Genomic DNA, 55,604 nt, shown 5'->3' with positions numbered 1-55,604 from the left:
GGCGAGACCCCGGAGTCGCTGGCCACGGCGGTGGACGCGGCGCGTGAACTGGTGGCGGAGACGCGGGACGCGCTCCACCGGTGAGTCGATAGCGGAACCCAGGACGCGCTCCGCCCATGAGCCGGCGGCGGAAACCCCCAGACGCGCTCCGCCGGTGAGCTGATGGCGGAGACCTTGGGCACGTTCGGCTGTTGAGCTGGCAGGGAAACCCGGGACGCGCCCGCCGGTGAGCTGATGACGGAACCCGGGACGCGCTCCGCCGGTGAGCCGGCGGTGGAGGCCCGGGGCGCGCTCGATCTGTAAGCCAGTCAGGACGAGCGGTTCCGCGGGCGGGTGGCGTCCGCCGTCTCGTCGCTGATCGCCCACGGCCGTCGAGCCGCGAGGGCTCGCCCGTCCTACCCGGCCGGGTGGCGTCCGCTGTCCCGTCGCATCGCCCGCGGCCGTCGAGCCGCGGGGGCTCGACGGTGCTAGCTGTCCTCCAGGCGGAAGCCGACCTTCATGCCGACCTGGAAGTGGGCCACCTCGCCCGCGTCGATGTGGCCGCGCACCTCGGTCACCTCGAACCAGTCGAGGTGGCGCAGGGTCTGCGAGGCCCGCCTGATGCCGTTGCGGATGGCCTGGTCGACGCTCTCATGCGAGGTGCCGACGATCTCGGTCACGCGGTACGTACGATCCGTCATCTCCGAATCCTCCTTACTCCAAGGCCATGATCGCATGACCCATAGTGCCGTCCAGGGGCGCTGTCGCCGCCGGCCCGTCCGAGGTCTAACGTGGGGGGTATGAGGAGTTGGCGCAGGAAGCAGGCGGTCCACACGGTCACGGACGCCAGGCCTTCGCTGAGCACCGACATCCGGCGCCGGGAGCGGAGCTACCTCATCAAGATGGGCATCCGCACGATCTGCCTGATCCTGGCGGTGGTGGTGCCGCTGCCGTGGCCGTACAAGCTGCTGTTCATCGCCGGTGCGGTCTTTTTGCCGTACATAGCGGTTATCGGGGCCAATGAGCGTGGCAAGGACGCCCCACCTCCCACCTTTCAGACCCCGGAAGCTAACCAAAGCGAGATACCGATGCACCGACGCGAGATCGGGTCGTGACTAAGTCTTGACGCATCCCACGGGTTGTAGGTGTACGCTTTAGCCAAGCGCTCCGGTCCCCCGTCGGAGTGCTGGTGCCGGCGTTCCGGGCCCCCGTCGGAACGCCGATGAAGCGACGCCGGGTGGTTTGCCCCCGTAACCACCCGGCGTCGCCCTTTTCCCGGCAAAACTTTCGAAGCCGATGATCTGTTCACGAGCCGGCTTCGCAGTCGGATAGGGCCGCTTTCCCGAAATCGTTTACACCCCGCCAGCCCCACAATTCACAGGGAATCTTCAGGGTCGGGCGGGGCTTGACTGCACGAGTTCGTTCCAGTGTCAGCGGTCGGTCAGCGTCTCGGTTGTGGTCTGGCCCCAATTCCTGGCGAGCGCGGTCAGCCGCTCCACCGCCTCCTCCGGCGCGGTCCCGGCGCCCTGGGCCAGCCCCAGCAGGTAGGCGGTCAGCGGCGCGGCCGGCCTGGCCACCCCGTGCGCGACCTCCTTCGTCAGCTCCAGGATCTGGTCGCGGTCCACCCTGGCCGGGTCGATGCCCAACTCCTCGCAGGCCAGCGCGGTCCACTCAGCCAGCACGTTCATTCCGAGCCTCCTCCAGGTCGTCCCTGGTGTCGCAGTCGAACCAGGCTTGCCGGGGCAGCGGCACCCGCCGCCCCACGAGCGGCGCCAGCAGCCCGCGCAGCGACCGCCCCTCGTAGGCCGCCAGCGCCTCCCGCAGCCCGGCGGCTTCCCAGACGCCGAGCAGCCACTGTTCGCGTCCTTCCCCGTCCACGGCGACCGCCCCACGCCCTGCGCCGGTATGCGCCAGGAGGGTGGAGAGGTGGGAGGGGGCCAGGAACGGGAGGTCGCCGGCGAGGAGGACCACCCAGGGGGCGGTGACCTCGGCGAGCCCCGCCCGGAGCGCGGGCACCGGCCCGGCGCCCGGCGGGTCCTCGCGGACGAAGACGGCGCCCGGGATGGCCCTGGCAGGTCCCACGATGACGACGCGCCCGGCCTCACGGGCGGCGGCGGCGACGTTGCCGACCATCGGCGTGCCGCCCACCTCCAGGCCGGGTTTGTCCACCCCGCCCAGCCGTTCAGCCCTGCCGCCCGCCAGGATCACCGCGTCGAACACGTCTCCACCGTACGCGGTCATGTCCTCAGGAGCTCCAGAAGACGCGGCGCGGGGAGCGCGTGGGCGGTGCGGCCCTCGGCGCCCGTGGTCGTCTCGGCCGCGAGCAGGGAGTTCAGCACGGACTCCTCGACGGCGTCCATGGCCGCGCCGAACAGCGGGTTCAGCTCGTGGTCGGGCATCGGGGCGTGCCCGGTGCGGGTGGTGAAGGCGATGGCGTAGTCGCCGCTCCCGTGGCTGTAGTCGGCGCCCACCCGGCCGAGCGCGAAGACGGCCCGCCTGGCCAGCCGGGTGAGCTGCCGGGCGTCCACGGGCGCGTCGGTGGCGATGACGATCATGCAGGAGCCCGCCTCCTCCGGCCCGGCTGGAGGGAGGCGCTCGCCGGGGAGCCCCAGGGAGGAGGGGGTGATCGGGCGGCCGTGGAGGCGGAGGGTGCCGCCGAAGTTGGCCTGGACGAGGGCGCCCAGCGTGACCTGCTCGCCCGCGGCATGCAGCAGGCGGGAGGCGGTGCCGATGCCGGCCTTGAAGCCGAGGGCCGTGGTGCCCGTGCCGGCGCCGGCGCAGCCCTCGGCGACGGGGCCGCCGGTGGCCGTGGCGACGGCCCGCAGGACGTGGGCCTCGGTGACGGGGCGGGCGCGGATGTCGGACAGGTGGCCGTCGTTGCACTCGCCGACCACCGGGTTGAAGGTCCGTACGCCGGCGCAGCCCGGCTGCGCGAGCATCCAGGTCACCAGCGCGTCGGCGGCGCGGAACGCCGACAGGGTCGCCGTGAGCACGATCGGCGACTCCAGCAGGCCGAGCTCGGACAGCTGGGTGGCGCCGACGAGCTTGCCGTGGCCGTTACCGGTGAACAGCCCGGCGGGGAGCGGCGCGTGCGGGCCGATCCCGCCGGGCACGACGGCGGTGACGCCGGTGCGGACGGCGGGGTCGCGGACGAGGGTGACGTGCCCTACGCCCACGCCGGGCACGTCGGTGATCGCGTTGTGCCGGCCGCTGTCACCGGTGGCGAGGCCCAGGTCGCGGGCCCGCACTAGCCGCCGATCGCCGACATGGGGCGGGCCGGCTGGAGGAAGGAGGGGTCGTCGATGCCGTGGCCGGGACGCTTGCCCGCGACGGCGGCGATCCACCGCTCGGCCAGCTCGTCGTCGGTGGCCCCCGCCCGCATGGCGGACTTCAGGTCGGACTCCTCGCGGGCGAACAGGCAGTTGCGGATCTGACCGTCGGCGGTGAGCCGCACGCGGTCGCAGGCGCCGCAGAACGGCCTGGTGACGGACCCGATCACGCCGACCCGCGCGGGCCCGCCGCCGATCAGGAACCGCTCTGCGGGCGCGCTGCCGCGCTCCTCCACGTCGTCGGGGGTGAGCTCGAAGGAGCCGGACAGCAGGGCGAGGATCTCGTCGGCGGTGACCATGTTCGCGCGGCTCCAGCCGTGCTGCGCGTCGAGCGGCATCTGCTCGATGAAGCGCAGTTCGTAGCCCTGCTCCAGGCACCAGCGCAGCAGCGGCACCGCCTCGTGCTGGTTGACGTCGCGCATGAGCACGGCGTTGACCTTGACCGGGCGCAGCCCGGCGCGGTGCGCGGCGGCCAGGCCGTCGAGCACGTCGGGCAGCCGGTCGCGGTGGGCGAGCCGCTTGAACGTGTCACGGTCGAGCGTGTCGAGGGAGACGTTGACCCGGTCCAGCCCGGCGCCGGCGAGCGCGTCCGCCATGCGGGCCAGGCCGATACCGTTGGTGGTGAGCGACACCTGCGGCCGGGGCCGCAGCGCGGTGGTGCGGGCCACGATGTCGGCGAGCTCCCGGCGCAGCAGGGGCTCGCCTCCGGTGTAGCGGACCTCGGTGACGCCGAGGCGCTCGACGCCGATGGTGACGAGCCTGACCACCTCGTCGGCGGTCAGGAGCTGGGCGTTGGGCAGCCAGTCGAGCCCTTCCGGCGGCATGCAGTAGGTGCAGCGCAGGTTGCATTTGTCCGTGAGGGACACCCGAAGATCGGTAGCCACCCGCCCGAACGAGTCACGCAGCATGGGCGTCACCTCCCGTGGTCGCCAAAAGGACAGCCTACGTCCGCCTTGTGTCCGGTCTCAAAACGGCGCATCACCGTACGGCCTCCTGGAGGACGAGCGCGTGGCGTGCCACGTGGGCCGCGTCGGCGAGATACAGCGCGTCGTGGCCGCCGGCCAGGTGGGCGGCGAAGGCGGCATCGCCCGCCGCCGCCTTCTCGCGGATCAGCCGCGCCATGCCGTGCAGGCGCTCCCCCACCACGTCCGTCAGGGCCGCGCGGTCGGCGGCGGCGAGCCCGTACGCGTCGCAGAACAGCCCCAGCCGCCGCGCCTGCTCGGGCACGGGCGTGGGCGCCTCCCCGTGGCCCTGGGCGGTCAGGGGGACGAACCGGTAGGCCGCGTACGCGACGTCCCAGAGCCTCGGCCCGGGGTGCGCGGTGTCGAAGTCGATGAACGCGACGGGCGCGCCGTCGCGGAAGACGCAGTTGTAAGGGGCGATGTCGGCGTGGCAGACGACCTCGGCGGGCTGGCGCGGCGGGAAGTACCACGCGGCGTCGCCGGGCGGCGTGAAGCCGGTGGTCGCGTCGTGGTAGGCGCGCAGCAGGCCGGCCACGGCCCGCAGGGTGGCGTCGTCGCGCACGTACGGGGGCACCGGGTCGCAGGCGGCCGTGCCGGGGACGAAGTCGAGGATCTCGCGGCCCTGCCCGTCGAGGCCGTGGGCGCGGGGCGCGCCCGTGAAGCCGCGCGCGGTGAGGTGGCCGAGCAGCGCGTGCACGGCGGGCGTCCACGGACCGGCCGGCCTGCGCACGGTGTCGCCGACGCGGACGACCACGTTGACGCCACCGCCCGCGAGGATCTCCTCGGTCGTGGATCCGGTCGGGTCAGGCAGCACAGCTCACGCTCCACCCACGCTCCACCCGCAAAGTGCCGTAACAGGATGATCGTAACAAGCTCAATTAACCGTCCCATATTCCGTGCCAGCGTAAATGAGTGGGCTGGAGCGGCGGTTCCAGGGCAGACTGGATCAAGGACGATCAAGGAGTTTCCCGTCATGCCGAACCAGCCCGCCCCGAACCTGCTGTCCTGGGCCAGCGAGATCGACGACCGCACGATCGAGCAGGCGGCCCGCGCCGCCCGGATGCCGATCGTGTCCGGTCACGTCGCGCTCATGCCCGACGCGCACGTCGGCATCGGCGCGACGGTCGGCTCGGTCATCCCCACCGAGGGCGCGATCATCCCGGCCGCCGTCGGCGTCGACATCGGCTGCGGGATGGTCGCCACGGAGACCACGCTGACCGCCGCCGACCTGCCCGACACGCTCGCCGCCCTGATGTCGCTGGTCGAGCGCCGCATCCCGGCCGGCGTCGGCCAGGGACACCAGGACCCGTCGGTCGACCGGGCGCTCAGCGAGCTCGGCCACCCGCACACGAGCCTGACGCGGGAGCAGGAGACCAAGGTCGCCCGCCAGTTCGGCACCCTCGGCTCGGGCAACCACTTCGTCGAGGTCTGCCTGGACGAGCGCGACCGCGTGTGGACCGTGCTCCACTCGGGTTCGCGCGGCATCGGCAACCAGCTCGCCACCATGCACATCACCGGTGCGAAGAACCTGATGAAGCGCCAGGCGATCGGCCTGGAGGACCCGGCGCTGGCCTACCTGGTGCAGAACACGCCGGAGTTCGACGCCTACATCGAGGACATGCTCTGGTCGCAGCACTACGCCATGGCCTCGCGGGCCCGCATGGACAAGGTGCTGGTCAACGCCCTGTTCCAGGTCGTCGGCACGGGCCGGAGGGTGCGGACCATCAACTGCCACCACAACTTCACCCAGCTGGAGACGCACCACGGCAAGCGGCTGTGGATCACCAGGAAGGGCGCGATCAAGGCGGACACCGGCGACGAGGGCGTCATCCCGGGCTCGATGGGCGCGCAGTCGTACATCGTGCGCGGGCGGGGGAACGCCGACTCCTACCACTCGTGCGCGCACGGGGCGGGGCGGCGGATGTCGCGCACCCAGGCCAAGCGCGAGCTGTCGGCGAGGTCGCTCAAGGCGGCGATGGGCGGCCGCACCTGGAACGCCGACCGGGCCGCCGCGCTGGTCGACGAGCACCCGGAGGCCTACAAGCCGATCGACCGGGTGATGGACGACCAGAAGGACCTGGTCACCGTGCAGCACACGCTGCGGCAGGTCTTCAACTACAAGGGCTGAGTACGATCAGTCGGATGACATCCGTCTACGTGTTCAACGGCCCGAACCTCAACCTGCTCGGCACCCGCAAGCCGGAGGTGTACGGGACCACGACCCTGTCCGACGTCGAGACGATGTGCCGGGAGGAGGCCGAGGCGCTCGGCCTGGAGCTGGTCTTCGGGCAGTCCAACCACGAGGGCCAGCTCATCGACTGGATCCAGGAGGCGGGCGCCGCGGTCAAGGCCGGCCAGGCCGTCGGCGCGGTGCTGAACCCCGGCGCCTACACCCACACCTCGGTCGCGCTGCACGACGCGATCGAGGGCGTGGAGCTGCCGGTGATCGAGCTGCACATCTCCAACGTGCACCACCGCGAGCCGTTCCGGCACCACTCCTACATCTCGCCGGTTGCCAGAGGGATCGTGGTCGGTTTCGGGGTGTACGGGTACGTGCTGGCGATCAGAGGGCTGCACAACGCCGCGCGACCGGCCTAGAATCCTGTTCTAGATTTGTTCCGGGCTCCGGAGGAGGCGCGGTGGGCGAGCTGAAGGTGACCTGCGACCCGGAGGACGTCGGCCTCGACTCCGCCCGCCTCCGGCGGATCGACGCCCATTTCGCCCCGTACGTGGACGACGGGCGGCTGCCCGGCTGGCTGGCGCTGGTGAGCCGGCGCGGCGAGATCGCCCACCTGTCCGCGTACGGGTCGCGCGACGTCGCGTCGGGCGCCCCGGTGGAGCCGGACACGCTGTTCCGGATCTACTCCATGTCCAAGCCGATCACCTCGGTCGCGGTGATGATGCTGTACGAGGAGGGGCTGCTGGAGCTGACCGACCCGGTCAGCCGTCACCTTCCGGCGTTCGCGGACGTGCGCGTGTACGAGAAGGGGCCGACCTTCTCCCCCGTCACCCGGCCGGCGGCGGAGCCGGTGCGGGTGTGGCACCTGCTCACCCACACCTCGGGCCTGGTGTACGGGTTCCAGCACGTGAGCGTCGTGGACGAGCTCTACCGGCGGGCCGGGTTCGACCGGGGAGCGCCGCGCGGGATGAGCCTGGCCGAGGCGGTCGACCGGTGGGCGGAGCTGCCGCTGCTGTTCGAGCCGGGCACGCAGTGGAACTACTCGGTGGCCACCGACGTGCTGGGCCGGCTGGTCGAGGTGGTGTCGGGCCGGCCGCTCGACGAGTTCCTGAGCGAGCGGATCTTCCGGCCGCTGGGCATGGACGACACCGGGTTCTGGATCGACGGGGAGCGGGCGGGGCGGATGGCCACGCTCTACTCGGCGGACCGCCACCGCAGGGCCGTGCCCATGGACACGCGGGGCGCGGAGCTGCGGCGGCCGTCGTTCCTGTCGGGCGGCGGCGGGCTGATCTCGACGGCGGGCGACTACCACCGGTTCACCCAGATGCTGCTGCGCGGCGGCGAGCTGGACGGGGTGCGGCTGCTCGGCCCGCGCACCGTCGCCTACATGACGCGCAACCACCTGCCGGGCGGAGCCGACCTGGAGGAGTTCGGGCGGCCGGTGTTCGCCGAGGTGCCGTACGCGGGAGTCGGGTTCGGGCTCGGGTTCGCGGTGGTGCGGGACGCCGCCCGGCACCGGACGCTGAGCTCGGCGGGCGAGTTCAGCTGGGGCGGGGCGGCGAGCACCGCGTTCTGGGTGGACCCGGCGGAGGAGCTGACGGTCGTCTTCATGACCCAGCTCCTCCCCTCGGACACCCATCCGATCAGGAGCAGGCTGCGGCAGCTCGTCTACCAGGCGCTGCTGTAGCTAGCGCCAGGCGGGGGGCTCGCCGGTGTCGACGAGGTTCCACCGGCCGTTGGCATGCAGGCGGTCCTCGTAGTAGTGGACGGTGGGCGGCAGGCCGACGCGCGGCCCGGCGGCGAACTCCTCCCGTGCGGCGCGCCGCAGGTGCTCCGGGTCCACGCCGAGGGTGTCCGCGGCGACCCTGGCGAGGCGTTCGAGCGCGTGGTGGCCCATGAAGCTGTCGTAGGTGAGGCTGAAGACGCGCTCGCGCGGCTGCTCGACGTCGCGGGAGATGACGTTCACGGGCGGCAGGTCGCGGGTCAGGCCGCGCTCGGCGCGGGTGGCGGGGTCGATGTAGACGCCGCAGTCGCGGTACAGGATCGCGGTGCGGCGGCCGTCCGGGTCGAACGCGAACAGCGTGTTCTGGCCGTGCGGCTCCGGTACGCAGCCCGTGGCGGAGACGGCGCGCAGCCAGAGGCGCACCATGGGGGCGACGACCCGGCTCGCCAGCCAGCCGGTGGGGTCCTCACCGCTGCGGGCGGCGAGCTGCGCCATGAGCGGCGGGTCGTCCGGGCCGCGCACGTCCTGCCCGTACAGCGCGAACAGCGGCACCGTGAACCGCGGGGTCCCCCGGGCCGGGCCGGGGAGCAGGTGGGGGCGGATCTCGCGGATGAGGAAGCCCCAGGCCTCGGCCGGGTCGGCGCCCAGGACTCCGGCGGCGACCTCGGGGAGGACCGGCAGCCCGGCCGCCGACAGCTCCTCGGCCGCCCAGAGCTGCACCGAGATGATCGGCCGCCGCAGCCGCCGGGTGAAGCGCGACAGCCGCCGGGGGTAGTGGAGCTTGACGAAGTGCGGCTCCACCGGCTCGTCGCCGATGCGCTCGACGAACACGGTGCGGGCGTTGGCCAACGGCACCACGGTCAGGTCGGGCCCGCGTTCGGTGAGCGCGTCCCGGTCGGGCAGGCCGGGGAAGGCGAGCGTCTCGGGGTGCACGGGCAGCAGGAACCCGTCGCCGCCCCGGTAGAGCTTGACCGTGGTGGACTCCAGCGCGTTGCGCAGGAAGGTCCCCCGCTCGGGCGGCACGCGGAAGGTCGGCACCGCGAACCGGTCGAGGCCGAGCTGCGGATGGTACGGCTCGGAGATCTCCAGGTCCGCGGAGAAACGACTGTAGGCGCGGGTGCCCGCGCCCAGATACCGTTCGGCGTACTGCCACACCCGCAACGGTTCCCGCTGGTCGTCAAAGATCATTCGCACCCGTTCCTTGGTAGGAGAGCCGGTAGATACCCGACCCGGCACGGTCTCAGTCGAGGTAGCGGAAGCGCGGCGGCGGGTGCATGAGGAACTCGTGGTGGGACAGGTTCCAGGCGTACGCGCCGGCCAGCTCGAACACCACGAGGTCGCCAGGCCGCAGCCCGGTCACCGGGACGTCGCGGGCGAGCACGTCCCTGGGCGTGCAGAGCTGGCCGACCAGGGTGGCCGGGCCGGTGAGCGCGGGGCCGGCGATCGCCCGGTGCAGGACGGTGAACGGCTGGTCGTGGCCGCGGGCGACGGGGGTGCGCAGGTGGTGGGTGCCGCCGCGCAGGACGGCGTAGTCGCGGCCGTGGTTGCGCTTGACGTCGAGCACGTCGGTGACGTACCAGCCGTGGTACGCGGTGAGCGACCGGCCGGGCTCGACCCGGAGCCGCGCCCCTGTGGCGGGCAGGGCGGCGGGCAGGGCGGCGGCGTACGCCTTCCAGTCGAACACCTGGTCCGGCGCCCGGTAGTCGACGCCCATGCCGCCGCCGAGGTCCAGCTCCGGCTCGGTGAGGCCGGGCAGGTGTGCGCGGAGCCAGGGCAGCGCCCAGGACGTCACCCGGCGGGCCAGAGCGGCCATGGCGGGGGCGTCGTGCTGGGCCCAGGTCAGGTGGGTGTGCAGACCGCGCACCCGGATGTGCGGGGCGGCGGCCAGCAGCGGCAGGCAGGCGGCCAGGCCGTCCTGGTCCATGCCGAACGGGCTGGCGGCGGCCTGCCGGGTGTCCTCGCCGGGCAGGTCCGGGTTGGCGCGCAGCAGCACGTCCGCCGGGGCGCCGAGGGCGATCAGGCGGGCCAGCTCGCGGGGGCTCTCCACGTGCAGCCGGTGCACGCCGGGCGTCAGGGCGAGGGCCAGCTCGGCGTCGGTCTTGCCGGGTCCGCTGAAGGCGATCGGCAGGTCAGGGGCGACCTCGCGCACGTGCGCCAGCTCGCCGCCGGAGGCCACCTCGAAGCCGTCCACGTACGGGACGAGCGCGCGCAGGATCTCGGCGGCCGGGTTGGCCTTGACGGCGTAGTAGAGCTCGGCGGTCCCGGCCAGCGCGCCGCGCACTCCGGCGGCGTGCGCACGCAGCGCCGGCAGGTCGTACACGTAGGCGGGCAGGTCTCCCCCGCCGGCCAGCCGCAGCGCCTCCGCCCGCACGGGCTCCGTCACCATCGGCGCTCCCCTCTCGTCCCCTGGAGCAGACGGTACGGCAGAGGGATCATGGTACGCGCGCCGGGGCGGGACGGACGGAAACCCCGTCCCGCCGGCCCCCGTCTCGTACCGGAGAGGGGTGTCCCGGACGGGACGGGGCGGCGGGACGGGGTGGTTCCGTTCCTCCGCCCCGTCGAGGCAGTCACGGGGACGGAGGAACGGAACGCGGGCGGAGGGTCAGAGGGGTGACCGCGCGGGCTCCTCGGCGCTCGCCGTGCCTCCCTCGAACCCGCGCGGGGATCTCACGGTGAGGCGCAGGTGTAGCCGGACACCGTCTGGGTGTTGCCGTTGGGCCGGCTGACCTGGAAGCCGAACGAGGTGCTGGCGCTCGGGCCGAGGTTGCCGTTGTAGCCCATGCTCTTGGCCGTGACGGTCTGGCCGCTGGTGGTGAGGGTGGCGTTCCAGGAGCCGGTGACGCTGTGGCCGGCGGGGAGGGTGAAGGTGACGGTCCAGCCGTTGATGGCCGACGATCCGCTGTTGGTCACGGTGACGGGCTGGATGACGTACCCGTTGCCCCACTGGGTCTGGACGGTGCCGGTGGCGGTGCAGGGGCCGCTCGGGCCGCCGCCGCCGGTGGTGGTGAAGGTGACCGCGCTGGACGGGCTGGACAGGTTGCCGGCGCCGTCACGTGCTCGCACGTACACCTGGTACTGGGTGTCGGCGGACAGCCCGGTCAGGTTGATCGAGTTGGTGGACGACTGGCCGAGCTGCGGGTCCGTGGTGCCCTGCTCGCGGTAGACGTTGTAGCCCGCCAGGCCGCTGCCGCCGGAGTCGGTGGAGGCCGACCAGGTCAGCGTGGCCGAGCTGCCGGTGACGTTGGAGGCGACCGGGGTGCCCGGGGTGGTGGGCGGGGTGGTGTCGGAGGGAGTGCCGCCGTCGAGCGCGTTGTGGACGGCGGTGTAGGACGGCTTCTGCTGGTAGTTCTCGTCGTAGATGAGCGCGGCGCCCTCGCCGGAGAACGTGTCGGGCACCCACGAGTGCCGGTCGGTGAAGCCCCAGATGGTGACGCCGGCGCAGGCGTTCACGGCCAGGCAGGCCTGGATCACGTCCCGGTAGTAGTTGGCCTGGGTGGTGTCCTTGCTGGAGCTGCGGGGCATCTGCATGCGGATGTCCACCTCGGTGATGCGGACCTGGACGCCGAGGGCGGCGAAGCGCTCCAGGTTCTGCCGGAGGTCGCTGGGGAAGCCGTACTGGATCGCCAGGTGGCTCTGGAAGCCGACGCAGTCGACGGGCACGTTCTGCTCGCGCAGCGAGCGCACCAGGTTGTACATGGCGGTGCTCTTGGCGTTGATGCCCTCGACGTTGTAGTCGTTGATGCACAGCCGGGCGTCCGGGTCGGCGGCGCGGGCGTAGCGGAAGGCGTCGGCGATGTAGCTCTGGCCCAGCGTGTTGTACCAGAACGACGAGCGCAGGTTGCCGTTCTCTTCGAAGACCTCGTTCACCACGTCCCAGGAGACGACGGCGGCGTTATCGGCGTAGCGGCCGACGACCTGGCTGATGTGGTTCTGCATGGCCGAGCGCATGGCGGTGGCGCCCAGGCCCTGCACCCAGCCGGGGGTCTGGTTGTGCCAGACGAGGGTGTGGCCGTGCACCTGCTGGTTGTTCTGGGTGGCGAAGTTGACGATGGTGTCGGCGCCGGAGAAGTTGAACTGGCCCTGGTTGGGCTCGGTGGCGTCCCACTTCATCGCGTTCTCGGCGGTGATCTGGTTGAACTCGGTCGCCGCGATGTTCCGGTACTGGGTCTCGTTCGACAGCGGTCCGGTGGCGAGCGCGGTGCCGATGAACTTGCCCCGCGCCGCGGCGTGCTGGCGCAGTGGGGCCGAGGCGTCGGCGGGGCCGGCCGGCAGGAAGAACACGGCGAGCAGCCCGAGCAGGGCCGCCGCCGCGAGCGTCCTGGGCCGGCTGCCGGGTCTGATGGGGGTTGACGAAAGCACGAGCACCTACCTCCGGAAGCTTGCCAAGATCCGGTCCCGAAATCTTTCGGCGTCTTCGGGATCCCTGCCGGGACGGTAGGGACAGGCAGGAGACAGGGTCAATGCCCGCGCGCGCACGCTGCTGTTAGAGCAGGTGGAGAGCTGAAATTATCGGCAATCTCGTGAAACTTTCATCGAGCGAAGTGCCTGTTCTCCATGATGGCGTGCCCGCCCCCGCTGGGGGAGATGAGGGGCGGGCACGGTCTGGTGGGCCCTCGTCAGGCGTCGTCGTCCGACACCCGGGAGGCGTCGGCGCAGGTGCTGGTGCCCGTGCTGAGCAGCTTCAGCGCGGCCCCGCAGGTGCTGACCGGCGCGGAGACCGGCTCGACGATCTCGTCGTTGAAGATGATCACATCGCCGATCAGGGAGGAGGCGGGCTTGGCGGTCTCGGGAGCCTCGGCGGCGGCGGGGGCGGCGGGGGCGGCGGCGCACACCAGGCCGGCGATCACGCCGCCGAGACCCGTGACGGCGAGGCGCCGGCGGGACCGGCCGTCTGGTCGGAGCGGTGGCGGCTGCTCTGCATGATCCGGTCGATCAGCGCGAGCGCCACCGCCGAGGCGATGAAGGTCAGGTGGATCAGTGTCTTCCAAAGCAGCTCCCTGTCGGTGACGGCCGGTCTGGCCGCGTTGATGAAGATCTGGAGGAGGTGGATGGACGAGATGCCGATGATGGCCATCGCGAGCTTGACCTTGAGCACGTTGGCGTTGACGTGGGAGAGCCACTGCGGCTGGTCGGGGTGGCCCTCGATGCGCAGCCGCGAGACGAACGTCTCGTAGCCGCCGACGATCACCATGATCAGCAGGTTGGAGATCATCACCACGTCGACCAGGCCGAGCACGATGAGCATGACGGTGGTCTCGGCCGGATGGCCGGTGAATCCCAGATGGACGAGATGCACGAGCTCGGCCATGAACCGCCACACGTAGACCACCTGGGCGGCGATGAGGCCGAAGTAGAGCGGCGCCTGGATCCAGCGGCTCAGGAACATCACATAGCCGAGCCGGCTGGCGGCGCGCCGCCGGGCGGGAAGGGTGCGCAGCTGCGGATACATCTAGGACGTGAGGATGTTCACGTGCTGGACCACGGCCTCCAGGCGGGCGATCGGTTCGCCGCCGATATGAGGCGGCAGGACGATCGCCGCCGCGGCGAGGGCGGCGGCCAGGGCTCGGTCGGACATCGCAGCTCCTTCGTTCATAAGCGGGGGGACGCGCGCGGGGGCGGGGACCGGGGGATCCGTCCGGGCGGCGCGGCTGGAGACCGCGCCGCCCTCGCCACCGGCCTGGGGGAAGGTGTCAGGGAGCCAGGCAGTGGACGGCGGGGAGCTCGGCCGGGATGCCCGGCGAGCTGGGGTCGACGAGACTGGTCGCACCGGCGGCGCTCTCGGCCAGACAGAGCGAGACCGCGACCGGGTCGACGACGGCGTGGGCGGGGGTAGCGGCGAGCAGGCCGGCGGCCACGAGCGTGGCGGCCGTCAGCGAGCGGGTGGTGGGTCGCATGTGCCCTCCTTGGGCGGGTAATCGGGTCACCCCGGGATTGCTACCCACCGTAATCACAAAGTAACTCTACGTACAAGAGATGCCTGTGGATTCTCATCTTCCCGCCGGATAAATCCCGCTTCACACCACAAAATCCGGCCTTTGCACGAGGTTGTGGATCATGTTAACTAGAGGTGAAAAGTCTCGATCGTCGCGGTAGCTGACACCTGTTCCGGGAAGGACCGGGCACAGTGACGCTCGTCATCGATGGCGTCTCCGTACGCCGGCGCGGGGAGATCTGGCTCGACGACATCCACCTGGAGTCATCCGGTGGCATGACGACGCTCCTCGGGCCGATGACCGCGGGGAAGACCACGCTGATGCGGGTGGTGGCCGGGCTGCTGCCGCCGGACGCCGGGCGGGTGGTGGTCAACGGCGAGGACGTCACCGGCGTGTCGGTGCGCAAGCGGTCGGTGGCCTTCGTCTACCAGCAGTTCATCAACTACCCGTCGCTGACCGTCTACGAGAACATCGCCTCCCCGCTGCGCCTGGCCGCGGAGTTCCCCAAGGGCGAGGTGGACCGGCGGGTGCGCGAGGTCGCGGAGCTGATGGGCATCGGCGAGCTGCTCGGCCGCCGTCCCGGCGAGCTGTCGGGCGGGCAGCAGCAGCGCACCGCGATCGCCAGGGCCCTGGCCCGGCCGGTGGACGTGCTGCTGCTCGACGAGCCGCTCGCCAACCTGGACTTCAAGCTGCGCGAGCAGTTACGCGCCGACCTCAAGCGGATGTTCAGGGACTCCCCCGGCGTGGTGCTGTACGCGACGGCGGACCCGAACGAGGCGCTGTCCTTCGCCGCGCCGACGGTGGTGCTGGGCGAGGGCCGGGTGCGGCACCGGGGCGACCCCGCGGACCTGTACGCCGGGCCGCCGACGCTGGAGGTGGCCGCGACGCTCAGCGACCCGCCGCTGAACCTGCTGCCCGGCCTGGTGCGCGACGGCCGGATCGAGTGCCTGGGCGCCTCGTTCCCCGCGCCGGGCCTGACCGGGCCGGACCGGCGGGTGGTGGTGGCGGTGCGCCCGCACCAGGTGGGCATCGAACGGGCCGGCCCCGGGATGCTGGAGTTCCCGGCCGAGATCAGGCTGGCGGAGGTGACGGGCAGCGCCACGTTCGTCCACCTGCTGCTGGAGGGCGGGACGCACCTGGTGGCGCATCTGGCGGGCACGCACCCGTACGAGCCGGGAGAGCCGGCGGTCGCGTACGTGGATCCGGCGCGGGTGTTCGTGTTCGGCGAGGACGGCGCGCGGCTGCATGCCCCGCTGGGGGCGGAGGTCCGCCCGCATGGCTGAGATCCGCCTGGAAGGCGTGGCGCACAGTTACGACGGCGGCGGCACGTGGGCGCTGAAGCCGATGACGTGGACCTGGCGGACCGGCCGGGCGTACGCGCTGCTCGGGCCGAGCGGGTGCGGCAAGACGACGCTGCTCAACATCGTCAGCGGGCTGCTGACGCCGACGCGGGGACGGATCTGGTTCGACGACCGCGAGGTGACCGGGGTGCCGCCGGCGGGGCGGAACATCGCGCAGGTCTTCCAGTTCCCGGTGCTGTACGACCAGATGTCGGTCTACGACAACCTGGCCTTCCCGCTGCGCAACCGCGGGTACCCGAGGCAGGAGGTGGACCGGCGGGTGCGCCGGGTGTCGGGCCTGCTCGGGCTGGACGAGCACCTGCGCCGCCGGTCGCGGCGGCTGGACCCGGGCCGCCAGCAGATCGTGGCGCTGGGCCGCGGCCTGGTCCGCCCGGAGGTGGCCGCGGTGCTGCTGGACGAGCCGCTGACCGTGGTGGACCCGGCCATGAAGTGGACATTGCGCAGCAAGCTCAAGGAGATCCACCGCGACACCGGGCACACGCTGGTCTACGTCACCCACGACCAGACGGAGGCGCTGACGTTCGCCGACGAGGTGGTGGTGCTCAACGACGGCGAGATCGTGCAGGCCGGCGAGCCGGGCGAGCTGTTCCTGTCGCCCGCGCACGAGTTCGTCGGCCACTTCATCGGCTCGCCCGGCATGAACGTGCTGGACGGGGCGGTGGCCGGCGGGCTGGTGCGGGTGGGCGACGCCGCGGTCGGCCGGGCGTCCGGCGACCTGCCGCCGGGGCCGGTGCGGATCGGGGTGCGGCCGGAGTTCGTGCGGCTCACAAGCGAGGAGGCGCCGCCCGGCATCGCCGCCCGGGTGACCGGGATCGACCGGATGGGCGCGTACGACCTGGTGCACGCCCAGGTGAACGGGCACCCGCTGGTCGCCCGCACGGACGCGGCGGCCGTGCGCGAGCCGGGCTCCGTGACGTTCCTGCGCTTCGCGGAGGGCCGGGCGTTCCTGTTCAGGGACGCGGTCCGGTGCGGGGTGGTCGAGCCGCTGCCGGGGAGCGCCCCGTGACGGCCGCCCTCCCCTCGCGGCGGACGGAGCCGGCCGCCGAGGACCGGGCCCAGGGCAAGCGGCGCGCCAACCGGGCCTGGTTCCTGGTGCTGCCGGTGGTGGTGTCGGTCGCGTTCACCGCCGTCATCCCGCTGATGACGGTCGTGAACTACTCGGTGCAGGACATCTTCAGCCCGGACGACCGGCTCTTCGTCGGCCTGGAGTGGTTCCGGTCGGTGGCGCGCGACCCTGAGGTGCGGGCCGCGTTCGTCCGCACGCTGCTGTTCTCGGCGCAGGTGCTGCTGCTGGAGATCCCGCTGGGCGTGGCGGTGGCGGTGGTGATGCCGCGTCGCGGCCTCGGCGTGCCGGCGGCGCTGGTGCTGGTCGCGCTGCCGCTGCTCATCCCGTGGAACGTGGTGGGCACGATCTGGCAGATCTTCGCCCGGCCGGACATCGGGCTCGGCGGCTGGGCCGTCAACAACGTGCTCGGCCTGGACTACAACTACACGCTGGACGCCGGCGACGCGTGGATCACCGTGCTCGTCATGGACGTGTGGCACTGGACGCCGCTGGTGGCGCTGCTGGCGTACGCGGGGCTGCGGTCGATCCCCGACCCGTACTTCCAGGCGGCGCAGATCGACGGCGCGTCGGCGTGGGCGACGTTCCGGCACATCCAGCTGCCGCGGCTGCGCGGGGTGCTGACGATCGCGATCCTGCTGCGGTTCATGGACAGCTTCATGATCTACACCGAGCCGTTCGTGGTGACCGGGGGCGGGCCGGGGAACGCGACCTCTTTCCTCAGCGTCCTGCTGTCGAAGATCGCGGTCGGGCAGTTCGACCTGGGGCCGGCGGGGGCGTTCTCGCTGCTGTACTTCCTGGCCGTGCAGATCGTCTGCTACGTGTTCTTCACCGTGCTGACCAGGACCGGGAGGTGAGCACGGTGCGGAGGCTGCCGTGGGCGCGGACGGTGTTCTGGCTGTACGGGATCACGCTGATGCTGCCGCTGCTGTGGATGTTCGGCATGTCGATCCGCCCGAACCAGGACATCCTCGGCAGCTTCCGGCTCATCCCGGAGCGGGTGACGTTCGACAACTACGTCACGTTCTTCACCAACCCGGTGTGGTACTCCAGCTATCTCAACTCGATCGTCTACACGTCCATGAACGCGGTCATGTCGCTCGTCATCGCGCTGCCGGCCGCGTACGCGTTCTCCCGGTTCAGGTTCGCCGGGGACAAGCACCTGTTCTTCTGGCTGCTGACGAACAGGATGGCGCCGCCCGCGGTGTTCCTGCTGCCGTTCTTCCAGATCTACCAGGCGGTCGGGCTGTTCGACACCCATCTGGGCGTGGCCATCGCGCACATGCTGTTCAACGTGCCGCTCGCGGTGTGGATCCTGGAGGGCTTCATGTCCGGGATCCCGCGCGAGATCGACGAGACGGCCGCGATCGACGGCTACTCGCTGCCCCGGTTCTTCGTCAGGATCTTCCTGCCCATGATCCGGTCGGCGATCGGCGTCACGCTGTTCTTCTGCTTCATGTTCAGCTGGGTCGAGCTGCTCATCGCGCGCACGATCACGTCGGTGAACGCCAAGCCGATCGCCGCCACCATGACCCGCACGGTGAGCGCGGCGGGCGTCGACTGGGGGCTGCTCGCGGCGGCCGGGGTGCTGACGATCGTGCCGGGCGCGATCGTCATCTGGTTCGTCCGCAACTACATCGCCAAGGGTTTCAGTCTGGGGAGGGTGTAGCCGATGCCCGACTGGATGGTGTGGACCGGGCCCACCGCCGCCGTCTTCGTCGGCCTCGGCCTGCTGCTGTGCGGGATGGCGATCTGGGCGAGGATCTCGCCGCCGGTGTCGCGGCGGGGGTTCCTGCGCATCGAGACCGATCGGGGGGACCGGCTGTACATCGGCCTGATCAGCGCGGCCGCCGTGCTCGCCGGGTGGATCGCCGTCACCGATCTGTCCATGTGGCTGGCGCTGGCGGTGGCGTTCCTGGTGGTGCTGGCGATCGGGATGTGGGGCTGACTAAGGAGGCGGCGATGCCGTTCGGCAGGAAGATCCCCAAGAGGAGCACGATCTGCGCGGCCGTGCTCGTCCTGCTGGCCACGGGCTGCTCGCAGGGCGGCGGCTCGGCAGGTGGCGGCGAGTTCAGGGAGGCCGACGCCAAGGCGGCCGCCCAGCGGTGGGTGTCCACCGAGTTCACCCCGAGCACGCTCTCCAAGGAGCAGCAGCTCGCCGAGATGGACTGGTTCATGAAGGCCGCGGCCCCGTACCGCGGCATGGAGATCAACGTGGTGTCGGAGACGATCACCACCCACGAGTACGAGTCGCAGCAGCTCGCCAAGGCGTTCTCCGAGATCACCGGGATCAGGCTCAAGCACGACCTGATCCAGGAGGGCGACGTGATCGAGAAGCTGCAGACGCAGATCCAGGGCGGCCAGAACATCTACGACGCCTACGTCAACGACTCCGACCTGATCGGCACCCACGCGCGCGGCGACTACGTGCTGCCGCTGTCGGACTACATCGCCGGGGAGGGCAAGGCGGTCACCTCGCCGACGCTGGACCTGGAGGACTTCATCGGGATCAGCTTCACCACCGGGCCCGACAAGAAGATCTACCAGCTGCCCGACCAGCAGTTCGCGAACCTGTACTGGTTCCGGTACGACTGGTTCACCGACCCGGCCATCAAGAAGCAGTTCAGGGACGCGTACGGCTACGAGCTCGGGGTGCCGGTCAACTGGGCCGCGTACGAGGACATCGCCGACTTCTTCACCAGCAAGGTGAACGGTGACGGCACGATCGACGGCCAGAAGGTCTACGGCCACATGGACTACGGGCGCAAGGACCCGTCGCTGGGCTGGCGGTTCACCGACGCGTGGCTGTCGATGGCGGGCAACGGCGACCCGGGCATCCCGAACGGGCTGCCGGTGGACGACTGGGGCATCCGGGTGGAGAACTGCCGCCCGGTCGGCTCGTCCGTCAGCCGGGGCGGCGACACGAACGGGCCCGCCGCCGTGTACGCGCTCACCAAGTACGTCGACTGGCTGAAGAAGTACGCCCCGCGCGAGGCGGCGGGCATGAACTTCAGCGAGGCGGGCCCGGTGCCGGCGCAGGGCAACATCGCCCAGCAGATCTTCTGGTACACGGCCTTCACCGCCGACCTGACCCAGCCGGGGCTGCCGGTGGTGAACGAGGACGGCACGCCCAAGTGGCGGATGGCGCCGAGCCCGCACGGCGCCTACTGGAAGGACGGCCACAAGCTCGGCTACCAGGACGCCGGGTCGTGGACGCTGCTGAAGAGCACCCCGGCCGAGCGCAGGGCGGCGGCCTGGCTGTACGCGCAGTTCGTCACGTCCAAGACGGTGTCGCTGAAGAAGTCGATCGTCGGGCTGACGTTCATCCGCGACACCGACATCCGCAGCGAGTACTTCGAGCAGAACGCGGAGAAGTACGGCGGGCTGATCGAGTTCTACCGCGGCCCGGCGCGCGTGCAGTGGACGCCGACCGGGACGAACGTGCCGGACTACCCGCGGCTGGCGCAGCTGTGGTGGCAGAACGTGGCCACCGCCGTCACGGGCGAGACCACGCCGCAGCAGTCGATGGACAGCCTGGCCAAGCAGCAGGACGACATCCTGTCCCGGCTGGAGCGCCGCGGCTACGGCGGCCAGTGCGCGCCCAAGCTGAACCAGGAACGGGACGCGCAGTACTGGTTCGACCAGCCGGGCGCGCCCGTGGCGAAGCTCCCGGACGAGCGCGGCAAGCCGGAGACCCTGGACTACGACGAACTGATCGCCCGCTGGAAGAAGGCGGACTGACGCGCGCGCGGGTGGAGTGGGCGAACCCGACTGTCAGCCGGGTTCCTGCGTGCGCGACATGCCGTGGAGCCGGGCGTGCAGCACGGTCATCCTCCGGGTGAACTCCCGCTCGTCGGAGTACACGTCGTAGTCGTCGATCTCGTGGAACGCCTCGTCGAGAAGCCGGCCGAGATCGCCGTGCGCCCGCTCTCCCGCCGCCATGGCTTCCCTTCTCGCCGCCACCCAAGCGTGGCGGAACCGCTCGACGTCGAGGCGGCCCGCCACGAACCCGTCGATCAGCGAGAGCTTCCTCCGGGTGACCGACTCCGGGGGCACCTCCGCCGGCGTCCGCCAGGAGGGCCATCGGGGCGGATGAGCCGCCGCGACCTCCAGAAGGAGGGGATTCGTCGTGGCGAGCCGCCGCGCGACCCGCGCGAAATCCGCCTTCGCCTGTTCCGTCTCGCAGGCGAGGCAGGCCGCGACGAACGCACGAGGGCCGGAGACGAGGGCGTACTGCCGCATGGTCATGAGGACCGCTCCCGACATGTCGGGCAAAGTCATGACGACGTCGGAGCCGGCCCACGAACCCGGGAGCGCGAGGGCGCCATCGCCCACCAGGATCGTCTCGACTCGCCGTGCACCGAGCGGCGCGGCGAGGACGCGGGTCTGGCCGCACGCACGCAGGCCGCGCCCGATCGAGGACAGGAGCCTGGAGTCTGGGACGGGCCGCGACGCCACGGGAACGGTGACCTTGTCCCCCACGGCCGTCCAGGCGGCGCTGAACCCCGTACCGCCGTCGAGCATCTTCTCGACCCGGGTCACCCGATGATCAGGAGTCACGGATTCATCCTGGCGGCTCGGCACGGGAAGGGGCCGGTGTCAGGAGGCCGGGACCGGCTGCTCGTCCGCCTGCTTGGGGTCCGGGAGGTCCAGGGTGTCGCGGAGGGTGACGGACTTGAAGAAGAGGGTGGCGATGACGCCCACGACCGAGAGCCCCGCCGAGATGAGGAAGATGTGACCGGTCGCGTCCCCGTACGCGGATCGGACGATCGTCTTGATCGGCTCCGGCAGGGCGGCGATGTCGAGGGTGGCCGCGCCGCCGCTGGCCGAGGCCGGGATGCCGGCCTTGGCCAGACCCTGGCTGATGCTGGTGGCGACCTGGTTGGCGAGGACGGCGCCGAGGACCGAGACGCCGATGGTGCCGCCGAGCGAGCGGAAGAACGTGATGGCGCCGCTGGCCGCGCCGAGTTCGCGCAGCGGGACGGTGTTCTGGATGGCCAGCACCAGATTCTGCATCGACATGCCGACGCCCACGCCGACCAGCACCATGGCGGCGCCGATGAGGTACAGCGAGGTCTGGTGGTCCATCGTCGACAGCACCAGGAAGCCCAGGGTGAGCACGATCGAGCCGGTCACGATGTACGGCTTGATCTTGCCGCTCCTGGAGACCATGCGGCCGCTGATCGTGGAGGAGACCAGCACGCCCGCCATCATCGGGATGGTGAGCAGGCCCGCCTCGGTCGGGGTGTAGCCGCGGCCGATCTGGAAGTACTGGCCCAGGAAGACCGAGCCGCCGAACATGGCCATGCCGACCGCGAGGCTGGCCACGATGGCCAGGGCGGGGGTGCGGCGGCGGATGACGTGCAGCGGCACCACGGGCTGGGCGGCCCTGGTCTCCACCCAGGTGGCCAGCGCCAGGAGGACGGCGCCGCCGCCGGCCATGGCCGCGGTCTGCCACGACAGCCAGTCGAAGGAGTTGCCGACGAACGTGATCCAGATGAGCAGCACGCTCACGCCGGCCGCGATGAGGGTCGCCCCGGCGTAGTCGATCTTGACGTTGTCCTGGCGGACGGTGGCGACGTGCAGCGTCTTGTGGAGCAGGCCCAGGGCGACGACGGTGAAGGGCACGGCGATGAAGAAGCACCAGCGCCAGCCCAGCCACGAGGTGTCGGCGATGAGCCCGCCGAGCAGCGGCCCGCCGACGGTGGCCACGGCCATGACGGCGCCGAGGTAGCCGTTGTAGCGGCCGCGCTCCTTGGGGCTGATCATCGCGGCGATCACGACCTGGACCAGGATCTGCAGCGCGCCCATGCCGAGCCCCTGCAGCGCCCGGAAGGCGATGAGCTGCTCGGTGTTCTGGGCGAACCCGCAGGCCAGCGAGGTCACCATGAAGATCACGATGGAGATCTGGAGCAGCAGTTTCTTGCTGAAGAGGTCGGCCAGCCTGCCCCAGATGGGCGTCGACGCGGTGGCGGCCAGCAGGGAGGCGGTGACGACCCAGGTGTACTGCGACTGGGTGCCCTTCAGCGCGCCGATGATCTGGGGCAGCGCGACCGACACGATCGTGCCGCTGATCATGGCGACGAACAGGACCAGCAGCAACCCGCTGAGGGCTTTCAGCACCTGCCGATGCGTCATCGGCTCGGCAGGTGCTGTCATGGGTGCGCTCACGCGCGACCTCCGTTTCGGATCTCGGGGTGACGACCGGATACTCTACTTCCCATTGAGAAAGTTTGCGCATTGCGCATCTATTCCCGGCGGGTAGAGTGACCGCAAGATGGACACCACGACGCTGGGACTGCGCGAGCGCAAGAAGGCCGAGACCCGGCAGGCCGTGCACGAGGCGGCGCTGCGGCTCGTCGTCGAGCACGGCTTCGACGGCGTGACGGTCGAGGCCATCGCCGACGCCGCCAACATCTCCCGCCGCACCTTCTCCAACTACTTCGCCGGCAAGGAAGACGCCCTCCTGTACGGGGAGGAGGAACGCTTCCGCCGGCTGGTGGCGCTGGTGCAGGAGCAGCCTCCCGGCCACAGCGCGTGGCAGGCCATGCGGGCCACGATCCTGGATCTGTACGAGGAGGTCGGCACCCCCGACCGCGAGTGGGCGATCCGCACCCGGCTGGCCAAGAAGCATCCGGCGCTGCTGGCACGCCAGCTCGCCAACCACGCCGCACTCGAACGCGAGCTGGCGCAGGCCATCGCCGACCGGCGCGCCCCGGCACGGCCGCGGGTGATGGCGGCGGCCTTCCTCGGGGCGCTGCGCCTGGCGACCTTCCAGTGGATCGAGGAGGAGGAGGCCCGGTCCCTGCTGGAGGTCGGCGAGGAGATCCTGGACGAGGTGGCCAGGCCCTTCACCTGACGGAGCGAGGAAAGGGCGGGACACCACGCCCGTGGAGCCCCGCCCGTTCGTGACCTACGACGTCGCGACGGGATCGGGGAGCGGGAACGGGCCCGCCGTGGCCGGGATCGGCGGGTCGTCATCCGCCGCGCGGTAGTCACAGGTGAAGACGTGCTCGCCGGGCCCGGCCTGCACCGGGGCCCGCCCCGGCAGATCGACCTCGGCCGTCGTGCCGGGCGGCACCGTCACCTCGACCGTCAGCTCCGTGCCCGCCCGCCGCCACGACACCGCCGCCCGCCCGTACGGGGTGTCGTGCGCGGCACGGGCGTGGGTGAGGCCGCCGCCCGGCCGCGGCGCGACCCGCAGGCGGCGGTAGCCGGGCGCCGCGGGGGCCAGCCCGGCCACCACGCGGTGCAGGTAGTCGGCCACCGCCCCCAGCGCGTAGTGGTTGAACGAGGTCATCTCCCCCGGGTTGACCGACCCGTCGGGCAGGAGGCTGTCCCACCTCTCCCAGATCGTGGTCGCCCCCATCGTCACCGGGTAGAGCCACGACGGGCACTCCCGCTGCGTCAGCAGGTGGTAGGCCGCGTCGTGGGAGCCCGTCTCCGCGAGGGCGTCGCAGACCAGCGGGGTGCCGACGAAGCCGGTGCCGATCCGGTACCCGTCCCTGGCGACCAGCTCCGCCAGCCGCCGCCCGGCCCTCTCCCGCTCGCCGCCGTCGTCGAGCAGGCCGAAGCGCAGGGCGACCGCGTAGGCCGTCTGGCTGTCGCCGACCAGCCGTCCCGACGGCGTGACGTACTCCCGCCGGAACGCCTCCCGCACCTCCCCCGCCAGAGCGGCGTGACGGGCCGCGTCGTCCTCGTGGCCGAGCAGCCCGGCCACCCGTCCCAGGATGGAGGCGGTGGAGAAGTGGTAGGCGGTGGCGATCAGGTAGGGGTCGGTGCGCCCGTCGGCGGGCGCGTCCGGCGGGGCGGACGGGTCGAGCCAGTCGCCGAACTGGAACCCGTCGGACCACACCCGGTCCGGCCCCGCCAGTTCGGCGACCTGGTCCACCCAGGCCCGCATGCTCGGATACTGCCGCCGCAGCAGCTCCAGGTCGCCGGTGCGCTCGTACAGCACCCACGGCACGAGGACCGCCGCGTCTCCCCAGGCGGCGGCCGGCAGCGGCGGGAACTGCACCTGCACCCACGGCACGTAGGGCGGGACCGTGCCCAGCTCGGCCTGCTCGGCGGCGAGGTCGCGCAGCCAGGAGGCGAGCGGGCCCGCGCAGTCGTACAGGAACGCCGCGGCCGGGGCGAACACCTGGATGTCGCCGGTCCAGCCGAGCCGCTCGTCGCGCTGCGGGCAGTCGGTGGGGATGTCGACGAAGTTGCCGCGCATGCTCCACACCACGTTCTCGTGCAGCCGCTCCAGCAGCGGGTCCGAGCAGCCGAACCAGCCGGTGCGGCGCATGTCGGTGTGGCAGACGACGGCGACCACGCCGTCCGGCGGGATCTCCCCCGGCCAGCCGGTCACCTCGGCGTAGCGGAAGCCGTGGATGGTGAAGCGCGGCTCCCACTCCTCGGCCCCGCCGCCGCGCAGGGTGTAGGTGTCGTGCGCGGCCGCGCCGCGCAGCGGGCGCACGGCCGGCGCGCCGTCCTCCAGGACCTCGGCGTGGCGCAGGGAGACGGTGTGCCCGGCGGGACCCTGCACGCGGATGCGCAGCCGGCCCGAGATGTTCTGGCCGAAGTCGAGGATGGTCTCGCCGGACGGCCCGGTCAGGGTGGCGACGGGGGCGAGCGTCTCGACCCGGCGCACCGGCGGGCCGTCGGGGGCCACCAGCAGGGCGGGGTCGTGGTCGAGCACGTCCGCGGGCAGCCAGCCGGAGTCGTCGAACCCGGGCGACGACCAGCCGCCGGGCAGCAGCCGGGCGTCGTGCTTCTCGCCGTCGTACAGGCCGGTCGCGGTGATCGGGCCGGGGGCGGCGCGCCACGAGCCGTCGGTGACGAGCGTCTCGGTGCCGCCGTCGGCGTAGACGAGTTCGAGCTGGGCGATGAGCGCGGTGCGCGTCCCGTACGTGGCGGTGCTGCCGTCCAGGAAGCCGACGCGGCCCCGGTACCAGCCGTCGGCGAGCATCGCGCCGATCGCGTTGGGTCCGGGCCGCAGCAGGGCCGTGATGTCGTGGGTGCGGTAGCGGAGCCGGTGGCCGTAGCTGGTCCAGCCGGGGGCGAGCACGTCGTCGCCGACGACCTGGCCGTTGATCTCGACCTCGTACAGGCCGTGCGCGGTCACGTACAGGCGGGCCCGCACGGGCCGCTCGCGCAGATCGAAGCCGCGGCGCAGCAGCGGCGCCGGGCCGTCGGGCGGGCCGGTGAGCGACGGCGGCGGCGCGGCGGCCGCGGCCTGCCAGCGGTCCGCCGTCAGCAGCCCGGTCTCCGCCTCCGACCAGGGACTCCAGTCGCCGGCTCGGCCGCCGCCGTGCACCCGGACGCGGACGGCGCAGCGTTCGGCGGAGCCGAGCGGCTCGCCGGGCCACGGCACCAGCCGGGACTCGGCCGAGCGCACCAGGTGGCTGGCGGTGCCGCCGCCGGTGCGGATCTCGATCTCGTACGCGTCCTGCGTCCAGGACGGTGGTGCGGCGGTGACGGTCCAGGTCAGGCGTGGCCTGGACGCACCGATGCCGAGGGGCGGCCGGTGCGGGTCGAAGCGGTGGTGCTCGAAACGGGGGGCGTCGACGGTGATGCCGGACGCTCGGGTCATGGTGCTCCTCGTGCGAGTGGGTCAGCCCTTGATCGCGCCGGCGGTCATGCCGGCCACGATCTTGCGGTTGAAGAAGACGAAGGCCAGCAGCGGCGGGATCGTGATCAGGACGATGTCCATGAACAGCAGGTTCCACTGGGTGCTGTACTGGCTCTGGAAGTTGTAGAGGGTGAGCTGGACGGTGGCGTTGTCGTCGCCGGGCAGGAAGTAGAGCGGGTTGACGAAGTCGTTGAAGACGGCGACGGACGTGGTGAGGATCACGGTGATGGTCACCGGCCGCATCAACGGGAAGATCACCCGGAAGAACAGCGCCATCCCGGTGCAGCCGTCGATCATGGCGGCCTCGTCCAGCTCGCGCGGGATGGCGGCGATGAACGCCCGGTAGAGCAGCATCGCGAACGACAGGCTGTAGGCGACCTCGACCAGGATGAGCCCCGGCAGCGTCTTGAACAGCCCGATGCCCTGCAGCACCCAGATGGTCGGCACCACGGCCGGCGGGATGATCAGCCCGGACAGCACGAGCAGGTTGACCACGCCGGCCACCCGGCCGGGCCGCCGCTGCAGCACGAACGCGGCCATGGAGGCGAACACCACGAGCAGCGCGACCGAGGTGACCGTGAGGATGGTGCTGTTCACGTACGCGGTCAGCAGCAGGTAGTCGCGGGCGGAGATCACCTCCACCAGGTTCCGCACCACGGGCCAGCTCGTCGGCCAGGCGAAGTCCAGGTCGGCGGCCTGCTTCTCGTCCTTGACCGCGGTGAGCAGCATGAACGAGAAGGGCACCAGGAAGACGGCGGCGGCCACCGCCAGCGCGAGCGTCTCGGCGCCGATCCTGCGCGCGGTTGTCCTCACGAGTGGATCTCCCGGCGGTCGAGCAGGCGGACGAGCGGGACCACGATCGCGGTGACGGCGAGGAACAGGATCACGTTCCCGGCCGTGGCCAGGCCGTAGAAGCCCGCCTGATACTGCTTGTAGATGATCGAGGCGATGACGTCGCTGGTGAAGCCGGGACCGCCCCGGGTCATGGTCCAGATGAGGTCGAAGGTGCGCAGGCCGCCGATGAACGACAGGATGATCACCGAGTAGGTGGCGGGCCAGGACAGCGGCAGCGTGACGTGCCGGAACCGGTGCCAGGCGCTGCCGCCGTCGACCTCGACCGCCTGGTAGTAGTCGCGCGGGATCGACATGATCCCGGCGATGTAGATGACGGTGGCCAGGCCCACGCCCTTCCAGACGTCGACCAGCGCCACCGACAGCAGCGCGGTCGTGGCGTCGCCGAGCCAGTCGGGGCCGGAGATCCCGAAGACGCCCAGCGCCTTGTCGACCAGGCCGGTGTCGGGTTTGAGCAGGACGCTGAAGGTGATGCCGACCGCGACGGTGCTGACCAGCACGGGGAAGAACACGACCGAGCGCAGGAAGCCGCGCAGCCGCAGGTTCGAGGTGAGCAGCACGCCCAGCAGCAGGCCGAGCACCACCTTCAGCCCGCTGGTGACGACCGCGTAGACGATCGTGTTCCGGAAGCCGACGCGCAGGTTCTGCTCGGCGAAGAAGTCGCGGAAGTTGTCCAGGCCGACGAACGTGCTGTCGAACAGCGTCCACCGGGTGAGCGCGAAGTAGAAGGCCATCACCGTCGGCACGAGGAAGATGACGGTGTAGACGATCCCGGCCGGCAGGTAGAACGCGTACGGGTAGACCGCGCGGGCCTTGGGCCGGGCCGGGCGGCGGCCGCTCTCCGGAGCGGCCGCCCGGCGAGGCCGGGCCGAGGTCACCATCCGGCCAGCCCCAGTTGCCTGGCCTGCTTCTCCACGTCCTTGTCGTACTGGGCCGCGCCTTCCGCCGGCGTGGTGAGCCCGGAGCCGACGGCGACGGTGATCTGTTCCAGCGACGGGCCCTTCACCGGCGAGACGAACTCCAGCGCGGGCGCGGATGCGCCGCTCTCGATGTAGGCGCTGAGGTCCTTGGCCACCTGGATGACGTCCTCGGGCAGCTCGGCGCCCTTGATCCGGTACGGTCCCGTCGGGGCGACGCCCTCGGAGAACGCCTGGGCGCCGGCCGGTGAGGCGATGAAGGCGAGGAACTTCTTGGCCGCGTCGACGTGCTCGCTGGAGGCGGGGATGTAGGCGCCGGCGGGCTCCCAGACGGTGGCGCCGTGGGTGCCCGGGTCGTCGCCGGGGATGCCGAAGAAGCCGATGTCGGTCTTGACGGACGGGTACTGCTCGATGAGGGCCGGCATCACGCCGGTGAGCATCGGGTAGTGCGCGCCCTTGCCCTCGGCCAGCAGCTTCAGCCCGTTGTCCAGGGTGGCCGAGCCGAACCCGTCGTTCAGCAGGCCGGCGGCGTGCACCTCGGCGAGCTTCCGGAACCCCGACAGCGCGGCCGGGGTGGTGGCGTACTTGGCCTTGTTGGCGGTGTAGCCGGCGGCGAAGGCGGGCACGGCGGCCTGGACGTTGTAGAAGTCGCCGAGCACGAACAGCTGCGAGGTCCAGGTCTCCTTGAAGGTGGAGATGACCGGCGCCAGGCCGGCGGCCTTGACCTTGTCGTTGTTGGCCATGAACTCGGCCCAGGACCTGGGCGTCTCCAGGCCGAGGTCGGCGTAGACCTTGCGGTTGTAGAGGATGCCGCCGCCGGCCGCGGTGCCGGCCGGGACCCCGTACACCTTGTCCTGGTGGGACACCACCGGCAGGTAGGACTCCTGCACGTTCGCGAGGACGGGGTCGCCGGTGAGGTCGACGAGCGTCTGGCTCGGGTTGAGCGCCTGGATGAGCGAGCCCGAGTTGTACCAGAAAACGTCGGCCATTTCGCCGGTGGAGAGCCGGGTTTTGACGATGTTGTCGCCTTCGGCGCCGCCGGGACGGGTCTCGGTGTCGATTTCGACAGTGGGCTCGGCGGCCTCGAACGCCCGCACCACGGATTCTGCGGCGGCCACGGTGGCCTCGGCGTTGTCGATGAGCAGCTTGAGCGTGACGGTCCCGTCGGCCGAGGTCGGCTCGGACGACCCGCATGAGGTCAGTGACGTGACCACGGCGGTGGCGGCGGCTGCGACTCTGAGGCAAGCGGCCTTCATGACGCCCTCCAGGAATTTCGCGTGGACCATTAAATCGTTTCAAACCCCCCAATCGCCGCTAACTTAAACTTTGCGATTCGGTAGCGTCAAGACTTTGCCCGGATAACGATTACTCATCGGTGATATTTCCGGAAATTTATGGCATGCGGAAAGGCCGCTTTCCGGTTATGTCGTGAAAGCGGGCGGTGTCGAGGGAATCCGGGTGCTCCGAGACGGGATGTAGAACGTTCTCCATTGCTATCCTCCGCTCCGGAGGGGCGTCAAGAGGCTCGACGGCACGTCTGGTGTGGTTCGTTCTACGGGGAGGCCGGATGACCAGGGTGACCATCGCGGACGTGGCGCTGCACGCCCAGGTGTCCAGGTCGGCGGTGTCCAAGGTGCTCCGCGACGCCTACGGGGTCAGCCCCTCCATGCGCGCCCGGGTGCTGGCGGCCATCGACGAGCTGGGCTACCGGCCGCACGTGGCGGCCCGCGCGCTGCGCGGCCACACCTCCACTCTCGGCGTGCTCCTGCCCGACCTGCGCAACCCGTTCTTCCCCGACCTGGTCGACGGCGTCGTCGAGGAGATCGCCGGCACCGGGTACGAGGTCGTGATCAGCCAGGGGGGCCGCGGCCCGGCGAGCGAGTCGCGGGCCATCCACGCGCTCATCGACCAGTCGGTGGGCGGGATCGTGCTGGTCGCCCCCCTCAGCCCGCAGTCCGACCTGGAGGCGATCGCCGCCACGGTGCCGGTCGTGGTGCTCGGCCGCCACGACCGCTCCCCCCGCTACGACGCCGTCTTCGACGACGACGAGGTGGGCGCCGAGCTCGTGGTCGAGCACCTGGCCGGCCTGGGCCACCGCCGCATCGCGCACATCGCCCACCGCGACTCCAGCCGGGGCGAGCCCGCCACCCTGCTGCAGGCCATCCGCGCCCGGGCGTACGAGCGGGCCATGGTCCGGCTGGGCCTGGGCGAGCACGCCGACATCGCGTGGACCACGTACACCGAGGAAGGCGGCCACAAGGGCGTCGGCGAGCTGCTGAGCCGGCCCGAGCCGCCGACGGCGATCTTCGCGGGCGCCGACCTGGCCGCCATCGGCGCCCTCGCCGCGCTGCGCGAGGCCGGGCTCGCCGTGCCGGACGACGTCTCGGTCGCCGGATACGACAACAGCTGGCTGGCCGCGCTGGCGCACATCTCGCTCACCAGCGTCGACCAGTCGGGCGTCACCATGGGCCGCACGGCGGGCCGGCTGCTGCTGGAGCGCATCGGCGGCCGGACGGCGTCGGCGCGCATCTCGATCACGCCCACGCTGGTGCCCCGGCGTACCACGGCGGCGGTGTCCTGACCAGGCCCGGCCAGCGGCTTTCCGCTTTCGCACCACGGGAATATCTCGGTACGCGGTGTGGTGCTCAGCATCGGATATCGTCGTGAGAGCACACGGTTCGGGACAAATCGCACATCTTTCACCTGCCGGACCAATCGGGCGTTAATCTTTGCCCGGCAGTGCGTCATACGTATCATCAGGAGTCCATTTGAACGTCCATGCCGACGTCGCCAGGCGACGCATAGAGGAGCTGCTGGGCACTTCGGACGAGCAGATCCTGCGCCGCTGGAGCGCCCTCGCCAAGGCCCCGGTAGACGAGCTGAAGGAGCTCTACCAGGCCCTGCGCACCGCCTTGGCGGAGGAAGGCAGTGACCTCGCCGACATTCGCGGCCTGCTCGCGGAGCTCTCGCGCGACCGCGTCCGCCGGGGCCACACCCCCTCCGACACCGCACGCGCGGTGTTCGGCCTCAAGGAGGCGGTGTACGAGGTCGTCGAGGCCGACGGGGAGCCCGAGGCGCTGCGCGGGTTCATCTGGTTCTCGCGGCTGATCGACGACCTGGGCCTGTACACCATCGAGACGTACGCGGCCGCCAGGGAGAAGGTCATCCTGGACCAGGCCGAGCAGCTCCTGGAGCTGTCCACCCCGGTGGTCAAGCTGTGGGAAGGCATCGTGGCCGTGCCCCTGGTCGGCACCCTCGACTCGGCCAGGACCCAGGTCGTGATGGAGAAGCTGCTGCAGACCCTGGTCGACACCGGGTCCGAGCACGCCGTCATCGACATCACCGGCGTCCCCGCCGTCGACACGCAGGTGGCCCAGCACCTGCTCAAGACCGTGGTGGCCGCCCGGCTCATGGGCGCCGAGTGCGTGATCTCCGGCATCAGCCCGCAGATCGCGTACACGATCGTCACGCTCGGCATCGAGTTCGGCGACATCGTGACCAAGGCCACGCTGGCCGACGCGCTCGCGTACACGCTGCGGCGCAGCGGCATCGAGTTCGGCGAGGGCCGGCGGACGCAGATCGCGATCCGCGCGGAGGACGCGTGATGGAACGTGTCCCCATCCTCAAGCTCGGCGACATCCTGATCATCTCCATCCAGATCGACCTCGACGACCAGAGCGTGCTGAGTCTGCAGGAGGACCTGGCGGAGCGGGTCGTCGCGACCGGCGCCCGGGGCGTCGTCATCGACATCACGGCGGTGGAGATCATCGACTCGTTCATCGGCAGGATGCTCGCCACCATCGCGGCCATGTGCCGGCTGCTCGACGCCGACACCGTGGTCGTCGGCATGCGCCCGGCCGTGGCCATCACCCTGGTGGAGCTCGGTCTGTCACTCGGCGGTGTGCGCACCGCGCTCGACCTGGAGAAGGGCGTCGCGGCGCTCGGCCACCTCCGCGGCAGGGACACGACGCGATGACGGACGGCGGCCGGATGCCCATCGCCAGCAACGCCGACGTGGTGGCGGTCCGCCAGCAGGTGCGCGCCGTCGCGATCGAGGCGGGCATGTCCCTGATAGACCAGACGAAGGTGGTGACCGCGGCGAGCGAGCTGGCACGCAACGTGCTGGTGCACGCCGGCGGGGGCCGCGTCACCGTGGAGGTCGTCGAGGACGGCCGGCGTCGCGGGCTGCGTCTGGCCTTCAGCGACGAGGGCCCCGGCATCGCCGACGTCGAACAGGCGCTGGTCGACGGCTACACCACCGGCGCCGGGCTGGGTCTCGGCCTCGGCGGCTCGCGGCGGCTGGTCGACCAGTTCGACCTGACCTCCGCCCCCGGTGAGGGCACCACGATCGTCGTGACGAAGTGGGCCCGAGGATGATCGAAGCCGACCAGGTCCGCGACGACGCCTGGATCCGCGCCGAGGAGCCCAGCGCGGTGGGGGCGGTGCGCAGGCTGGCCGTCGACCTCGCCAAGACGGCCGGGTTCGGCGACGAGCGCGTCGGCCAGGTGGCGGTGGCGGTCACCGAGGCCGTCTCCAACCTGGTCAAGCATGCCGTGCAGGGTGTGGCCCTGGTCCGCCCCTGCCCCGTCGCGCCGCAGGTGGTCGAACTGATCACGCTGGACCGGGGGCCGGGCATGCCGGACGTGGCGCGGGCGCTGCGCGACGGCTACTCGACCTCCGGCACGCTCGGCATCGGACTGGGCGCCATCACCCGCATGGCGTCCTCGTACGACGTGCACTCGCTGCCGGGCCGGGGAACGCTGCTCGCCGTCCAGTTCGCCGCGAAGGGAACGATCGAGCCGCCGCCGGCCAGCGGCCTCGTCCGCCCCATCGGCGAGGAGGTCGTCTCGGGTGACGCCTTCGCCGTGTCCACCGGCGAGCAGGACATCACCGTCCTGCTGTTCGACGGACTGGGCCACGGACCGGCCGCCGCGCACGCCTCCCGGGAGGCGGTCGAGCTCTTCCTGGAGAGGCCGGCCGACGAGCCGCTGGCCATCCTGCGCCGCCTGCACGACGGGCTGGCGCACACCCGCGGCGGCGCGGCCGCGGTCGCGCGGGTCACCCCCGCGCGGGTGAGCTACGCCGGGCTGGGCAACATCTCCGGCTGGATCACGCACGCCGACGACCGCCAGGGCATGGTGTCGGTGCCCGGCATCACCGGCCACCAGCGGCGGCGCCTCAGGCAGTACGAGTACGAACTGGACGAGCACGCGACGGTCGTGCTGCACTCCGACGGGCTCACGGACCGGTGGTCGCCCACCACCATGCCGGGCCTGTTCTCCCGCTCCCCCGCCGTGATCGCCGCCGGGCTGCTCCGCGACGCGGGCAGCCGGCGGGACGACGCCTGCGTAGTGATCGTGAGGCCGCGACGTGACCGCGCTTGAGCTTTTCAGGATGCGCCTGGCCGAGGACCGGGACGTGTTCGTGCTGCGCCGGCTCGGCCGTGCCGCCGCCGAGCTGGCCGGGCTGGAGGCGCAGGACCAGATCCGGATCGCCACCGCGCTCAGCGAGGTGGGCCGGGAGGTGATCGGTTCGGGCGCCCTCGTACGTTCCACGCTGGAGGACGGCGAACTGATCATCACGATCGAGCACGCCGCGGACGCCGACCCGGCCGGATCCGACGGTGTGGCGCTGGCCCGCCGCCTGGTGGACAGGGTCACCGCGGACGACGGGCGGTTCACCCTCGTCAAGCGGCTGCCGGGGCGCAAGCCCTCGATGCCGGCCGCGCGGATCCGCGAGCAGCTGGCCCGTGTGGCCCCCACCACCGCGTTGGAGGAGCTGCGCCAGCAGAACAGGGAGCTGGCCGCGACCCTGGACGACGTGCTGCGGCTCAACGCCGAGCTGCAGGAGACCAACGCGGGCGTGCTGGCCCTGTACAACGAGCTGTCCACGGAGCTGGAGGAGACCAACAGGGGCGTGGTCGCCCTCTACGCCGAGCTGGACGAGAAGTCCAGCCAGCTGCGTGAGGTGGCCGAGACCAGGAACCGGTTCTGGGCCACGGTCAGCCACGAGCTGCGCACCCCGCTCAACTCCATCATCGGCCTGGTGCGGCTGCTGACCGGCCCGGGCGGCGAGCCGCTCTCCGGGGAGCAGGAGCAGCAGATCGGGTTCATCGGCAGCTCGGCGGAGACGCTGCTGGCGCTCGTCGGCGAGCTGCTCGACATGGCCAAGGCCGAGTCGGGCCCGCTGCATCCCCAGCTCGGGTCCGTGAACCTCGTCAGGCTCGTGCACCAGCTCAGAGCCACCATGCAGCCCACCAGCGACGTCGCCCTGCACACCGAGGTGGCGCCGGAGGTGGGCGAGATCTACACCGACGAGGGCATGCTCACCCGGGTGCTGCGCAACCTGGTGGCGAACGCGCTGAAGTACACCCAGGAGGGCGAGGTGCGACTGAGCGCCCACCTCGACGAGGAGGCCGGCCAGGTGGTGATCACGGTGTCCGACACCGGCATCGGCATCTCCGAGGAACACCTGAGCCGCGTGTTCGAGGAGTTCTTCCAGGTGCCCAACGCGCTGCAGGTCAAGACCAAGGGCACCGGCCTCGGCCTGCCGTACGCGCGCAGGCTGGCCGAGGCGCTCGACGGTCAGCTGGAGCTGACCAGCGCGCCCGGCTCCGGCACGACCGCCACTCTGCGGCTCCCCCGCCGCCACGGGCCTCCCGAGATCGGGCGGCTGCTCATCGCCGACGACGACCAGGGCTTCCGCGAGCTGGCCCGTAGGATGCTGTACGGGGTCGCGAGCGAGATCGAGGAGGCCGCCGACGGCATCGAGGCGCTGGAGCTGATGACGGCGCGGCCCCCGGACGTCCTCGTGCTGGACATGCTGATGCCCAGGCTTGACGGCAACGCGCTCCTGCAGCGGATGTCGGAGGACGAGAACCTGGGGGAGGTCTCGGTGGTCGTGGTGACAGTGGCGCCCGGCAAGGCGGCGGAGGGCCATCCCGTGCTGTCGAAGCAGGGGATGCGCCGTCACGACCTGCTGGAGGCGGTGCGCGAGGCGGCCAGGGGGCGCGGTGCCTGACTCCGGCCCGGCCAGCGTGCTGGTGGTCGACGACACGCCGGCCAAGCGCTACATCCTGTCCAGCTGGCTGCGCCGGGCCGGTCACAGCGTGATCGAGGCGGGCGGCGGCGAGGAAGCGATGGCGGTGCTGCACGCGCACCATCCCGACCTGGTGGTCCTGGACGTCTGGCTGCCCGACATGAGCGGCTTCGAGGTGTGCGAGCGCATCAAGGCCGATCCGGCGACGGCGTCCATCCCGGTCATCCAGGTGTCGGGGAACGCCGTCACCGTGCAGGACCGTACCGAGGGTCTGGAGCGGGGGGCCGACGCCTACCTGGCGGAGCCGATCGAGCCGAGTGAGTTCATCGCGACCGTGGAGGCGACGCTGCGCTACTCGCGCGCGCGGCGGCGGGCGGAGGTGATGGCCGACCGGCTGGCCGAGCTGGCCGAGGTGACGCTGCGGATCAACCGGTCCGACTCGTTCGAACGCCTGCAGGAGGTGGCCGTCCAGGGCACCGCCTCGATCCTGGGCCGCCAGGCGAGGGCGCTGGCGGTGCCGGCCGACGGGCGGCTGCGCCGCTACCTCGGCCAGCCGGGCGAGCGCGCCGTCACCAGGGACGTCGCGCCCGACCTGCTCGACCGGTTGTGCGAGATGGTCCTGGGCCCGAGCGCCGGCGCCGAGCTGGTCACCATCTCCCCCGCCGACTGGGCCACGCTGATGCCCGGCTCGGAGGTCACGCGGCCCGTCGTGGGTGTGCTGTGCCGCACCAAGAAGAGCAGGCCGCCGGTGTTCCTGGGCGTGGAGGCCGATCCCATACTCGACGGCAACGAGATCAACCTGCTGCGGCAGCTCGCCCAGGAGCTGGCGCTCGCCGTGGAGGCGCTGCGCGCCTACACCCAGGAACACACGATCTCGCTCACCCTGCAGCGCAGCCTGCTGCCGACGCGGGTGCCCGAGGTGCCGGGGCTGTCGGTGGGGCTGCGTTACCGGCCCGCGGTCGACAGCGTGGAGGTCGGCGGCGACTTCTACGAGGTGCTGGAGGCCGACGACCGGGTGCTGGTGGCGATCGGCGACGTGATGGGCCACTCCCTGCACGCCGCCACCGTCATGGCCGAGCTGCGGCACGCACTGCGCGCCGCGGTGATGGACCAGGTGGACCTGGCGGCCTCGATGAGCCTGCTGAACAAGGTCCTGCGCCGTTACCACCCGGGCATGACGGCCACGGTCTGCATGCTGCTGCTGCACCCCGGCACCGGCGAGGTCCAGCTCGCCAACGCCGGTCACATCCCTCCCCTGCTGGTCGGCGACGGGGCGCGTTACCACGGGATGGGCAATCTGCTGCTCGGGGTGGCGGAGGAGGAGTACAAGGTGGACCACCTGATGCTCCCGCCGGGCGGCACGATCGTCCTGTTCACCGACGGGCTGCTCGAAGACCGCGACGTGCTGCTGGACGTCAGCCTGGAGCGGGCCAGGGAACTGGCGGAGACGGTCGAGGACGACCTGGAGCACTTCTGCGACCGGATGCTGGCCGCCTTCGGGTCGCGTGAGGACGACGTGGCGCTCGTGGTGCTGCGGCGGGACGCCTGACGGCTATCGTGGGTTGCCGATGAACGAGTCGACGCAGCCGCTGGACCGCGCAGCGGCGGAAGAGTACGCGAGCTGGTTCCGGGCGCTGGCCGACGCCACCCGCATCCAGATCGTGTCGCTCCTCGCCCGGCGCCGGGGGCCGATGAGCGTCGGGGAGGTCGTGGCGGCGTCCGGGGTGGGCCAGTCGACCGTGTCCCACCATCTGAAGATCCTCGCCGACGTCGGCTTCGTGCTGGTGGAGCGTCAGGGCACGTCCAGCCTCTACCGCATCAACGAGCAGTGCGTCGGCGCCTTCCCGACGGCCGCCGACGTGGTGATGGGCCGCCCTCTGCCGGACGCCCGGCTCTGCGACTAGGCGCGCGGCGCGTACATGATGACCGCCACGCCGACCAGGCAGATCGCCGCGCCCGCGAGGTCCCAGCGGTCCGGCCGGAAGCCGTCGACCAGCACCCCCCACAGCAGCGACCCGGCCACGAACACGCCGCCGTACGCGGCGAGGATGCGCCCGAAGTGCGGGTCCGGCTGGAAGGCGGCGACGAAACCGTAGGCGCCGAGCGCGAGCACGCCGGCGGCGATCCAGAGGAGCCCGCGCTGCTCCCGCACCCCCTGCCACACCAGCCAGGCCCCGCCGATCTCCGCGACGGCGGCCAGCGCGAACAGGATCAGGGAGCGGACGGTCGTCATGGGGCGACTGTATAGAGCGGGAGAGGCGCGCGGATCACGGGGTGCGCCGCCGCCATCCGGGGACCTGCCGGGTCGTGAGATCAGCGCGACCGTTTGAGAACCGTTCCTCCTGGTAGTCGCCCTTCTATGGATAGGGACATCCAGGCCGTGGTCGTCGGTGATGTGATGCTCGACTCGTGGCTGCGCGGGCCGGTCAAGCGCATCGCCCAGGAGGCGCCGGTCCCCGTGGTGAGTGTCGAGGCCACCGAGGACGCGCCGGGCGGGGCGGGCAACACGGCGGCCAACCTGGCCGCGCTGGGCGCGCGCGTGCGGCTGATCGGGCCGGTCGGCGACGACGCCTGCGCCGAGCAGCTGGCCACGGCGCTCAGCCTGCTGGGCGTGGACGCCCGCATGGTGACCGTGCCCGGCAGGCGCACCCCGCACAAGCAGCGGCTCATGGTCGGCGAGCAGCTCATCGCCCGCTACGACGAGGAGGACCGCGACCCGATCCCGGCCGCGGCCGAGGCCCGCGTGATCGAGGAGCTGCGGGAGTCGCTGCCCGGCGCAGACGTGGTGATCGCCTGCGACTACGGGGCGGGCGGGTGCACGGACGCGGTGCGGCGGGCGCTGGCCGGGCTGCCCCTGCTGGTGGTGGACGCGCACGCGATCACGCCGTGGCGGACCTGCGCGCCCGCGGTGGTGCTGCCGAACTACGGCGAGGTCCTGCAGCTGCTGGGCGAGGACGGCGGCCACGACGACCGGGTGCGCTTCCTGACCGAGCGTTCCGGCCGGCTGCTGGCGGAGTCGGGCGCGCGGATGGTGGTGACCACGCTGGACGGCGAGGGCACGCTGCTGCACCAGGAGGGACGGCCGCCGTACCGGACCTACGCCGAGCCGGCGCCGGACCACATGACGACCGGGGCGGGCGACACCTACACGGCGGCGTTCGCGCTGTGGCTGGCCGGCGGGGCGGCCCCGGAGCAGGCGGCGCAGGCCGCGCAGGCCGCCGCCGGGGTGGTGGTGCGCAGGCCGGGCACCGCCACCTGCACCAGGCAGGAGCTGCTGCGGGCGTTGCACCGGGAGGACGGACGGGCGCAGACGCCGGAGCGGCTGGCGGCCCGGCTGGACGAGCACCGGCGGCGCGGGCAGCGGATCGTGTTCACCAACGGCTGCTTCGACGTGCTGCACCGGGGGCACGTGACGTACCTCGAACGGGCCGCCCGGCTCGGCGACGTGCTGGTGGTGGCGGTCAACAGCGACGCGAGCACGGCGCGGCTGAAGGGGCCGGGGCGGCCCATCAACTCGTGCGAGGACCGCATGTCGGTGCTGGCGGCGCTCGGTTACGTCGACTACGTGATCTCGTTCGAGGAGGACACGCCCGAGCGGCTGCTGCGGATGGTCCGCCCCGACCTGTACGTGAAGGGCGGCGACTACACGCCCGAGATGTTGCAGGAGGCTCCGCTGGTGCGGGCCATGGGCGGCGAGGTGCGGGTGCTGGACTACGTCTCGGACCGGTCCACGACGGCGATCATCGAGCGGGTGCGGTCGCTGCCGGAAGAGGATCCGGCCGGGCCTTCATGAGCACCGTGTCACCATACTGTGACATATCGTGATATCGGGGTACGGGACTCCTGGTTCGTCGCTCGTTCGGGGGGTTCGAAGATGACCGGAAGTCCTGTCGTGATCGGCGTCAACCGTACCCGGGACGGGTCGATCGCGGTCGCCCGCGGCCGGACCTCGGTCCACAGCCTGCAGAAGGAGCGGATGACCCGCCGCGAGCACCACCGGGGCCGGCTCCGCGACCTGCCGGACCACTACCTGCCCCGGCTGCCCCAGCTCGCCGGGCCGGTGGACCTCGTGGTGGAGGGCTACTCGTCCGACACCGAGATCGCCAATCTGGCCGCCTACCGTGCGGAGCTGCGCGAGACCCTCGGCCTGACCGGGGACACGCCGGTCGTGCTCGTCTCGCACCACCTGAGCCACCTCTACAGCGCCTTCCCGCCGTCGCCGTTCGAGGAGGCCGCGGGGCTGGTCGTGGACACGCAGGGCAGCCGGGTGCGGGACTTCACCGAGCGGGTGGAGCTGCCCCGCGGCACGCCGGGCGACCTGCTGGAGGTGTCGTCCTTCTACCGCTGCTCGCGCGGCCGGGTCGAATGCCTGGCCAAGCAGCTCTGGGACGGCGACTGGGCCAGGCCCGCGGGGCTGGGCTGCTTCTACGCGCTGCTGACGCGGATGCTCTGGCCGAGCGGCGGGGGCGACGAGGGCAAGGTGATGGACCTGGCCCCGTTCGGCGACCCGGACGCGCTCGGACTGCCGGAGCTGGACGTGCGCGGGCACGAGGTGTTCATCCCGCGGGCGTGGCTGGACACGTTCGACCAGGGCGCGGCGTTCCGCTACGTGACCAACGGCGCGAGCACGTTCAAGCGGTCGGCCAACCTGGCCGCCGCCGGTCAGCGCGCGTTCGAGCGGGCGCTCGACCGGCTCGCGGCCTGGCTGCACGAGCGGACGGGCCTGGCGGACCTGGTGTTCGCGGGCGGCACGGCGCTGAACTGCACGGCCAACGGCCGGCTGATCCGCGGGTCGCCGTTCCGCGAGGTGTTCATCCCGCCGAGCCCGCACGACGGCGGCACCGCCGTGGGCTGCGCCCTGTACGGGATGATCGAGTGCCTGGGCGCCGAGAGCGGCTTCCGGTGGGCCGACGACTTCCTCGGGCCCGAACCCGACCCGGCCGAGATCGACGCGGCGGTGCGGGCGCTGCCGGAGGATCTGACGGCCGAGCGGCCCGCCGACCTGGCGGGCGCGATCGTCGAGCTGCTGGCGGGCGGCCGGACGGTGGGCCTGCACCAGGGGCGCTCCGAGTCGGGGCCGCGCGCGCTGGGCAACCGGAGCATCCTCGGCGACCCGCGGGTGCCCGAGCTGCGCGACTACGTCAACGTCGAGGTCAAGGGCCGCGAGTGGTTCCGGCCGCTGGCCCCGCTGGTGCTGGCCGAGCACGCGGGGCGGATCTTCGACGTGGACCGGCCGGCGCCGTTCATGCAGTACGCGGCGGAGGTGCGGCCCGAGCACCGCGAGGAGCTGCCCTGCGTCACACACGTGGACGGCACCGCCCGGCCGCAGACGGTGGAGCCGGGCCGCACGCCGTTCCTGCACGAGTTGCTGACCCGCTGGCACGAGAGGACCGGCTGCCCGGTGCTCGTCAACGCCTCGCTGAACGGGCCGGGCGACCCGCTCACCGAGACGCCGGAGCACTCGGTCGGCACCCTGCGCAAGACCGGCCTGCACGCGCTGGCCCTGCCGCCCTACCTCATCCGCAAGCGCGACGAGCCGCCCGTCCCCGGCGACGACTGGCAGCCTCCGGCGCGTCCCGTCTAGCACGTCGCGGGCACCCGCAGCGCCATGGCCTGGCGGCGAGCGACCGGCGCGGCCGAGGAGCTGCCGGGGAACGAGCGAGGGCCCGCACCCCGGAACGGGATGCGGGCCCTCGGCCGTGGAGCGTCAGGCGGGGACGATGTTCTCCGCCTGCGGGCCCTTCTGGCCCTGGGTGATGTCGAAGCTCACCTTCTGGCCCTCACGCAGCTCGCGGTAGCCCTGAGCGGCGATGTTGGAGTAGTGGGCGAAGACGTCGGCGCCGCCGCCGTCCTGCTCGATGAAGCCGAAGCCCTTTTCGGCGTTGAACCACTTCACGGTGCCTGTGGCCATGTCATTTCTCCTTTGATGAGTACAGAGCCGGAGTGTCCGGACCCATCCGGAAATGACCGGTAAAACAAAATGCGCCCGACGGTTACATACCGTTAGGCGCACACGAAGTCATGGGTACCAGAACTGCAACGTCTCTAAGACTAGCACGGCCCCGCGCGTGCTCGGCCAACATGACTCGCGAGCAAATTCTGTTGAATTTTTCACGTTTGACGATCTGTATTAGCCGGACCTTGTCAAGATCACACAGCTATCGTGGCCCGCATGTTATCGGGTCCTGAGGCGGATTTCTCGTCACTGGGGCAGCGCCTGGAGGCCGCCCGTGACCGTGCGTTCGTGGGGCGGGAGGAGGAGCAGGCCCTCTTCCGATCCGCGCTCGGCACGGACCGCTCGTTCATGGTCCTGTTCGTGCACGGCTCGGGCGGCATCGGCAAGTCGGCGCTGTTGCGCCGGTTCGGCGCCGAGGCGGCCGCGGCGGGCCGTCCGGTGGTGACGGTGGACGGGCACACCGTCGACCCGTCGCCCGGCGGCTTCGAGGCCGAGGCCGGGCAGGTGCTCACCGTGGAGCGCGGGGTGCTCCTGGTCGACACGTTCGAGCGGTGCCAGGGCCTGGAGGGCTGGCTGCGCGAGAGGTTCCTGCCGCGGGTGCCGGCGGCAGCCCTCGTCGTGGTCGCCGGGCGCAACCCGCCCGACCTGCGCTGGCAGGCCGACCCCGGCTGGGCCGAGGTGCTGCGGGTGATCCGGCTGCGCACGCTCGCGCCGCAGGAGGCGATGGCGCTGATCGACGCCCGCGGGGTGGCGGCGGACCTGCGCGAGCCCCTGCTGGCCTTCGCGGGAGGCCACCCGCTGGCGCTGTGCCTGGGCGCGGCCGTCGCCGCCAAGGACGAGCGGGCCTCGGCCCGCTGGACCCTGGACAAGGACATCCCGGAGGAGCTCGCCGAGACGCTGCTCGACCAGCTCGTCGGCGAGGTGCCCTCGGCGGCCCACCGCCACGCCCTGGAGGTGTGCGCCCACGCCCACGCCACCACCGAGGAGCTGCTGCGCGCGGTGCTGCCCGACCATCCGAAACCGCTGTTCGACTGGCTGCGGCGGCTGCCGTTCATCGAGTCAGGCCGGCACGGCCTGTTCCCGCACGACGTGGTGCGCGACGCGCTGGAGGCGGACCTGCGCTGGCGCGACCCCGAGGGGTACGCGGACATGCACCACCGCATCCACGCCCACCTGGCCGCGCAGGTGCGGGCCGCCGCAGGGCAGGACACGCTGACGGCCATGGGCTCGCTGTTCTTCCTGCACCGCCACGACGGGGTGACCTCGAAGTTCCAGAACTGGCGCGGCGACGGCGAGGTGCACGAGGAGGCCTTCAACCCCGAGGACCGCGACGAGGTCCTGCGGATGGCCGCCGAGGCCGAGGGCGAGGCGTCGGCCTCGGACGCCGCTTACTGGATCGACCGGCAGCCGGAGGGGTTCTGGGTGCACCGGCGCACCGAGACCGGCGAGCCGGTCGCGCTCATGTCGTGGGTGCGGGTGAGCGGCCCGGCCGAGCCGGACGCCGACTGCCCGCTCATCGCGGCGGCGTGGCGGCACGTGGAGGAGACCGCGCCGCCGCGACCCGGCGAGCACATCGCGCTGGCCCGCGCCTGGGTGCTGCCCCCCTTCCACGGCAGGTCGCCGGTCATGGACCTGGTGCAGTGGCGCGCGGTGGGCGAGTGCCTGCGCTCCGACCGGCTGGCCTGGACGTTCCTGGTCATGCGGGACCCGGACTCGTGGCGGCGCTACCTGGGCCACTACGACATGCACGACCTGGGCGCCCGCATCCCGCTGGGACGCGAGACGTTCGGCCTGTTCGCGCACGACTGGCGCACCATCACGCCGGAGGCCTGGCTGGAGCGGATGAGCACGCGCGGGCTGGGCCTGCGCAGGCCCGCGTCCCCGCAGGGCAAGGAGCTCGCGGTGCTGGCGCGTACGGACTTCGACGCGGCGGTACGCGACGCGCTACGGAACGTGTCGCGGCCGGACGCGCTGGCGGGCAACGCGCTGGCCCGGTGCCGGCTGGTCGCCGTGCACCCCGAGCGCGACCCCGCGCGGGCCGTGCGCGACCTGCTGGAACAGGCGGTCGAGCAGGTGCGGCAGGACCCGCGCGCGGACCGCTTCCACCGGGCGCTGGCCACCACGTACTTCGGCCGCGTCCCCACCCAGGAGGCCGCGGCCGAGAGGCTGGGGCTGCCGTTCAGTACCTACCGGCGGCATCTGGCGGCCGGACTGGAACGGGTGGCGGAGATCCTGTGGCACCAGGAGGTGTTCGGGGCCCGGCCAGACGCCTGACCAGCGGGGCGGCGGGCCGCTCCACCCAGCGGTGCACGGCGTGGGCGGCCAGGCACATGACCGCGACCAGCGCCGCCAGCAGCACCCACCGGTCCACGACGCCGCCGGTCCGCTCGATGACGACGAAGCCGATGTGACCGTGCAGCAGGTAGAGCGGGTAGGTGAGCGCTCCCGCCGTCACCAGCCAGGGCCCGGCGAGCGGCCGCAGCGCGCGCACCGCGACCAGCGTCATGACCAGGAACGCCGCCGCGATCACGATCGCGATCACCCACGGATCGTACTCGGCCCCGTACCGCCGCCCGACGGCGTCGGCGTACCCGATGCCGCGGTACACCGCGTTGGCCAGGCAGAGCGGCACGAGGAGCAGCGTCTGCCAGGTGACCCCGAACCGGTACACCATGAACAGCGCCATGCCGGCGATGAAGTAGTGCGCGAACTCCGACTGCACGACCAGGTCGGCGACTCCCGGCAGCACCCCGGCCTGGACCAGGGCGGTCATGGCCAGCCACCCCCACAGCATGGCCATGACCCGGCCCCTGGTCATCCCCACCCAGGCGAACGCCAGGATGAGGAAGTAGAACCGCATCTCGGCCCAGAGCGTCCAGTAGACGACGTCCACGTTCGGCACGTCGGCCACCGACTGGAACATGGTCAGGTTGGCCAGCACCTGGATCGGCGAGACCTCGAACATGCCCTGGCCGAGCGTCACCGTCACCAGCGCGGTCACGGCCACGCCCAGCCAGTACGCCGGGTAGAGCCGGGCCAGCCGGGAGGCGGCGAACGCGCGCGGGCTCTTGCCCCAGGCGCTCATCAGCACCACGAAGCCGCTGATGAGGAAGAAGAGGTCCACGCCCAGGTAGCCGTACTGGGTCAGACCGGAGATCTCCGGATACGTGATCGTCGTCGTGCCGCCCACCGGCCCGGAGAACGTGTAGTGGAAGAGCACCACGCACAGCGCCGCCGCCAGCCGTAACCCGTCGAGTTCGTACAGCCGGTCCGCCTTGCGGTGCCGGCTCTCGTACGCCTTGTCCTGCCCCCTGTTCACCCGGCGAGCATGCGCCGGGGCATTGTTCACTCAACAGGTCGTTCTACGCTCATTAACTGCTCAATGTCCCCTTTACGCCATAGGCCTGAACTGCCCGGGGCCCGGCGGCGTACCTCTGAGCGCAGGGTGTCGCCGGAGGAGGAGGTCGGCCGAGGTGCGTCAGCGGATCGCCGGAGTGGCCGTCGCGGTGCTGGGGTTGTGGGCGACCGGCTCCCACGGGGCGCTGGAGGAGCCCGTCAGCCGGGCGGCGGCCTGCGGGGCGGAGGGGGCGCCGCGGGAGCCGGCGTGCGCCGCCGCGGCGGCGGCGAGCGGCGGCGGCCTGCCGGACGCGTGGGACGACCTGCGGGTGGCGGACGTCGGCGGGCGGGATCGCGAGGTGATCCCCGACGGCAGGCTGTGCAGCGGCGGGCTCGACGCCTACCGGGGCCTGGACCTGCCGCGCGCCGACTGGCCCGCCACCACGCTCGTGCGGGGCGGCGCCTTCACCTTCAGGTACCGGGGCACGATCCCGCACCGGGGCAGTTTCCACCTGTACGTGACGGCTGACGGTTACGACCCCGCCCGGCCGCTCGGCTGGGACGACCTGGAGCCGCGCCCGTTCGTGGAGGCGACCGACCCGCCGATGCGGGACGGCTCATACGTCATGGAGGGCCGCCTGCCCGCGGGCAAGACGGGGCGTCACCTGATCTACACGGTCTGGCGCAACACCGACACTCCGGACACGTACTACTCGTGCTCGGACGTGGTGTTCACGATCGCCGCGAAGCCGCCGGACGGGGCCGCCGGCCTGCCCTGGCTGGCGGGCGGCGGCCTGCTCGCGCTGGCGGGCGGGCTGGCCCTGCTGGCCCGCCGCCAGGACAGAAGACGCTAGGCCGGCCCTCCCTACGCGGGGTGGGGCTGGGGGGTCGCGGTGGGGCCGCGCACGATCGGCTTGCCGTCTTCCCAGTCGACCCGGTCCAGCCAGAGCCGCCGCCCCGGCTCCACGCTGCCGATCGCGCCCGGCGGCCAGGCGTGGTAGAGCAGCCAGGTCTGCCCGCCCGGCGTCGTCACCAGGTAGCTGTGGCCGGGCCCTTCCGCCCCCTCGCCGCTGGACAGGATCGGGTTCTCGAGGGCGTCGTGGCAGGGGCCGAGCGGGGTGTCGCAGGTGGCGTACCCGACCGCGTACGCGGCGGCGTCGAAGGCGTTGGCCGAGTAGAACAGGTAGTAGCGGCCCTCGTGGCGGACGAGCTGGGGCGCCTCGACGACCTTGCCGTGCCAGGCTGCGGTGTTCGCCAGCAGCCGCACCCGCTCTCCTTCGAGGCCGAGCCCGTCGGGGGTGAGGCGCTGCCCGTACAGCCAGGTGGTCTCCCCGATCGCGTTGCCGTCGTTCTTCCAGTAGAGGTAGAGCGCGCCGTCGGCGTCGCGGAACGGGCTGGCGTCGATGGAGCCGCCCTCGCCGGCCTGGCAGACGAGCGGGGTGCCGGAGTCGTCCCTGAACGGCCCCTCGGGGCGGGCGGCGGTGGCGACGCCGACGCACTGGCGGCCGGTCCCGGCGGCGCGGGCCGTGTAGTAGAGGGCGAACCGGTCGCCGGTCACCTGGATCGCCTCCGGCGCCCAGGTGTGGCCCGGCTCGGCCCACGAGCCGAGCTCGGGCAGCACGTCGCCGCGGGGCGTCCAGGTCACCAGGTCGGGCGAGGTGAGCAGGGGCACGTTCGCGCCGCCCCCGTTGGTCCCGTACGCGTACCACGTCGCGCCCACCCGGAGGGCGCCCGGGTCGGGGAAGTTCGCGTCGTGGACCGGGTTGGTGAAGGTCATGCTCTCTCCCGTGGGGGTTGCCGTCGAACAGGCGGCCAGCAGGCACAGGAGCGCGCCCGCCAGGACGCGGGGGTTCATGCCCGGCGCCCCAGTCTGACCATTGTCCAGGAGGCCGGGGGAAGCACCGCGGTGAGCGTCCCGCCGTCGGCCTTCACGCCGTCGAGCGGCCGGGGCCGCACCTCCTCGGCGGGGCCGCCCACCCGGTGCGGGTCGTCCTCGGCGAGGGTGCACGCCTCGACGACGCGGTCCGCGTGCACGTCCCGCAGGTCGGCGGTCATCTCCAGCGGCCGGTCCGGCGACCGGTTGACGGCGAACAGCGTCACCCCGTCCTCGTCGAGCGTGGCCACCGCGGACAGCTGCGGCACCTCGCCGTGCCGTCCGGTGTCGAGCGACGGCGACACCGGCTCGACGCGCAGCACCTCGCCGCGCGCGTGCCGGGCGGTCAGCGCGAACGGGTGGAAGATGCTCTGCCGCCAGGCGGGGCCGCCGGGTTCGGTGCGGATGGGCGCGATGATGTTGGCGAGCTGCGCCTGGCAGGCGACCGCCACCCGGTCGGCGTGCCGCAGCAGCGTGATGAGGAGGTCGCCGACGACGACGGCGTCGGCGGCGGTGTAGGTGTCCTCGATGAGGCGCGGCGCCTCCTCGAACGGCTCCCGCTCGCGGCCGTGGTAGTCGGCCTGGTTCCACACGTTCCACTCGTCGAAGGACAGGTCGATCCGCTTGCGGGTGCGCTGCTTGGCGGCGACGTGGTCGGCGGTGGCGACCACCGAGGAGATGAACCGGTCCATGTCGGCCGCGCTGGCCAGGAAGCCGGGCAGGTCGCCGTCCTCCTCGTAGTACGCGTGCAGCGACAGGTAGTCGACGGCGTCGTAGGCGTGCTCCAGCACGGTCGCCTCCCAGCCGCCGAACGTCGGCATCCGGCTGTTGGAGCTGCCGCAGAGCACCAGCCGCACGTCCGGGTCGACGAGCCGCATGGCCCGCGCCGTCTCGTTGGCGAGCCGGCCGTACTCGTCCGCGGTCTTGTGGCCGACCTGCCACGGCCCGTCCATCTCGTTGCCCAGGCACCACAGCCGGATCCCGTACGGGTCGGGCCTGCCGTGCTCGGCCCGCAGGTCGGACAGGCGGGTGCCGCCGGGGTGGTTGGCGTACTCCAGCAGGTCGCACGCCTCCTGGATGCCGCGGGTGCCGAGGTTGACCGCCATCATCGGCTCCACCCCGGCGGCCCGCGTCCAGGTCATGAACTCGTCGAGGCCGAACCGGTTGGTCTCGATCTGCCGCCAGGCCAGGTCCAGCCGGGTGGGCCGGTCGGCGACCGGGCCGACGCCGTCCTCCCAGCGGTAGCCGGAGACGAAGTTGCCGCCGGGGTACCGTACGACGCTCACCCCCAGCTCGCGGGTCAGCTCCAGCACGTCGGCGCGGAAGCCGTGCTCGTCGGCGGTCGGATGGCCGGGTTCGAAGATCCCGGTGTAGACGCAGCGGCCCATGTGCTCGACGAACGAGCCGAACAGGCGCCTGCCGACCGGGGCGATAGTGAAGTCGCGGTCCAGGGTCAGCCGTGCGGTCTCCACGTAAACAGCTCCTTGAAATGCGGACGGGTCAGCCCTTGAGGCCCGACCGGGACACGCCCTCGATGACGTAGCGCTGGGCGATGACGAACAGGACGAGGACGGGGACGCTGGCGAGCACCGCGCCCGCCATGATCACCGGATAGTCGATGGTGTAGGCGCCCTGCAGGATGGACAGCCCCGGCGGCAGTGTGAACTGGTCCGGGCTGAACAGCACGTAGATGGGCCAGATGAACTCGTTCCAGTTGCTCAGGAAGGTGAGCACCGCCAGCGTGGCCAGCGCGGGCCGGGCCAGCGGCAGCACGATGCGCAGGAAGATCTGCAGGTGGTTGGCGCCCTCCAGGGTGGCGGCCTCCTCCAGCTCGGGCGGCAGCGACAGGAAGAACTGGCGCAGGAAGAACACCCCGAACGCGCTGGCAGCGCCGGGCACGATGAGCGCCCACGGGCTGTCGAGCCAGCCGAGCTGGTCCACGACGAGGAAGTTCGGGATGAGGAGGGTGAAGCTCGGCACCAGCAGCGTGCCCACGATGATCCCGAACAGCAGGCCACGGCCGCGGAACTCCAGCCGGGCCAGGGCGTAGGCGGCGGTGGAGGCGACCACCAGCACGAGCACGGTCTGCCCGGTGGCGGCGACCATGCTGTTGAGGAACCAGCGCAGCACCGGCGTCTCGCTGGTGCCCTCGGCGAGCGTCCGGTAGGCGCCGGTGCTCCACTCCTCGGGCACGAAGGTGGGCGGGATCCGGGTCGCCTCGACGTTGGTCTTGAGCGAGGTGAGCAGCATCCACAGCAGCGGCACGATCACGATCGCGGCGAAGCCGACGAGCATGACGTACCAGGCGGACGCCTTCAGCGTCTTCATGACCTGCTCCTGAAGATCCGGAAGTTGATCACGCTGACCACGATGAGGGCGAGGGTGAGCACGTAGCTCATGGCGGCGGCGCTGCCCATCCGGTAGTCGACGAGACCCTCCTGGGCGATGTACATGATCGCGGTGCGGGTCTCGATCCCGGGCGCGCCCTGGGTGACGAGCAGCGCCTGGCCGAACATGTTGGCCGAGGCCAGGATCGTCACGGTGGTGACGAACACCGCCACCGGCCGCAGCCCTGGCAGGGTGACGTGCAAGAACCTCTGCCAGGCGCCCGCCCCGTCCACGGACGCGGCGTCGTACAGCTCGCGCGGGATGTCCTGCAGCCCGGCCAGGTAGATGACGGCGTTGAAGCCGAGCGTCCACCACACCGTGATGCCGATCAGCGACACCCACGCCCACGGCAGGTCGGTCGTCCACGGGATGTCCAGGCCGAATAGGTGGTTGACGAACCCCAGGTTCGGGTCGAGCAGGATGCGCCACATGACGCCGATGACCGCGACGCCGAGCACGAACGGCAGGAAGAACACCGCGCGGAAGAACGTGCGGCCGGGGAAGCGCCGGTTCAGGATCATCGCCACCCCGAGCGGCAGCACCACCAGCGGCGGCACGCTGCCGAGGGTGAAGACGCCGGTGGCCTTCATCGAGGTCCAGAAGTTGTCGTGCACCGGCGAGTCCGGGTCGAACAGCGCCGCGTAGTTGTCCAGCCCGACGAACGGCTTGCCGGGCAGCAGGTAGTCCCACTCGTGCAGGCTGATGTAGAGGCCGTACACCGCCGGCACGGCCACGAACAGGCAGAACAGCAGCAGGTACGGGCTCAGGAAGAACAGCGGCGTGAGCCGCCCGCGCCTGCGCACGGGGGGCGCCGTCATGCCTCCCCCGACCGGTGCGGGCCGCCGGATGCGTACGTCCACCACGGGATCAGCCGCCGTACTTCTTGCGGTTCTGCTCCAGGAGCTTGTCGGCCTTGGTCACGGCGTCCGACAGGGCGGCCGCCGGCTCCTTCTTGAGCAGGATCGCGCTGTTGACGGCGGTGTCGATGAGCGGGCTGACGTCGGCGACGCCCGCGACCGGCGGCGGGAAGAACAGGTGGTCGATCTGGGAGCCGATGGTCGCCTGCTCCTTCAGCGCCTGGAACTCGGCGCTCTCCCTGATCGCCTTGCGGGCGGGCACCTGGCCGCCCTTGGCCCACTCCAGGGAGTGGCGGCTGATCCAGTTGATGAACACCTTGGCCGCGGTGAGCTTGTCGTCGTCCTGGCTGCGCTGCTTGAACACCACGAACTGGTGCGAGCCCGCCCACGCCGCCGGCTGGGAGCCGATCTGCGGCAGCGGCGCGACGCCCCACTCCAGGCCCTCGACCTCGTTGAGGGTGTTGATGGTCCAGATGCCGTTCCAGTTGAAGGCGGCCTTGCCGTTCTTCAGCGCGATGACGTCGGCGTCCTGGCCCACGTTCTTCGGGCTGTAGCCCTTCTTGACCAGGTCGACGAGCCAGGTCAGGGCCTGCACGCCGGCGTCCCCGCCGAACATGGCCTTGGAGGCGTCGTCGTTGAAGAGCGTGCCGCCGTGCTGGTAGAGGAAGCTGGTGAACTGGAACGTGCCGGTGAACGGGAACGGGGTCGCCCAGTGGCCCTGCACGCCGGCCTTCTTCAGCTCCTCCAGCGCGGCCAGGTAGTCGCCGGCGGTCTGCGGCGGCTTCTCCGGGTCGAGGCCGGCCTCCCGCATGACGGTCTTGTTGTAGAACATGCCGAGCGGGTGCACGTCCAGCGGGATGGCGTACCTGCCGCCCTTGTAGGTGCCTGCCTGCCAGACCGGCGGGGAGAAGTCGGCCTCGGCGAGCTGGAGCGAGGCGGCCAGGTCGTCCAGCGGCAGCACGATCTGGCGGGCGGCGTTGGTCGCGACGCTGTCGACGTGCATGATGCCCAGGTCTGGCCCCTGTCCCGCGGTGACCGCGGCGGGCACCTTCGCGTAGTAGTCCGCCCACTGGTAGACGTTCATCGTCACCTTGATGTTGGGGTGCTCGCCGTTGAACTGGTCCACGAGCTTCTTCATGTACGGGCCGTCGCCGCCGGTGAAGCCGTTCCAGAAGGACAGGGTCACGTTCGGGCCCGTGTAGGCGGTCGGGGCGGCGGAGGCGGGGCCGGATCGGCGGGCCGCGGGGCCGGCGGGACCGCCGCCTCCGCCGCAGGCCGCGAGGAGCAGGGCGGTGCCGGCGCCGGCGCCGAGGCCGAGCAGGCCGCGGCGGGTGAGGGTGTGGGTAGACGTCTCGGTCATCACGATCACTTCCCCAACGGTGGTGAGATGACCGCATTTCTACATCGATGAATCCAACGTTGTAAACAGGAGGAGACTGAAGTGTTACATCGTTGGAAACCCGGCTATAGTGCCTCTGTGCAGCCACGACTGAAGGACGTCGCCGCGCTCGCCGGAGTGTCGATCAAGACGGTCTCCAACGTCGTCAACGGCTATCCGTTCGTCAAGCCGGAGACCCGGGAGCGGGTGGAGCGGGCCATCGCCGAGCTGAACTACCGGCCCAACCTGACCGCGCGCAATCTGCGGCAGGGCCGGTCGGGGGTGATCGCGCTGGCGGTGCCCGACCTGGACATCCCCTACTTCGCCGAGCTGGCCACCAACGTGATCACCGCGGCGGACCGGCACGGCTGGACCGTGCTCATCGACCAGACGCAGGGCGACCGGGCCAAGGAGCGCCTGGTCGTGTCGGGCATCCGGGCCCACCTCATCGACGGCCTGCTGTTCAGCCCGCTCGCGCTCACCGCCGCCGACCTCGCCCAGCGCGCCGACCACACGCCGATGGTGCTGCTCGGCGAGCGGATCGGCCGGCGGCGCACCGCGTACGACCATGTCTGCATCGACAACGTGGCCGCGGCGGAAGAGGCCACCTCGCACCTGACCGGGCTGGGCAGGCGCCGCATCGCGGCGATAGGCGCACGCCAGGCCGCGTCCGGGGCGACGGCGCGGCTGCGGCTGCGCGGCTACCGGCAGGCGCTGGCCGCCGCCGGGCTCGCGGAGGACCCCGCGCTGGTCGTGCCCGTCGACGCCTTCCACCGCGCGGACGGGGCCCGGGCGATGGCCGATCTGCTGGACTCCGGGGCCGGGCCGGACGCGGTCTTCTGCTTCAACGACACGCTCGCCCTGGGCGCGCTGCGCACGCTGCTGTCGCGCGGGGTGCGGGTGCCGGACGACATCGCGCTGTTCGGCTTCGACGACATCGAGGACGGGCGGTTCTCCACCCCGTCGCTGTCGACCATCGCGCCCGACCGCGCGGGCATCGCCCAGACGGCCGTCGACCTGCTCGCCGGCCTCCTGGCCGGCCCGGCCCCCGACCGGCGCCCCCAGGAGGTGTGCGCCTCCCACACGCTGATCGCCCGGGAGAGCACCCTCGGGGTTCAGGCCCAGAGCGCGGCCGGGTCCTCCAGCACCGAGCGCACCGTGGCCAGCGCCGCTCCCAGCAGCGGCCCGCGCCTCCCCAGCTCCGACACGGTCAGCGCCTCCGGGTCCCACTCCCGTACGGTCACCCGCGCGGCCAGCTCCCGCCGTATCGGCGGCACCAGCCACTCCCCCAGCTCCGCATAGGCCCCGCCGAGCACCACGGCGGCCGGGTCGAGCAGATTCACCGCCCCGGCCAGCGCCGTCCCCAGCGCCCTCCCAGCCTCCTCCAGCGCCGCCACCACCCGCGCGTCCCCCTCCCGCGCCCGCGCAGCCAGCAACCCGATCCCATCGGGACCGGGCATCCGTCCCCCCGATCCGCGAGACCCCGCCCCGGGCGCATCGCGATCCATCAGGAGGCCCGCCACGAGTGTCCCGGGATCAGAGGAAACCGCCGGAAGCCCCGCCTCGTGCGCATCGGGAACCGTCGCACGGCCCTCTGCCGAGACGCCCCTGCGCCCGTACGGAGGAGCCGCCGGGAGCCCTGCCCCCGGGCCTCTGGAACCGGAGGAAGGAGCCGCCTCGCGGTGCCCAGCCTCACCGGCAGCCACGCCGTAAGGCTGAGCCGCCTGCCGCCCGGGGGCGCCTGAATCGTAGAGAGAATCCGCCGGAGTGCCCCCGCTCCCGGAAGACGTCGCCGGAGGGTCCCCGGAACCGGAAGGAGCCGCTTGCTGCCTCGCCGGCGCGGCACCCAGGTCAGGTGAAAGGGCCGTCATCCGAGGTTCTACCCCAGGGGTGGTGGGGGCGGAGGGGGAAGGGAGGCCGGCGGTGCGGAGGACGGCGGCTTTGGCGGCGTACTGCTCCAGGCAGCCGCGGGCGCCGCAGGAGCAGGGCGGGCCGTCGGGGTGGACAGGCATGTGGCCCAGTTCGCCAGCAAGGCCGCGTGCGCCGGTGAAGAGGCGGCCGCCCACCACCAGGGCGGCGCCGATGCCGCTCTCCGCCGAGACGTGGATGAAGTCGGACGCCACCGGGTGCGCCCAGAGCTCGGCGAGCGCCCCCAGGTTGGCCTCGTTCTCGACCCGCGGCGGCAGCGCGCCCGGCCACAGGTCCGCCACGGGGACGTCGTGCCAGCCCAGGTTGGGGGCGCTCCCGACGGTGCCGGAGGCGTCGGCGACCAGACCGGGCACGGCCATCACCGCCGCCACCGGCCGCAACCCCAGCCCGGCCACGTCTGCCGTCGCGTCGTCGGCGAGCGCGGACAGCCGGGCGAGCACCTCGGCGGGCGGCAGAGCGGCGTTCGGGCTGTCCACCACCGTCCAGGCGCGTACCTGGCCGCGCAGGTCGGTCACGCACACGCCCAGGTGCTCGACGCCGACCTCCAGCCCGAGCCCGGCGGGACCCCGGTCGCTGACCATGAGCGCGCTGCCCGGCCGCCCGACCCGCCCGTTGGCGGCCGGTCCCAGCTCGGTCAGCAGCCCGGCGGCGAACAGCTCGTCGACCAGGCTCGACACGGCCGCCCTGGTCAGCCCGGTGTGCCCGGCGACGGCCGCCCTGGACACCGGGCCGCGCCCGGCGACGGTGCCCATGACCAGGGCCAGGTTGTGCTGCCGCATGCTCCGCTGCGACGCGGGCCGCGTCCCGCCTCTCACCCCGGACCTCCCCCGAACAACGCCCTCACCTGACCGACCACCCCCAACGGCGCAAACCGTACCGAAGCGCCAACCAAACAGCCGGGCCCGCCCACCAAAAACCCAAACCAACAGTCACCGCGCGCCACCCCCCAACGCACAGACCGTAGAACCGAAGCAGGGAGCGTACGCGGCCCGGACCAGGGAGTGTTCGCGGTACAGGAGGGGAAGCCGGGCCAGAGAGCGTTCGGGATGTGGGTACGAGGGGCGGGTGGTGGAGGGCTGGCCGGCTTGGACGGGCACACGGGCCGAAGAGCCGGAGTGACGAGTGTGCGCAAGTGCGGGCGGGAAAGCCCAAGTGGGGAGTATCCGGCCTGCCGCCCCCGCACATGCCAGAAGCCGGAGCAGCGGGCACCTGCGCAGCCACCCCCATCGCACGGACCCAAGAACCGAAGCAGGCAGTGCACGCAGTCCTGACCAGAGGACCAGAGCAGGGAGCGTACGCGGTCCGGACAAGAGAGCCGGACCAGAGAGGGTACGCGGTACAGGCGGAAAAGCCGGACCAGAGAGCGTTCGCGCCGCGGCCAGGGACAGCCCGCCGAGAGCTCCCGGCGTGGTCAGCAGGTCTCCGCGCCGGTACAGGAGGGAAGACGGACCAGGGAGGGTGCGGGGGTCGGGTACGAGGGGCGGGGGTGGAGGGTTGGGCGGGCAGTGGGGCCGGTGGCGTGGGGCCGGGGGAAGGGGCGCATGGCGGTTCTCTCGGATCAGAGCCGGTGGGACGTATGGCGGTTCTCTCGGATCGGAGCCGGTGCGGGCGCATGACGGTTCTTCCGGATCAGAGCCGGTGGGGGCGCATGGCGGTTCTTCCGGATCAGAGCCGGTGGGGGCGCATGGCGGTTCTTCCGACATCAGAGCCGGGTGAAGAGCTGGCCGGCGCGGGGCAGGGTGCCGGCGATGCGTTCCACCGCCGCGACGTCCCGGGGCACCGGCTCCAGGAGCTCGCCGCGGGCCGTGCCCCAGCGGCGCGCGACCGCGTCCGGGGCCTCGCCCGTGAGGAGGGCCGCGGCCTGGGCGGCGGCGCCGAGGGCGACGAGCTCGGCCGCCGCCGGCACCAGCACCGGCCGCCCGGACAGGCGCAGGATCGTCTGCCGCCAGGCGGCGCCCCTGGCGCCGCCGCCGATGAGCAGCAGCGGCGTGGCCGGGTCGGGCCGCTCGCCGCCGGCGCGCAGCACGTCGTCGAGCGCCGCCAGCAGGGCCGCGGCGGCGCCGTCGTAGGCGGCCTGCAGCACCTGCCCGGCGGTGGTGTCGTGACGCAGCCCGTACACGAGCCCGGCGGCGTGCGGCAGGTTGGGGGTCCGCTCGCCGTCGAGGAACGGCAGCACGACGGCGTCGCCGCCCGGCTCGACCGCCTCCCGGTCCCGGCCGAGCAGTGCGGCGATCTTGTCGATCGCCTGGGTGCAGTTGAGCGTGCAGGCCAGCGGCAGCCAGTTGTCCAGCGCGTCGGCGAACCCGGCGACGATGCCGGTCGGGTCCTCGGGATGCTGCCGGGTGACGGCGTAGACGGTGCCGGAGGTGCCGAGGCTGAGCACGGGGGTGCCGGGTTCGAGGCCGAGGCCGAGCGCGGCGGCCATGTTGTCGCCGGTGCCCGAGGCGACGAGGGTGCCCTCGGGCAGCGGCCCGCCCGCCCGTACGGTGCCCGCCCGTCCCGAGACGACCCGGGGCAGCAGCGCCGGGTCGAGCCCGATGTCGCGCAGCAGGTCCGTGTCGTACCCCTGGGGTGTCCACCAGCCGGTGCCGGAGGCGTCGCCGCGGTCGGTGACGCCCTCGCCGGTCAGTCGCTCGGTCAGGTAGTCGTGCGGCAGCCGGACGGCCGCGGCCCGCGCGGCGTGGTGCGGCTCGTTCTCGCGCAGCCACAGCCACTTGGAGATGGTGAACGCCGCCGTCGGCACGCTGCCGGTGCGCCGGGCGAGCGACTCGGGGCCGTACTTGTCGCCCAGCGCGGCCGCCTGCCCGGCGGAGCGGACGTCGTTCCAGAGCAGGGCGGGACGGACGGGCGCGCCGGACTCGTCGAGGGTGACCAGGCCGTGCTGCTGACCGCCGACGGAGACCGCGCCGGCCCGGCCCGCCCAGCCGGTCTGCTC

At 71.9% G+C, this 55,604-nt stretch carries 53 protein-coding genes and 1 pseudogene (2 of these 54 only partly in view); 25 read left to right on the top strand and 29 right to left on the bottom strand.

Annotation, left to right across the window (positions count from 1 at the left end; genetic code table 11):
* Positions 1–84, top strand: the 3' end of a protein-coding gene (locus ABD999_RS27510; protein WP_271278398.1) for a nucleotidyltransferase domain-containing protein. Its footprint begins 720 nt before the window's first position; only the last 84 of its 804 coding nucleotides appear in the window; its start codon lies off the left edge, out of view; the stop codon is at positions 82–84.
* Positions 85–467: 383 nt separating this feature from the next.
* On the opposite strand, the gene ABD999_RS27505 is transcribed toward ABD999_RS27510, so the two are convergent.
* A complete protein-coding gene (locus ABD999_RS27505; RefSeq protein ID WP_148031377.1) occupies positions 468–680 on the bottom strand; it encodes a dodecin in 213 nt (70 codons plus the stop codon).
* Between the two features lie 99 nt (positions 681–779).
* On the opposite strand from ABD999_RS27505, the gene ABD999_RS27500 reads away from it, so the two are divergent.
* A complete protein-coding gene (locus ABD999_RS27500; protein WP_148031376.1) occupies positions 780–1,094 on the top strand; it encodes a DUF3099 domain-containing protein in 315 nt (104 codons plus the stop codon).
* Between the two features lie 315 nt (positions 1,095–1,409).
* On the opposite strand, the gene ABD999_RS27495 is transcribed toward ABD999_RS27500, so the two are convergent.
* From ABD999_RS27495 to ABD999_RS27475, 5 genes are all read right to left on the bottom strand, one after another.
* Positions 1,410–1,667 carry a DUF6457 domain-containing protein gene (locus ABD999_RS27495; protein WP_148031375.1) on the bottom strand — a complete coding sequence of 86 codons (258 nt, stop codon included), beginning with the start codon at positions 1,665–1,667 and terminating at the stop codon, positions 1,410–1,412.
* Complete coding sequence (gene mobA / locus ABD999_RS27490) at positions 1,651–2,220, bottom strand: molybdenum cofactor guanylyltransferase (protein WP_271278399.1); 570 nt, start codon at positions 2,218–2,220, stop codon at positions 1,651–1,653. The genes ABD999_RS27495 and mobA overlap by 17 nt, the downstream gene beginning before the upstream one ends.
* Positions 2,217–3,227: a P1 family peptidase gene (locus ABD999_RS27485; RefSeq protein WP_271278400.1), complete on the bottom strand. Its 1,011-nt coding sequence runs from the start codon at positions 3,225–3,227 to the stop codon at positions 2,217–2,219. The genes mobA and ABD999_RS27485 overlap by 4 nt, the downstream gene beginning before the upstream one ends.
* Complete coding sequence (gene moaA / locus ABD999_RS27480; protein WP_219545759.1) at positions 3,227–4,216, bottom strand: GTP 3',8-cyclase MoaA; 990 nt, start codon at positions 4,214–4,216, stop codon at positions 3,227–3,229. Before moaA ends, ABD999_RS27485 begins: the two co-directional genes overlap by 1 nt.
* 70 nt (positions 4,217–4,286) lie before the next feature.
* Positions 4,287–5,084 carry a phosphotransferase enzyme family protein gene (locus ABD999_RS27475; protein ID WP_271278401.1) on the bottom strand — a complete coding sequence of 266 codons (798 nt, stop codon included), beginning with the start codon at positions 5,082–5,084 and terminating at the stop codon, positions 4,287–4,289.
* Positions 5,085–5,243: 159 nt separating this feature from the next.
* On the opposite strand from ABD999_RS27475, the gene ABD999_RS27470 reads away from it, so the two are divergent.
* The 3 genes from ABD999_RS27470 to ABD999_RS27460 are packed head-to-tail and all read left to right on the top strand — an operon-like array spanning position 5,244 to position 8,136.
* A complete protein-coding gene (locus tag ABD999_RS27470; protein WP_148031371.1) occupies positions 5,244–6,398 on the top strand; it encodes an RtcB family protein in 1,155 nt (384 codons plus the stop codon).
* Between the two features lie 14 nt (positions 6,399–6,412).
* The gene (gene aroQ, locus ABD999_RS27465; RefSeq protein WP_271278402.1) at positions 6,413–6,868 is read left to right on the top strand and encodes a type II 3-dehydroquinate dehydratase; all 456 of its coding nucleotides are present in this window, start codon (positions 6,413–6,415) and stop codon (positions 6,866–6,868) included.
* A 41-nt stretch (positions 6,869–6,909) separates the two neighbouring features.
* Positions 6,910–8,136: a serine hydrolase domain-containing protein gene (locus ABD999_RS27460; protein WP_271278403.1), complete on the top strand. Its 1,227-nt coding sequence runs from the start codon at positions 6,910–6,912 to the stop codon at positions 8,134–8,136.
* On the opposite strand, the gene ABD999_RS27455 is transcribed toward ABD999_RS27460, so the two are convergent.
* From ABD999_RS27455 to ABD999_RS27425, 7 genes are all read right to left on the bottom strand, one after another.
* Complete coding sequence (locus tag ABD999_RS27455) at positions 8,137–9,360, bottom strand: IucA/IucC family C-terminal-domain containing protein (RefSeq protein ID WP_271278404.1); 1,224 nt, start codon at positions 9,358–9,360, stop codon at positions 8,137–8,139.
* A gap of 52 nt (positions 9,361–9,412) precedes the next feature.
* Complete coding sequence (locus ABD999_RS27450; RefSeq protein WP_271278405.1) at positions 9,413–10,558, bottom strand: alanine racemase; 1,146 nt, start codon at positions 10,556–10,558, stop codon at positions 9,413–9,415.
* A gap of 281 nt (positions 10,559–10,839) precedes the next feature.
* Positions 10,840–12,531 carry an endo-1,4-beta-xylanase gene (locus tag ABD999_RS27445; protein WP_271278406.1) on the bottom strand — a complete coding sequence of 564 codons (1,692 nt, stop codon included), beginning with the start codon at positions 12,529–12,531 and terminating at the stop codon, positions 10,840–10,842.
* Positions 12,532–12,788: 257 nt separating this feature from the next.
* Positions 12,789–13,019, bottom strand: coding sequence for a hypothetical protein (locus ABD999_RS27440; RefSeq protein WP_271278407.1), 231 nt, complete (start codon positions 13,017–13,019; stop codon positions 12,789–12,791).
* Complete coding sequence (locus ABD999_RS27435) at positions 13,016–13,621, bottom strand: TIGR00645 family protein (protein WP_148031365.1); 606 nt, start codon at positions 13,619–13,621, stop codon at positions 13,016–13,018. The genes ABD999_RS27440 and ABD999_RS27435 overlap by 4 nt, the downstream gene beginning before the upstream one ends.
* Complete coding sequence (locus ABD999_RS27430; protein ID WP_261808515.1) at positions 13,622–13,747, bottom strand: hypothetical protein; 126 nt, start codon at positions 13,745–13,747, stop codon at positions 13,622–13,624.
* A gap of 115 nt (positions 13,748–13,862) precedes the next feature.
* The gene (locus tag ABD999_RS27425; RefSeq protein WP_148031364.1) at positions 13,863–14,066 is read right to left on the bottom strand and encodes a hypothetical protein; all 204 of its coding nucleotides are present in this window, start codon (positions 14,064–14,066) and stop codon (positions 13,863–13,865) included.
* Between the two features lie 230 nt (positions 14,067–14,296).
* On the opposite strand from ABD999_RS27425, the gene ABD999_RS27420 reads away from it, so the two are divergent.
* Genes ABD999_RS27420 through ABD999_RS27395 form a run of 6 tightly spaced genes read left to right on the top strand, consistent with a single transcriptional unit; the run spans position 14,297 to position 20,270 of the window.
* Positions 14,297–15,388: an ABC transporter ATP-binding protein gene (locus ABD999_RS27420; RefSeq protein WP_271280157.1), complete on the top strand. Its 1,092-nt coding sequence runs from the start codon at positions 14,297–14,299 to the stop codon at positions 15,386–15,388.
* Positions 15,381–16,472, top strand: a complete 1,092-nt coding sequence (locus ABD999_RS27415) for an ABC transporter ATP-binding protein (RefSeq protein ID WP_148031362.1) — start codon at positions 15,381–15,383, stop codon at positions 16,470–16,472. Before ABD999_RS27420 ends, ABD999_RS27415 begins: the two co-directional genes overlap by 8 nt.
* Positions 16,469–17,386, top strand: a complete 918-nt coding sequence (locus tag ABD999_RS27410; protein WP_222708926.1) for a carbohydrate ABC transporter permease — start codon at positions 16,469–16,471, stop codon at positions 17,384–17,386. Before ABD999_RS27415 ends, ABD999_RS27410 begins: the two co-directional genes overlap by 4 nt.
* Positions 17,383–18,198: a carbohydrate ABC transporter permease gene (locus ABD999_RS27405; protein ID WP_222708925.1), complete on the top strand. Its 816-nt coding sequence runs from the start codon at positions 17,383–17,385 to the stop codon at positions 18,196–18,198. The genes ABD999_RS27410 and ABD999_RS27405 overlap by 4 nt, the downstream gene beginning before the upstream one ends.
* A 3-nt stretch (positions 18,199–18,201) precedes the next feature.
* Complete coding sequence (locus tag ABD999_RS27400) at positions 18,202–18,477, top strand: DUF2160 domain-containing protein (RefSeq protein ID WP_219545769.1); 276 nt, start codon at positions 18,202–18,204, stop codon at positions 18,475–18,477.
* Positions 18,478–18,491: 14 nt separating this feature from the next.
* Complete coding sequence (locus tag ABD999_RS27395) at positions 18,492–20,270, top strand: ABC transporter substrate-binding protein (protein WP_271280158.1); 1,779 nt, start codon at positions 18,492–18,494, stop codon at positions 20,268–20,270.
* 33 nt (positions 20,271–20,303) lie between these two features.
* Here the strand turns inward: ABD999_RS27395 and ABD999_RS27390 are convergent, their stop codons facing one another.
* Positions 20,304–21,089 carry a hypothetical protein gene (locus ABD999_RS27390; RefSeq protein WP_271280159.1) on the bottom strand — a complete coding sequence of 262 codons (786 nt, stop codon included), beginning with the start codon at positions 21,087–21,089 and terminating at the stop codon, positions 20,304–20,306.
* A gap of 39 nt (positions 21,090–21,128) precedes the next feature.
* Positions 21,129–22,688, bottom strand: a complete 1,560-nt coding sequence (locus tag ABD999_RS27385) for an MDR family MFS transporter (protein ID WP_378525193.1) — start codon at positions 22,686–22,688, stop codon at positions 21,129–21,131.
* Positions 22,689–22,806: 118 nt separating this feature from the next.
* Here ABD999_RS27385 and ABD999_RS27380 point away from each other — a divergent pair, with 118 nt between their 5' ends.
* Positions 22,807–23,388, top strand: a complete 582-nt coding sequence (locus tag ABD999_RS27380; RefSeq protein WP_219545772.1) for a TetR family transcriptional regulator — start codon at positions 22,807–22,809, stop codon at positions 23,386–23,388.
* A 54-nt stretch (positions 23,389–23,442) separates the two neighbouring features.
* Here the strand turns inward: ABD999_RS27380 and ABD999_RS27375 are convergent, their stop codons facing one another.
* Genes ABD999_RS27375 through ABD999_RS27360 form a run of 4 tightly spaced genes read right to left on the bottom strand, consistent with a single transcriptional unit; the run spans position 23,443 to position 29,170 of the window.
* Positions 23,443–26,106 carry a family 78 glycoside hydrolase catalytic domain gene (locus ABD999_RS27375; RefSeq protein WP_345482954.1) on the bottom strand — a complete coding sequence of 888 codons (2,664 nt, stop codon included), beginning with the start codon at positions 26,104–26,106 and terminating at the stop codon, positions 23,443–23,445.
* 21 nt (positions 26,107–26,127) lie between these two features.
* Positions 26,128–26,958, bottom strand: coding sequence for a carbohydrate ABC transporter permease (locus tag ABD999_RS27370; protein WP_271280495.1), 831 nt, complete (start codon positions 26,956–26,958; stop codon positions 26,128–26,130).
* Positions 26,955–27,878 carry a carbohydrate ABC transporter permease gene (locus ABD999_RS27365; protein ID WP_345482953.1) on the bottom strand — a complete coding sequence of 308 codons (924 nt, stop codon included), beginning with the start codon at positions 27,876–27,878 and terminating at the stop codon, positions 26,955–26,957. The genes ABD999_RS27370 and ABD999_RS27365 overlap by 4 nt, the downstream gene beginning before the upstream one ends.
* On the bottom strand, positions 27,872–29,170 hold the full coding sequence (locus tag ABD999_RS27360; protein ID WP_271279549.1) for an ABC transporter substrate-binding protein: 1,299 nt from the start codon (positions 29,168–29,170) through the stop codon (positions 27,872–27,874). Before ABD999_RS27360 ends, ABD999_RS27365 begins: the two co-directional genes overlap by 7 nt.
* 311 nt (positions 29,171–29,481) lie before the next feature.
* Between ABD999_RS27360 and ABD999_RS27355 the strand changes: the two genes are divergently transcribed.
* From ABD999_RS27355 to ABD999_RS27320, 8 genes are all read left to right on the top strand, one after another.
* On the top strand, positions 29,482–30,495 hold the full coding sequence (locus tag ABD999_RS27355; protein WP_148031354.1) for a LacI family DNA-binding transcriptional regulator: 1,014 nt from the start codon (positions 29,482–29,484) through the stop codon (positions 30,493–30,495).
* A gap of 187 nt (positions 30,496–30,682) precedes the next feature.
* Positions 30,683–31,519 carry an STAS domain-containing protein gene (locus ABD999_RS27350; RefSeq protein ID WP_271279550.1) on the top strand — a complete coding sequence of 279 codons (837 nt, stop codon included), beginning with the start codon at positions 30,683–30,685 and terminating at the stop codon, positions 31,517–31,519.
* The gene (locus tag ABD999_RS27345) at positions 31,519–31,890 is read left to right on the top strand and encodes an STAS domain-containing protein (protein WP_271279551.1); all 372 of its coding nucleotides are present in this window, start codon (positions 31,519–31,521) and stop codon (positions 31,888–31,890) included. Before ABD999_RS27350 ends, ABD999_RS27345 begins: the two co-directional genes overlap by 1 nt.
* Positions 31,887–32,291, top strand: coding sequence for an anti-sigma regulatory factor (locus ABD999_RS27340; protein WP_271279552.1), 405 nt, complete (start codon positions 31,887–31,889; stop codon positions 32,289–32,291). The genes ABD999_RS27345 and ABD999_RS27340 overlap by 4 nt, the downstream gene beginning before the upstream one ends.
* Entirely contained in the window at positions 32,288–33,298 is a 1,011-nt protein-coding gene (locus tag ABD999_RS27335; RefSeq protein WP_271279553.1) for an ATP-binding SpoIIE family protein phosphatase, read from the top strand. Before ABD999_RS27340 ends, ABD999_RS27335 begins: the two co-directional genes overlap by 4 nt.
* On the top strand, positions 33,285–34,934 hold the full coding sequence (locus ABD999_RS27330) for an ATP-binding protein (protein ID WP_271279554.1): 1,650 nt from the start codon (positions 33,285–33,287) through the stop codon (positions 34,932–34,934). The genes ABD999_RS27335 and ABD999_RS27330 overlap by 14 nt, the downstream gene beginning before the upstream one ends.
* Entirely contained in the window at positions 34,927–36,501 is a 1,575-nt protein-coding gene (locus tag ABD999_RS27325) for a SpoIIE family protein phosphatase (RefSeq protein ID WP_271279555.1), read from the top strand. The genes ABD999_RS27330 and ABD999_RS27325 overlap by 8 nt, the downstream gene beginning before the upstream one ends.
* 19 nt (positions 36,502–36,520) lie before the next feature.
* Positions 36,521–36,856, top strand: coding sequence for an ArsR/SmtB family transcription factor (locus ABD999_RS27320; RefSeq protein WP_148031347.1), 336 nt, complete (start codon positions 36,521–36,523; stop codon positions 36,854–36,856).
* Here the strand turns inward: ABD999_RS27320 and ABD999_RS27315 are convergent.
* A complete protein-coding gene (locus ABD999_RS27315) occupies positions 36,853–37,185 on the bottom strand; it encodes a YnfA family protein (RefSeq protein WP_148031346.1) in 333 nt (110 codons plus the stop codon). The genes ABD999_RS27320 and ABD999_RS27315 overlap by 4 nt on opposite strands.
* Before the next feature lie 126 nt (positions 37,186–37,311).
* Here ABD999_RS27315 and rfaE2 point away from each other — a divergent pair, with 126 nt between their 5' ends.
* Positions 37,312–38,745, top strand: coding sequence for a D-glycero-beta-D-manno-heptose 1-phosphate adenylyltransferase (gene rfaE2 / locus ABD999_RS27310; protein ID WP_148031345.1), 1,434 nt, complete (start codon positions 37,312–37,314; stop codon positions 38,743–38,745).
* Positions 38,746–38,826: 81 nt separating this feature from the next.
* On the top strand, positions 38,827–40,536 hold the full coding sequence (locus ABD999_RS27305) for a carbamoyltransferase C-terminal domain-containing protein (RefSeq protein ID WP_271279556.1): 1,710 nt from the start codon (positions 38,827–38,829) through the stop codon (positions 40,534–40,536).
* Positions 40,537–40,659: 123 nt separating this feature from the next.
* On the opposite strand, the gene ABD999_RS27300 is transcribed toward ABD999_RS27305, so the two are convergent.
* Positions 40,660–40,863: a cold-shock protein gene (locus ABD999_RS27300; RefSeq protein ID WP_148031343.1), complete on the bottom strand. Its 204-nt coding sequence runs from the start codon at positions 40,861–40,863 to the stop codon at positions 40,660–40,662.
* A gap of 261 nt (positions 40,864–41,124) precedes the next feature.
* Between ABD999_RS27300 and ABD999_RS27295 the strand changes: the two genes are divergently transcribed.
* Complete coding sequence (locus ABD999_RS27295) at positions 41,125–43,182, top strand: ATP-binding protein (RefSeq protein WP_271279557.1); 2,058 nt, start codon at positions 41,125–41,127, stop codon at positions 43,180–43,182.
* On the opposite strand, the gene ABD999_RS27290 is transcribed toward ABD999_RS27295, so the two are convergent.
* Entirely contained in the window at positions 43,088–44,227 is a 1,140-nt protein-coding gene (locus tag ABD999_RS27290) for an acyltransferase family protein (RefSeq protein WP_271279558.1), read from the bottom strand. The genes ABD999_RS27295 and ABD999_RS27290 overlap by 95 nt on opposite strands.
* Positions 44,228–44,381: 154 nt before the next feature.
* Between ABD999_RS27290 and ABD999_RS27285 the strand changes: the two genes are divergently transcribed.
* Positions 44,382–45,098, top strand: a complete 717-nt coding sequence (locus ABD999_RS27285; protein WP_345482952.1) for a lytic polysaccharide monooxygenase auxiliary activity family 9 protein — start codon at positions 44,382–44,384, stop codon at positions 45,096–45,098.
* Between the two features lie 11 nt (positions 45,099–45,109).
* Here ABD999_RS27285 and ABD999_RS27280 read toward each other — a convergent pair whose 3' ends face one another.
* From ABD999_RS27280 to ABD999_RS27260, 5 genes are read right to left on the bottom strand one after another with little or no spacing between them, the layout of a single operon-like run.
* On the bottom strand, positions 45,110–46,099 hold the full coding sequence (locus ABD999_RS27280; RefSeq protein WP_271280401.1) for a glycoside hydrolase family 43 protein: 990 nt from the start codon (positions 46,097–46,099) through the stop codon (positions 45,110–45,112).
* The gene (arfA, locus tag ABD999_RS27275; protein WP_148031339.1) at positions 46,096–47,589 is read right to left on the bottom strand and encodes an arabinosylfuranosidase ArfA; all 1,494 of its coding nucleotides are present in this window, start codon (positions 47,587–47,589) and stop codon (positions 46,096–46,098) included. The genes ABD999_RS27280 and arfA overlap by 4 nt, the downstream gene beginning before the upstream one ends.
* A gap of 28 nt (positions 47,590–47,617) precedes the next feature.
* On the bottom strand, positions 47,618–48,445 hold the full coding sequence (locus ABD999_RS27270) for a carbohydrate ABC transporter permease (protein ID WP_219547753.1): 828 nt from the start codon (positions 48,443–48,445) through the stop codon (positions 47,618–47,620).
* Positions 48,442–49,323: a carbohydrate ABC transporter permease gene (locus ABD999_RS27265; protein ID WP_271280402.1), complete on the bottom strand. Its 882-nt coding sequence runs from the start codon at positions 49,321–49,323 to the stop codon at positions 48,442–48,444. Before ABD999_RS27265 ends, ABD999_RS27270 begins: the two co-directional genes overlap by 4 nt.
* Positions 49,324–49,372: 49 nt before the next feature.
* On the bottom strand, positions 49,373–50,722 hold the full coding sequence (locus ABD999_RS27260; RefSeq protein WP_345482951.1) for an ABC transporter substrate-binding protein: 1,350 nt from the start codon (positions 50,720–50,722) through the stop codon (positions 49,373–49,375).
* An 81-nt stretch (positions 50,723–50,803) separates the two neighbouring features.
* Here ABD999_RS27260 and ABD999_RS27255 point away from each other — a divergent pair.
* Positions 50,804–51,835 (top strand): annotated as a pseudogene (locus tag ABD999_RS27255) (LacI family DNA-binding transcriptional regulator); the annotation flags it as partial.
* 20 nt (positions 51,836–51,855) lie between these two features.
* On the opposite strand, the gene ABD999_RS27250 reads toward ABD999_RS27255, so the two are convergent.
* Positions 51,856–53,484: an ROK family transcriptional regulator gene (locus ABD999_RS27250; protein WP_271280500.1), complete on the bottom strand. Its 1,629-nt coding sequence runs from the start codon at positions 53,482–53,484 to the stop codon at positions 51,856–51,858.
* A gap of 887 nt (positions 53,485–54,371) precedes the next feature.
* Positions 54,372–55,604 carry the 3' portion of a xylulokinase gene (gene xylB / locus ABD999_RS27245; RefSeq protein ID WP_345482950.1) on the bottom strand. 180 nt of this gene lie beyond the right edge of the window, so 1,233 of the gene's 1,413 nt are visible here — the last part of the coding sequence; the start codon falls outside the window, past its right edge; its stop codon occupies positions 54,372–54,374.

It is taken from the genome of Nonomuraea ferruginea, assembly GCF_039540635.1.
Lineage (GTDB): Bacteria > Actinomycetota > Actinomycetes > Streptosporangiales > Streptosporangiaceae > Nonomuraea > Nonomuraea ferruginea.
This window is presented reverse-complemented; position numbering and strand designations above follow the sequence as displayed.

Excerpts from the sequence above, each read along its gene's own strand:
- ABD999_RS27505 (WP_148031377.1), bottom strand. The coding sequence starts at position 680 with ATGACGGATCGTACGTACCGCGTGACCGAGATCGTCGGCACCTCGCAT.
- ABD999_RS27500 (WP_148031376.1), top strand. The coding sequence starts at position 780 with ATGAGGAGTTGGCGCAGGAAGCAGGCGGTCCACACGGTCACGGACGCC.
- ABD999_RS27495 (WP_148031375.1), bottom strand. The coding sequence starts at position 1,667 with ATGAACGTGCTGGCTGAGTGGACCGCGCTGGCCTGCGAGGAGTTGGGC.
- mobA (WP_271278399.1), bottom strand. The coding sequence starts at position 2,220 with ATGACCGCGTACGGTGGAGACGTGTTCGACGCGGTGATCCTGGCGGGC.
- moaA (WP_219545759.1), bottom strand. The coding sequence starts at position 4,216 with ATGCTGCGTGACTCGTTCGGGCGGGTGGCTACCGATCTTCGGGTGTCC.
- ABD999_RS27470 (WP_148031371.1), top strand. The coding sequence starts at position 5,244 with ATGCCGAACCAGCCCGCCCCGAACCTGCTGTCCTGGGCCAGCGAGATC.
- aroQ (WP_271278402.1), top strand. The coding sequence starts at position 6,413 with ATGACATCCGTCTACGTGTTCAACGGCCCGAACCTCAACCTGCTCGGC.
- ABD999_RS27455 (WP_271278404.1), bottom strand. The coding sequence starts at position 9,360 with ATGATCTTTGACGACCAGCGGGAACCGTTGCGGGTGTGGCAGTACGCC.
- ABD999_RS27450 (WP_271278405.1), bottom strand. The coding sequence starts at position 10,558 with ATGGTGACGGAGCCCGTGCGGGCGGAGGCGCTGCGGCTGGCCGGCGGG.
- ABD999_RS27435 (WP_148031365.1), bottom strand. The coding sequence starts at position 13,621 with ATGTATCCGCAGCTGCGCACCCTTCCCGCCCGGCGGCGCGCCGCCAGC.
- ABD999_RS27430 (WP_261808515.1), bottom strand. The coding sequence starts at position 13,747 with ATGTCCGACCGAGCCCTGGCCGCCGCCCTCGCCGCGGCGGCGATCGTC.
- ABD999_RS27425 (WP_148031364.1), bottom strand. The coding sequence starts at position 14,066 with ATGCGACCCACCACCCGCTCGCTGACGGCCGCCACGCTCGTGGCCGCC.
- ABD999_RS27415 (WP_148031362.1), top strand. The coding sequence starts at position 15,381 with ATGGCTGAGATCCGCCTGGAAGGCGTGGCGCACAGTTACGACGGCGGC.
- ABD999_RS27400 (WP_219545769.1), top strand. The coding sequence starts at position 18,202 with ATGCCCGACTGGATGGTGTGGACCGGGCCCACCGCCGCCGTCTTCGTC.
- ABD999_RS27395 (WP_271280158.1), top strand. The coding sequence starts at position 18,492 with ATGCCGTTCGGCAGGAAGATCCCCAAGAGGAGCACGATCTGCGCGGCC.
- ABD999_RS27385 (WP_378525193.1), bottom strand. The coding sequence starts at position 22,688 with ATGACAGCACCTGCCGAGCCGATGACGCATCGGCAGGTGCTGAAAGCC.
- ABD999_RS27380 (WP_219545772.1), top strand. The coding sequence starts at position 22,807 with ATGGACACCACGACGCTGGGACTGCGCGAGCGCAAGAAGGCCGAGACC.
- ABD999_RS27375 (WP_345482954.1), bottom strand. The coding sequence starts at position 26,106 with ATGACCCGAGCGTCCGGCATCACCGTCGACGCCCCCCGTTTCGAGCAC.
- ABD999_RS27365 (WP_345482953.1), bottom strand. The coding sequence starts at position 27,878 with ATGGTGACCTCGGCCCGGCCTCGCCGGGCGGCCGCTCCGGAGAGCGGC.
- ABD999_RS27360 (WP_271279549.1), bottom strand. The coding sequence starts at position 29,170 with ATGAAGGCCGCTTGCCTCAGAGTCGCAGCCGCCGCCACCGCCGTGGTC.
- ABD999_RS27355 (WP_148031354.1), top strand. The coding sequence starts at position 29,482 with ATGACCAGGGTGACCATCGCGGACGTGGCGCTGCACGCCCAGGTGTCC.
- ABD999_RS27345 (WP_271279551.1), top strand. The coding sequence starts at position 31,519 with ATGGAACGTGTCCCCATCCTCAAGCTCGGCGACATCCTGATCATCTCC.
- ABD999_RS27340 (WP_271279552.1), top strand. The coding sequence starts at position 31,887 with ATGACGGACGGCGGCCGGATGCCCATCGCCAGCAACGCCGACGTGGTG.
- ABD999_RS27335 (WP_271279553.1), top strand. The coding sequence starts at position 32,288 with ATGATCGAAGCCGACCAGGTCCGCGACGACGCCTGGATCCGCGCCGAG.
- ABD999_RS27320 (WP_148031347.1), top strand. The coding sequence starts at position 36,521 with ATGAACGAGTCGACGCAGCCGCTGGACCGCGCAGCGGCGGAAGAGTAC.
- ABD999_RS27315 (WP_148031346.1), bottom strand. The coding sequence starts at position 37,185 with ATGACGACCGTCCGCTCCCTGATCCTGTTCGCGCTGGCCGCCGTCGCG.
- rfaE2 (WP_148031345.1), top strand. The coding sequence starts at position 37,312 with ATGGATAGGGACATCCAGGCCGTGGTCGTCGGTGATGTGATGCTCGAC.
- ABD999_RS27305 (WP_271279556.1), top strand. The coding sequence starts at position 38,827 with ATGACCGGAAGTCCTGTCGTGATCGGCGTCAACCGTACCCGGGACGGG.
- ABD999_RS27300 (WP_148031343.1), bottom strand. The coding sequence starts at position 40,863 with ATGGCCACAGGCACCGTGAAGTGGTTCAACGCCGAAAAGGGCTTCGGC.
- ABD999_RS27295 (WP_271279557.1), top strand. The coding sequence starts at position 41,125 with ATGTTATCGGGTCCTGAGGCGGATTTCTCGTCACTGGGGCAGCGCCTG.
- ABD999_RS27280 (WP_271280401.1), bottom strand. The coding sequence starts at position 46,099 with ATGAACCCCCGCGTCCTGGCGGGCGCGCTCCTGTGCCTGCTGGCCGCC.
- ABD999_RS27270 (WP_219547753.1), bottom strand. The coding sequence starts at position 48,445 with ATGAAGACGCTGAAGGCGTCCGCCTGGTACGTCATGCTCGTCGGCTTC.
- ABD999_RS27265 (WP_271280402.1), bottom strand. The coding sequence starts at position 49,323 with ATGACGGCGCCCCCCGTGCGCAGGCGCGGGCGGCTCACGCCGCTGTTC.
- ABD999_RS27260 (WP_345482951.1), bottom strand. The coding sequence starts at position 50,722 with ATGACCGAGACGTCTACCCACACCCTCACCCGCCGCGGCCTGCTCGGC.